General features: G+C 38.7%; 55 protein-coding genes (2 of these 55 only partly in view). 35 read left to right on the top strand and 20 right to left on the bottom strand.

The features are described from left to right. The 11 genes from H5160_RS20570 to H5160_RS20295 all read left to right on the top strand — a co-directional run. Window positions 1–1,230, top strand: the 3' portion of a protein-coding gene (locus tag H5160_RS20570) for a glycosyltransferase family 4 protein (protein ID WP_182736564.1). 6 nt of this gene lie to the left of the window's left edge; only the last 1,230 of its 1,236 coding nucleotides appear in the window; its start codon lies beyond the left edge, outside the window; it ends in the stop codon at window positions 1,228–1,230. 74 nt (window positions 1,231–1,304) lie between these two features. After that, the gene (locus H5160_RS02050) at window positions 1,305–2,162 is read left to right on the top strand and encodes an endonuclease/exonuclease/phosphatase family protein (RefSeq protein ID WP_182736562.1); all 858 of its coding nucleotides are present in this window, start codon (window positions 1,305–1,307) and stop codon (window positions 2,160–2,162) included. 10 nt (window positions 2,163–2,172) lie between these two features. After that, window positions 2,173–3,018: a glycosyltransferase family 2 protein gene (locus H5160_RS02045; protein WP_182736560.1), complete on the top strand. Its 846-nt coding sequence runs from the start codon at window positions 2,173–2,175 to the stop codon at window positions 3,016–3,018. Further along, window positions 3,015–3,467 carry a UDP-N-acetylglucosamine--LPS N-acetylglucosamine transferase gene (locus H5160_RS02040; protein ID WP_182736558.1) on the top strand — a complete coding sequence of 151 codons (453 nt, stop codon included), beginning with the start codon at window positions 3,015–3,017 and terminating at the stop codon, window positions 3,465–3,467. The genes H5160_RS02045 and H5160_RS02040 overlap by 4 nt, the downstream gene beginning before the upstream one ends. Next, complete coding sequence (locus tag H5160_RS02035) at window positions 3,464–3,940, top strand: glycosyltransferase (protein ID WP_182736557.1); 477 nt, start codon at window positions 3,464–3,466, stop codon at window positions 3,938–3,940. The genes H5160_RS02040 and H5160_RS02035 overlap by 4 nt, the downstream gene beginning before the upstream one ends. A gap of 303 nt (window positions 3,941–4,243) precedes the next feature. Continuing rightward, on the top strand, window positions 4,244–5,644 hold the full coding sequence (locus tag H5160_RS02030; RefSeq protein ID WP_182736555.1) for an undecaprenyl-phosphate glucose phosphotransferase: 1,401 nt from the start codon (window positions 4,244–4,246) through the stop codon (window positions 5,642–5,644). Window positions 5,645–5,659: 15 nt separating this feature from the next. Continuing rightward, window positions 5,660–6,847 carry an outer membrane beta-barrel protein gene (locus H5160_RS02025; RefSeq protein ID WP_182736553.1) on the top strand — a complete coding sequence of 396 codons (1,188 nt, stop codon included), beginning with the start codon at window positions 5,660–5,662 and terminating at the stop codon, window positions 6,845–6,847. 8 nt (window positions 6,848–6,855) lie between these two features. Then, window positions 6,856–7,371, top strand: coding sequence for a polysaccharide biosynthesis/export family protein (locus H5160_RS02020; RefSeq protein WP_182736551.1), 516 nt, complete (start codon window positions 6,856–6,858; stop codon window positions 7,369–7,371). Then, the gene (locus H5160_RS02015; protein ID WP_182736549.1) at window positions 7,371–9,545 is read left to right on the top strand and encodes a polysaccharide biosynthesis tyrosine autokinase; all 2,175 of its coding nucleotides are present in this window, start codon (window positions 7,371–7,373) and stop codon (window positions 9,543–9,545) included. Before H5160_RS02020 ends, H5160_RS02015 begins: the two co-directional genes overlap by 1 nt. Further along, window positions 9,511–10,278, top strand: coding sequence for a tyrosine-protein phosphatase (locus H5160_RS02010; RefSeq protein WP_259416384.1), 768 nt, complete (start codon window positions 9,511–9,513; stop codon window positions 10,276–10,278). Before H5160_RS02015 ends, H5160_RS02010 begins: the two co-directional genes overlap by 35 nt. Then, on the top strand, window positions 10,268–10,963 hold the full coding sequence (locus tag H5160_RS20295) for a VpsP family polysaccharide biosynthesis protein (RefSeq protein ID WP_220491118.1): 696 nt from the start codon (window positions 10,268–10,270) through the stop codon (window positions 10,961–10,963). Before H5160_RS02010 ends, H5160_RS20295 begins: the two co-directional genes overlap by 11 nt. A gap of 368 nt (window positions 10,964–11,331) precedes the next feature. Here the strand turns inward: H5160_RS20295 and rsmF are convergent, their stop codons facing one another. After that, window positions 11,332–12,783 carry a 16S rRNA (cytosine(1407)-C(5))-methyltransferase RsmF gene (rsmF, locus tag H5160_RS02000; protein ID WP_182736545.1) on the bottom strand — a complete coding sequence of 484 codons (1,452 nt, stop codon included), beginning with the start codon at window positions 12,781–12,783 and terminating at the stop codon, window positions 11,332–11,334. A gap of 265 nt (window positions 12,784–13,048) precedes the next feature. Between rsmF and H5160_RS01995 the strand changes: the two genes are divergently transcribed. From H5160_RS01995 to H5160_RS01960, 8 genes are all read left to right on the top strand, one after another. After that, the gene (locus H5160_RS01995; RefSeq protein WP_024590401.1) at window positions 13,049–13,738 is read left to right on the top strand and encodes a GntR family transcriptional regulator; all 690 of its coding nucleotides are present in this window, start codon (window positions 13,049–13,051) and stop codon (window positions 13,736–13,738) included. A gap of 82 nt (window positions 13,739–13,820) precedes the next feature. Beyond that, window positions 13,821–14,699 carry a methylisocitrate lyase gene (gene prpB, locus H5160_RS01990; protein ID WP_182736543.1) on the top strand — a complete coding sequence of 293 codons (879 nt, stop codon included), beginning with the start codon at window positions 13,821–13,823 and terminating at the stop codon, window positions 14,697–14,699. 49 nt (window positions 14,700–14,748) lie between these two features. Continuing rightward, window positions 14,749–15,873, top strand: a complete 1,125-nt coding sequence (gene prpC, locus H5160_RS01985) for a 2-methylcitrate synthase (RefSeq protein ID WP_182733219.1) — start codon at window positions 14,749–14,751, stop codon at window positions 15,871–15,873. 129 nt (window positions 15,874–16,002) lie between these two features. Then, window positions 16,003–18,612, top strand: a complete 2,610-nt coding sequence (acnD, locus tag H5160_RS01980; RefSeq protein ID WP_182736541.1) for a Fe/S-dependent 2-methylisocitrate dehydratase AcnD — start codon at window positions 16,003–16,005, stop codon at window positions 18,610–18,612. Between the two features lie 11 nt (window positions 18,613–18,623). Beyond that, window positions 18,624–19,790: a 2-methylaconitate cis-trans isomerase PrpF gene (prpF, locus tag H5160_RS01975; RefSeq protein ID WP_182736539.1), complete on the top strand. Its 1,167-nt coding sequence runs from the start codon at window positions 18,624–18,626 to the stop codon at window positions 19,788–19,790. A 501-nt stretch (window positions 19,791–20,291) separates the two neighbouring features. Continuing rightward, window positions 20,292–23,324, top strand: a complete 3,033-nt coding sequence (locus H5160_RS01970; RefSeq protein WP_182736537.1) for a hypothetical protein — start codon at window positions 20,292–20,294, stop codon at window positions 23,322–23,324. A gap of 62 nt (window positions 23,325–23,386) precedes the next feature. After that, window positions 23,387–24,478: a hypothetical protein gene (locus tag H5160_RS01965; RefSeq protein WP_182736535.1), complete on the top strand. Its 1,092-nt coding sequence runs from the start codon at window positions 23,387–23,389 to the stop codon at window positions 24,476–24,478. Between the two features lie 9 nt (window positions 24,479–24,487). Next, entirely contained in the window at window positions 24,488–26,368 is a 1,881-nt protein-coding gene (locus H5160_RS01960; protein ID WP_182736534.1) for a hypothetical protein, read from the top strand. Window positions 26,369–26,501: 133 nt separating this feature from the next. On the opposite strand, the gene H5160_RS01955 is transcribed toward H5160_RS01960, so the two are convergent. Both H5160_RS01955 and H5160_RS01950 read right to left on the bottom strand, forming a co-directional pair. Continuing rightward, window positions 26,502–27,143 carry a CPBP family intramembrane glutamic endopeptidase gene (locus H5160_RS01955; RefSeq protein WP_182736533.1) on the bottom strand — a complete coding sequence of 214 codons (642 nt, stop codon included), beginning with the start codon at window positions 27,141–27,143 and terminating at the stop codon, window positions 26,502–26,504. 66 nt (window positions 27,144–27,209) lie between these two features. Continuing rightward, the gene (locus H5160_RS01950) at window positions 27,210–27,785 is read right to left on the bottom strand and encodes an inner membrane-spanning protein YciB (protein ID WP_033028426.1); all 576 of its coding nucleotides are present in this window, start codon (window positions 27,783–27,785) and stop codon (window positions 27,210–27,212) included. A 191-nt stretch (window positions 27,786–27,976) separates the two neighbouring features. On the opposite strand from H5160_RS01950, the gene H5160_RS01945 reads away from it, so the two are divergent. Continuing rightward, a complete protein-coding gene (locus tag H5160_RS01945) occupies window positions 27,977–28,246 on the top strand; it encodes an HU family DNA-binding protein (RefSeq protein ID WP_007375441.1) in 270 nt (89 codons plus the stop codon). A gap of 364 nt (window positions 28,247–28,610) precedes the next feature. After that, window positions 28,611–29,189, top strand: coding sequence for a type 1 glutamine amidotransferase domain-containing protein (locus H5160_RS01940; protein WP_182736532.1), 579 nt, complete (start codon window positions 28,611–28,613; stop codon window positions 29,187–29,189). Window positions 29,190–29,253: 64 nt separating this feature from the next. Here H5160_RS01940 and trpA read toward each other — a convergent pair whose 3' ends face one another. Genes trpA through H5160_RS01910 form a run of 6 tightly spaced genes read right to left on the bottom strand, consistent with a single transcriptional unit; the run spans window position 29,254 to window position 35,842 of the window. Further along, window positions 29,254–30,075 carry a tryptophan synthase subunit alpha gene (gene trpA / locus H5160_RS01935; RefSeq protein WP_182736531.1) on the bottom strand — a complete coding sequence of 274 codons (822 nt, stop codon included), beginning with the start codon at window positions 30,073–30,075 and terminating at the stop codon, window positions 29,254–29,256. Further along, window positions 30,072–31,256, bottom strand: coding sequence for a tryptophan synthase subunit beta (gene trpB, locus H5160_RS01930; RefSeq protein ID WP_002961582.1), 1,185 nt, complete (start codon window positions 31,254–31,256; stop codon window positions 30,072–30,074). The genes trpA and trpB overlap by 4 nt, the downstream gene beginning before the upstream one ends. A 7-nt stretch (window positions 31,257–31,263) precedes the next feature. Then, window positions 31,264–32,628 carry a bifunctional indole-3-glycerol-phosphate synthase TrpC/phosphoribosylanthranilate isomerase TrpF gene (trpCF, locus tag H5160_RS01925; RefSeq protein WP_002961581.1) on the bottom strand — a complete coding sequence of 455 codons (1,365 nt, stop codon included), beginning with the start codon at window positions 32,626–32,628 and terminating at the stop codon, window positions 31,264–31,266. Beyond that, window positions 32,621–33,658, bottom strand: coding sequence for an anthranilate phosphoribosyltransferase (trpD, locus tag H5160_RS01920; RefSeq protein ID WP_182736530.1), 1,038 nt, complete (start codon window positions 33,656–33,658; stop codon window positions 32,621–32,623). Before trpD ends, trpCF begins: the two co-directional genes overlap by 8 nt. Window positions 33,659–33,669: 11 nt before the next feature. Continuing rightward, complete coding sequence (locus H5160_RS01915; RefSeq protein WP_149592564.1) at window positions 33,670–34,272, bottom strand: aminodeoxychorismate/anthranilate synthase component II; 603 nt, start codon at window positions 34,270–34,272, stop codon at window positions 33,670–33,672. Between the two features lies 1 nt (window position 34,273). Beyond that, window positions 34,274–35,842, bottom strand: coding sequence for an anthranilate synthase component 1 (locus tag H5160_RS01910; protein ID WP_182736529.1), 1,569 nt, complete (start codon window positions 35,840–35,842; stop codon window positions 34,274–34,276). A gap of 464 nt (window positions 35,843–36,306) precedes the next feature. Here H5160_RS01910 and H5160_RS01905 point away from each other — a divergent pair, with 464 nt between their 5' ends. The 5 genes from H5160_RS01905 to H5160_RS01885 all read left to right on the top strand — a co-directional run bounded on the left by H5160_RS01905 (window position 36,307) and on the right by H5160_RS01885 (window position 39,902). Continuing rightward, complete coding sequence (locus H5160_RS01905; RefSeq protein WP_182736528.1) at window positions 36,307–37,161, top strand: RNase RNM; 855 nt, start codon at window positions 36,307–36,309, stop codon at window positions 37,159–37,161. Next, the gene (locus tag H5160_RS01900) at window positions 37,158–37,778 is read left to right on the top strand and encodes an L-threonylcarbamoyladenylate synthase (protein WP_007375432.1); all 621 of its coding nucleotides are present in this window, start codon (window positions 37,158–37,160) and stop codon (window positions 37,776–37,778) included. Before H5160_RS01905 ends, H5160_RS01900 begins: the two co-directional genes overlap by 4 nt. 6 nt (window positions 37,779–37,784) lie before the next feature. Beyond that, a complete protein-coding gene (locus tag H5160_RS01895) occupies window positions 37,785–38,621 on the top strand; it encodes a ScpA family protein (protein ID WP_182672249.1) in 837 nt (278 codons plus the stop codon). Between the two features lie 146 nt (window positions 38,622–38,767). Continuing rightward, a complete protein-coding gene (locus H5160_RS01890; RefSeq protein ID WP_002961572.1) occupies window positions 38,768–39,319 on the top strand; it encodes a cytochrome b in 552 nt (183 codons plus the stop codon). 1 nt (window position 39,320) lies between these two features. Next, the gene (locus H5160_RS01885) at window positions 39,321–39,902 is read left to right on the top strand and encodes a YceI family protein (protein ID WP_039489966.1); all 582 of its coding nucleotides are present in this window, start codon (window positions 39,321–39,323) and stop codon (window positions 39,900–39,902) included. A gap of 84 nt (window positions 39,903–39,986) precedes the next feature. Here the strand turns inward: H5160_RS01885 and H5160_RS01880 are convergent, their stop codons facing one another. Then, window positions 39,987–40,829: a transporter substrate-binding domain-containing protein gene (locus tag H5160_RS01880; RefSeq protein ID WP_154903278.1), complete on the bottom strand. Its 843-nt coding sequence runs from the start codon at window positions 40,827–40,829 to the stop codon at window positions 39,987–39,989. Between the two features lie 139 nt (window positions 40,830–40,968). Continuing rightward, window positions 40,969–41,136: a hypothetical protein gene (locus tag H5160_RS01875; protein ID WP_002961566.1), complete on the bottom strand. Its 168-nt coding sequence runs from the start codon at window positions 41,134–41,136 to the stop codon at window positions 40,969–40,971. A 371-nt stretch (window positions 41,137–41,507) separates the two neighbouring features. On the opposite strand from H5160_RS01875, the gene H5160_RS01870 reads away from it, so the two are divergent. Then, entirely contained in the window at window positions 41,508–42,059 is a 552-nt protein-coding gene (locus H5160_RS01870; RefSeq protein WP_182695149.1) for a hypothetical protein, read from the top strand. Here the strand turns inward: H5160_RS01870 and H5160_RS01865 are convergent. Next, entirely contained in the window at window positions 42,056–42,859 is an 804-nt protein-coding gene (locus H5160_RS01865) for a hypothetical protein (RefSeq protein ID WP_182736526.1), read from the bottom strand. The two genes, H5160_RS01870 and H5160_RS01865, sit on opposite strands and share 4 nt — an antisense overlap. Window positions 42,860–43,047: 188 nt before the next feature. Here H5160_RS01865 and icd point away from each other — a divergent pair, with 188 nt between their 5' ends. Next, the gene (gene icd / locus H5160_RS01860) at window positions 43,048–44,316 is read left to right on the top strand and encodes an NADP-dependent isocitrate dehydrogenase (protein ID WP_138488944.1); all 1,269 of its coding nucleotides are present in this window, start codon (window positions 43,048–43,050) and stop codon (window positions 44,314–44,316) included. 12 nt (window positions 44,317–44,328) lie between these two features. Here the strand turns inward: icd and H5160_RS01855 are convergent, their stop codons facing one another. From H5160_RS01855 to H5160_RS01840, 4 genes are all read right to left on the bottom strand, one after another. Then, window positions 44,329–44,760 (bottom strand): hypothetical protein, encoded by a 432-nt coding sequence (locus H5160_RS01855; protein ID WP_002961558.1) that lies wholly within the window; start codon window positions 44,758–44,760, stop codon window positions 44,329–44,331. Between the two features lie 411 nt (window positions 44,761–45,171). Further along, the gene (locus tag H5160_RS01850; RefSeq protein WP_007375422.1) at window positions 45,172–45,378 is read right to left on the bottom strand and encodes a hypothetical protein; all 207 of its coding nucleotides are present in this window, start codon (window positions 45,376–45,378) and stop codon (window positions 45,172–45,174) included. Window positions 45,379–45,407: 29 nt separating this feature from the next. Beyond that, window positions 45,408–45,857, bottom strand: a complete 450-nt coding sequence (locus H5160_RS01845; protein WP_182695151.1) for an N-acetyltransferase — start codon at window positions 45,855–45,857, stop codon at window positions 45,408–45,410. A gap of 82 nt (window positions 45,858–45,939) precedes the next feature. Next, window positions 45,940–46,887 (bottom strand): LysR family transcriptional regulator, encoded by a 948-nt coding sequence (locus H5160_RS01840; protein ID WP_182736524.1) that lies wholly within the window; start codon window positions 46,885–46,887, stop codon window positions 45,940–45,942. 380 nt (window positions 46,888–47,267) lie between these two features. Between H5160_RS01840 and aceK the strand changes: the two genes are divergently transcribed. The 3 genes from aceK to H5160_RS01825 all read left to right on the top strand — a co-directional run bounded on the left by aceK (window position 47,268) and on the right by H5160_RS01825 (window position 50,381). Beyond that, a complete protein-coding gene (gene aceK / locus H5160_RS01835) occupies window positions 47,268–49,040 on the top strand; it encodes a bifunctional isocitrate dehydrogenase kinase/phosphatase (protein WP_182736523.1) in 1,773 nt (590 codons plus the stop codon). Window positions 49,041–49,104: 64 nt separating this feature from the next. Continuing rightward, window positions 49,105–50,067, top strand: coding sequence for a zinc-binding dehydrogenase (locus tag H5160_RS01830; RefSeq protein WP_182736522.1), 963 nt, complete (start codon window positions 49,105–49,107; stop codon window positions 50,065–50,067). A 62-nt stretch (window positions 50,068–50,129) separates the two neighbouring features. Then, a complete protein-coding gene (locus H5160_RS01825; protein WP_007582532.1) occupies window positions 50,130–50,381 on the top strand; it encodes a DUF2999 family protein in 252 nt (83 codons plus the stop codon). A gap of 81 nt (window positions 50,382–50,462) precedes the next feature. Here the strand turns inward: H5160_RS01825 and H5160_RS01820 are convergent, their stop codons facing one another. Next, window positions 50,463–50,963, bottom strand: coding sequence for a fasciclin domain-containing protein (locus H5160_RS01820; protein ID WP_182736521.1), 501 nt, complete (start codon window positions 50,961–50,963; stop codon window positions 50,463–50,465). Window positions 50,964–51,145: 182 nt separating this feature from the next. Between H5160_RS01820 and lepB the strand changes: the two genes are divergently transcribed. Then, window positions 51,146–51,796, top strand: coding sequence for a signal peptidase I (gene lepB, locus H5160_RS01815; RefSeq protein WP_182736520.1), 651 nt, complete (start codon window positions 51,146–51,148; stop codon window positions 51,794–51,796). Between the two features lie 183 nt (window positions 51,797–51,979). Here the strand turns inward: lepB and metG are convergent, their stop codons facing one another. Next, window positions 51,980–54,001, bottom strand: coding sequence for a methionine--tRNA ligase (gene metG, locus H5160_RS01810; RefSeq protein ID WP_182736519.1), 2,022 nt, complete (start codon window positions 53,999–54,001; stop codon window positions 51,980–51,982). Between the two features lie 187 nt (window positions 54,002–54,188). Here metG and apbC point away from each other — a divergent pair, with 187 nt between their 5' ends. Together apbC and dcd are read left to right on the top strand one after the other, a co-directional pair. Then, the gene (apbC, locus tag H5160_RS01805; protein WP_182736518.1) at window positions 54,189–55,265 is read left to right on the top strand and encodes an iron-sulfur cluster carrier protein ApbC; all 1,077 of its coding nucleotides are present in this window, start codon (window positions 54,189–54,191) and stop codon (window positions 55,263–55,265) included. A 6-nt stretch (window positions 55,266–55,271) separates the two neighbouring features. Continuing rightward, window positions 55,272–55,856: a dCTP deaminase gene (gene dcd, locus H5160_RS01800; protein WP_002959670.1), complete on the top strand. Its 585-nt coding sequence runs from the start codon at window positions 55,272–55,274 to the stop codon at window positions 55,854–55,856. Between the two features lie 16 nt (window positions 55,857–55,872). Here the strand turns inward: dcd and H5160_RS01795 are convergent, their stop codons facing one another. Together H5160_RS01795 and H5160_RS01790 are read right to left on the bottom strand one after the other, a co-directional pair. Then, window positions 55,873–56,658 carry a CLCA_X family protein gene (locus tag H5160_RS01795; RefSeq protein WP_033021010.1) on the bottom strand — a complete coding sequence of 262 codons (786 nt, stop codon included), beginning with the start codon at window positions 56,656–56,658 and terminating at the stop codon, window positions 55,873–55,875. 24 nt (window positions 56,659–56,682) lie between these two features. Beyond that, a complete protein-coding gene (locus H5160_RS01790) occupies window positions 56,683–57,279 on the bottom strand; it encodes a tRNA-uridine aminocarboxypropyltransferase (protein WP_182736517.1) in 597 nt (198 codons plus the stop codon). Between the two features lie 137 nt (window positions 57,280–57,416). Between H5160_RS01790 and H5160_RS01785 the strand changes: the two genes are divergently transcribed. After that, window positions 57,417–57,671, top strand: partial view of an Hpt domain-containing protein gene (locus tag H5160_RS01785; protein WP_002959674.1) — the 5' portion only. Its footprint extends 90 nt past the window's final position; 255 of the gene's 345 nt are visible here — the first part of the coding sequence; its start codon is at window positions 57,417–57,419; its stop codon lies off the right edge, out of view.

Here is a 57,671-nt window from a genome sequence, read left to right as displayed (position 1 = left end):
AAGAAACTTTTAATAGTTGCTCCTGGAATATCTCGATTTGACGTTGGTGAAGTGTTTGTTGGTTATAAATGGGTAAAAGAGCTTAGTAGATATTTTGATATTACTGTTTTAACTTTACGATTAAAAGGTAAACGTACAATAGAAAATGGTGAACTTCCTGTAAAACTTATTCACTTTGACGAAAAAAGTGGCTTACATCGTTTTGAGCGATTTAACGCTATAGCAAAACCCTGGTATTTTTGTTTTTATCGAGATGTCAAAAAATGGCTTGAAGTAAATGATAAAAATGGAGACAAGTTCGATTGGTATCATCAAATTACACCTATGGCAGCACGTTACCCATCTCCTCTTGCATCTGGGGGTAGAAGGTTTTCTTTAGGTCCTATTGCTGGTGCTCTTCCCGATGTCGATAGTTTTAAAAGTGAACTAGATACGATGTCTTGGTATATGAAATTTAGAGACGTTGATAAATTACGCTTTAAGTATGATCCGATATTAAGAGGATCTTATAAGTCTGCGACAAAGATTATTGCTGCAGCTGATTATATAAAAGAGAAACTGATTTTAGAACTTGGCATTAACGACAGTGCCATTTCGGTTTTGAATGAGTTAGCTGTTGACTCTGTAATGATTACTGAGAGTGATTTAATCAGCAAATTTAAAGTAAGCACTAAAACTATTAGACTTCTTTTTGTTGGTCGTCTGGTTAGAACTAAAGGTGTTAAAGATCTAATACGGTGCTTACCCTTAATACAAAATAATGTGGATTTTCATCTGGATGTTATTGGTGCAGGGACTGATTTAGAAGCATGTATAGATGAGGCTCGTAAACTATCGGTGGATAATAAAGTTACTTTTCATGGCAAAATGGATCGAATGGATATTGATGCATTTTATAAATCTGCAGACATATTTGTTTTTCCTAGTTTTCGAGAACCCACTGGTGGAGTAGTAATTGAAGCCTTGAGTTTTGGTTTGCCGATGATTGTTTTGAATCATGGGGGGCCTCAGTCAACAGTAGATGATTCAGTTGCTGTTAAATTAAATGTATCAACCCCCGAAGCTCTAGTTGTCGATCTTGCAAGTCAAATTACTTCTCTTAGCTTAGATTGTAAACGCAGAGAAGAGATGGCTTATAAGGCATTAGAGTATTGTAAAACAAATTATTTATGGGAAAGCAAAGTTCAAAATTTTTCACATACTATGATGAATTGGATGATTGAAAAATAATGAAGGCGCTACTATTTGATCCGATACGTTATTTGATTCTATTTGTTAGCTTAATTATCATATGTTGGCTAACTATGGGCATAGCAAATGATACTTTCATAGTTTACCGTTTTTTAAATTATTTCGCACAATATGTGTTGTTAATAGTTATTTTTATTACTTTGTTGAGCTTGCATAAAAAATATAAACTTTTGTTTACTTTGAATTTATTATTGTTTTGTAGTTTAGCTTTAAATGTATTTTATTTTTCAAGGCAATCAGTAGATATTAATTTTAAACAATCTCTCAATAAAACATTGTCTGTTATTAGCTTTAGTAAAATGTCTAGGAATCAAGATTTCAAAGAGTTAGGTGAAATAATTGACTGTACAAAATTTGACCTAATAGCTGTGCAAGAAATCCCTGATTTTAATGATTTTGTAAAAAGCACTTATTATAAGGGAAATTGTTTTAGTGTTTATAACGAAAATATTAAAAAAGCTGTTTTTTCTAAATTTCCTCTATTAGATAAAGGAAACCTGGGAGCTAACCAATTTGTTGATGTTTTAATCGGCAGAGAAACTATTAGTGTAATAAATGTTCGTTTAGACAAAGGGATTTTTAATTCTCAATTGCAAATGAAACAGGTTGATAGTTTAGTAAAAAGTATAGAAAAAATTGAGAATAAACTAATTGTTCTTGGTGATTTTAATTCTACTGAGTTCAATTATCCTTACAAAATTATGACTACTCATTTAAATGATTCCCTTAGAGGTGTGAATTTTAGCTTTGGGCATACTTTTCCTGGGAAAGCTCGTCGTTCTGGTGTTTTTGGTGCTTTTATACGGATAGATTATATTTTTCATCATGGTTTTTTTGTTGAAAGTGCTTATGTATTAGACCATTCATATGGTTCCGACCATTACCCCGTTTATACAAACTTCTCGTTTTAGAAGGTGCCAAATGAGTGAATTAAATATGTTACCTGCAATTATTATCCCTGCGTATAACGAACGCAATGTAATAGCTCGAACTTTAATACCACTTTACCAGGGTGTAAAAGAGGGGAAATACACAATTACTGTTGCAGTAAACGGAAGTAATGACGGATCTGTAGACTTTATACATAATGAATTTCCTGCTGTTTGTTGCTTAGATATTGAACTTGGTTCAAAAACGAATGCAATAAATGTTGCTGAAAAATCGGATATAGGTTTTCCACGAATCTATATGGATGCTGATGTTGTAGTTAACTATGACGGCATCCTTTCTTTAATAAACACTTTAGAATCCTCTGAAACGCCTTTGTTAGCTTCTCCTAAAGCAATTATGGAATTTAGTCGTTCTAGTATATTTGTGAAGGCTTTTTATCGGGCTTGGTTTAAAACTAAGTTTTATTCTGCCCAAGGTTTTGGTAGTGGTGTTTATGGTTTAAATAAGCAGGCTAGGGATTGTTTTGATCTTTTTCCTGATGTAATAGCCGATGATGGATTTATAAGAGAAGTAGTGCCGGCCTCTAGGCAGCAAGTTGACATTAAATGTACATCGACTGTAACTGCACCAATTAAATTAGGTGACTTAATAAAAATTAAAACACGCAGTAAACTTGGAAATATTGAACTTAAAAATAAATCTTTGGTTAAAAATAAAGAATTACCATTAAAACGCTTCAATTCAAAACCAACCTTGTTTGAATTTATTGTTTATGGGTTTGTTAATTTGATAGCTACAAGATTAGCAAATCAAAAATATAAATCTTTAGAAACCTACCAATGGCAAAAAGATGAATCATCAAGGAATGTACAATGAAAAAAAAATTAGTTATGGCTATTGCTTCTCGAGGGGGCCATTGGACTCAGCTAAATCGATTGTCGGCCGTTTGGGAAGATCAGAATGTTATTTTTATAACTAATGATTCATCTCTTAAAAGTCATGTTGGCAATGCTAAGTTTGAGACAGTCATTGACGCCAATATGGAGCAAAAGTTCAAGCTGATATTACTGGCAGTACAGACTTTTTTCAAAGTTATGAAACACCGACCTGATGTAATAATTAGTACAGGAGCTGCCCCAGGCTTTTTTGCTTTAATTTGGGGGAAGGTGATTGGAGCAAAAACTGTTTGGGTTGATTCTGTCGCAAATGCGGAAGAACTGTCTTTAGCTGGGAAAAAAGTCTCAAAAATTGCTGATGTTTGGCTTACACAGTGGCCTGAAGTAGCAAGTGAAGATGGTCCTTTATATAAAGGGAGAGTATTTTGATTTTTGTAACTGTAGGAACTCAACTCTCCTTTGATCGCCTTATTAAAGCAGCTGAAGATTGGGCGCTTAAAAATAATTATGCAGATATGGTTTTTCAAGTAGGAAAGCAGGGATATAAACCTAAAATAGGTAAGTCATTTGAGTTTTTATCAGGAAAAGAAGCTGATGATTATTTTAATGAGGCAGCTGTTGTTATTGGCCATGCTGGTATGGGAACAATTTTGTCTTGTTTAAGTGAAAGTAAGCCTCTTGTTGTTATGCCTAGGCTGTTTACATTAAATGAGCATCGAAACAATCATCAATTGGCAACATATAATAAGTTAAAAGAGCTAGGTGGCCTATTCGCTGCAGATGACGAGTTAATGCTAAATAGTGCTATAAATAATGCATTAGAAAGTAAATCTAAAGGCTGTACATTTACTAGTAGAGCACCAGTTGAAATTACTGACTATATTAAGAGCTGTATTTATTGATATAAACAATTTAGAGTTATATAAACAAAAATAAATTTAGTTTATTTTTGTTTATATATTTATTCGTATTGTTTTTATTTCCAGTCAAACTTATGGCTTATATAAGTTTGTAATGTATGTTTTTCAACCGCCTGTATGTTGGTTTGACTAAACTTAAAGCATGTTTTTCCCAGTTTTTTTGGTGAATAACTATTAATTTTAAATTAATAGTTACAATTATTTATCAGGGTATTCTTATTTAAACTTTTATTGTCTATAATGCAGTAGTATTATAAAAAATAGTTTATTGGGCAAGGAGGCTTTATGATTACATCTCGGACTTTCAAAGTTGGTGGAAACTCTACTGCTGATTTATACCGCTTTTCAGACATTATTACTCTTATAAGTAGCTTGTATATTGCAGGTTTTATTTATGGAACAAATATATCAAATAACTACATAACAATATTACTTGTTGTAACGCTTAGCTACTTATACACAGCAGAAACTCTTAGTTTGTATCGCTCTTGGAGGGCCGGAAAATTAAGGCATATGGTAGTGACTGCTTGGCTTAGCTTAGTTAGTGCTTTTGTTCTATTATTTGTAGTCGCCTTCGCTTTAAAATTTACAGAAGAACTTTCTCGAGTAACTCTTTCTTTATGGTTTATATTATCTTTCTTTTTACTTTTTGTATCCCGTGGTTTAGTAAGACTTTATAAAATTAATCGACGTAAGTTAGGCTTAAGCATTAATAAAGTTGCTATAGTTGGAGCTACAGAAACTGGCGCAAACTTGTATCAACAAATTGCAGAAAATGATGAGCTGGGTTATGAATTTGTCGGATTTTTTGAAGATAGAAAACCTGAGCGTTTATTTAAAGATATGGACTTTAATATTGCAGGTATGATTGATAGTGCTGTTCAGCATGCTAAAAATGGCCAGATTGATGTTTTGTTTATTGCACTCCCTTTTAAAGCCGAGAAACGAATTGCTGACATTTTGCTTAAACTAGGTGATACGACTGTAGATGTTCATTTTATTCCTGACTTTTTGTTATCTAATTTGGTTCATGCTCGAATTGAGCATATCGGAAATATTGATACCTTAAGTGTGTTCGAGTCTCCTTACTTAGGCGCTCGACAATGGGTTAAACGCACTGAAGATCTTATTCTTGCTTCTGTTATCCTTTTATTAATATCACCACTACTACTTATTATTTCACTTGGTATTAAATTTACATCTGAAGGCCCTATACTTTTTAAACAGCATAGATATGGTTTGGCTGGTCAGAAAATTAAGGTATGGAAATTTCGTTCTATGCGTGTGATGGAAAATAACTCAGTTGTTACGCAAGCGACAAAGTCTGACCCGAGAGTTACTGCATTTGGCAGTTTTTTGAGGCGTACAAGTTTAGACGAATTACCCCAGTTTTTTAATGTTTTATTTGGTGAAATGTCAATTGTAGGTCCAAGACCACATGCTGTAGCACACAATGAAGAGTATAGAAAAAAAGTTGAATTCTACATGCTTCGCCATAAAGTTAAGCCAGGTATTACAGGTTGGGCGCAAATAAATGGTTGGCGTGGTGAAACTGATACGCTAGAAAAAATGGAAAAGCGAGTTGAGTATGACTTGCAATATATTAAAAACTGGTCACTTATATTTGACCTAAAAATAGTTTACATGACTATATTTAAAGGTTTCGTAAGTAAAAACGCTTATTAAGATTAAGGGATTAAAATGAATTTCAAAAATACGACTTCAATAGCTTTATTAGCTGTAGGTTTTTCATGCAACGCTTCTGCTTTAGAGCCAGCTTCTATAAAAACTGAATCAGGTGTGGACATAACACCTTTACTAGAGAGTAAGTATGAATACGATAACAACATTTTTAACAGTAGTGATAATGAGAAATCGAGTACAAAGTTAGTCGTTAAGCCTTCAGTAAACTTCGAACTCCTTGATGGATTAGATGCTTTTTCAATGGGCGCTTATGTTGAAAGTGGTACATATTTTTCTAGTTCAGACGACAACTACTTAGATGGAGGTTTTGAGTTTGTAAGTCATTTAGAGCCTACATCTCGTGATCGCTTTGATTTTAAGTACGAATATGACTTTAAAACAGAACAACGAGGCACCGGAGTATCTGAAGGCCTTGCAGACTTACTCGACAAAGCTAGCGAATTTAGAGAGCAAAATGCAGACATACGTTATGAAATTGGCGGATATTCTACATCTCGTTTTGCGTTATTAGGTAACTACAAAGACACTAGATATACTAATAATCGAAGTTTGACACAATATAGAGATCTTGATGAGCGACTTTTTGGTGGGCAGTTTTTATACGCATTAAGTGCTTTAACCGATTTAACTCTAGATGCTTCATACACCGGAATTAGGTATGACTTAATAGATGAAACAGGTATCACAAGAGATTCAAATGTAAAGAAGCTACTCGTAGGTGTACGTTGGGAAGCAACAGCAATAACTACGGGTGTTGCAAAAATAGGTTATCAAAAAAAGTCATTTAGAGCATCTGAACGCGATGATTTTAATGGTGTAAGTTGGTTGGTTGAAGCCCAGTGGGCGCCTTTAAGTTATTCAACATTTAGACTAACATCTCAAGCTGGTGCTGTTGACCCTGACACTTTTGGTGATTATATAGATCAAAAGGGCATTTCTTTAGGATGGGATCATACTTGGAGTCCTTTAATAAGTACTAGCACTATTTATAGTTACACAAATGACGATTTTTCTGGTGTTGAACGCGAAGATGATTCTCAAGAGCTTGTATTATCGGTTATTCATAATACTGCTCGCTGGTTAGAAACGAGCGCGTATTATACTTTTCAAGATAAAGACTCTAATTTAGCATTTTTTAAATATGACAAGTCTATTGTTGGCGTTAACTTTAAAGTTTCAATGTAGGGAAAAAAATGAAATCTTTTTGCTTTTTAATAATAATTTTTTTTACTAATAATGTTTTAGCTAATGAAATTAATTATCTATTAGATACAGGCGATACTATTCAGATTAAGGTTTATGGAGAAGAGGAACTTTCACTAGAAACTAAAATAGGTCGTTCTGGCAAATTAAATTACCCCTTTTTGGGAGAAATTAAAATCAGCGGGTTAACAGAAAAAGCCTTACAACAAAAAATATACACTGGGCTTAAAGGCGATTATTTAATTGAGCCAACAGTGAATGTCACTGTAGTTCAATACCGTCCTTTTTTTATTCATGGTGAAGTTCGTATGCCTGGTAGTTATTCTTACCAACCGGGTATGACCGTAAATCAAGCTGTAGCAATTGCCGGTGGTTTTACTGAGAGGGCTTCAAAAGAAAAAATCTTCATTTTTAAAGAAAAAAATAAGTCAAAACAAATTAACGCAACATTAGACTCTACAGTGCAAGCTGGTGATACAGTGACTGTTGAACAGAGGTTTTTTTAATGGACACGAGTAGTAACACATTTTTAGAGACAAATAATACACTCGATATTAAACGATATCTTTATGCATGTATGGAATATAAGTGGCGTTTAATATTTATTTCTCTATTAATATCAGTAATTACTGCATTTGTGGTAATGCAAATTAAACCAACTTACGAATCGACAGCAACATTACTAATAGAGCCTGAACAAAAAAATGTTGTTTCGATAGACGAAATGTATGGTTTTAATACAGCTAAACGAGAGTTTTATAGTACACAATTTGAAATTTTACAGTCGAAGTACATTGCTGAAGCCGTAATAGAAAAGTTGAATTTAATAGAGCACCCTGAATTTAACGATGACGAAAATGACCTGTTTGGTTTGAAATCTCTCTTTTCCTCTTTTTTTGGTGAAGGCGCATCTGACGCTGAGCTAGATTTAGAATTTAAGATGGCTCATTTAATAAATGATTTTAGGCAACGCCTATCTGTAAAGCCTATTCCAGGTACTCAATTAGTGCATATTACCTACCAGGCATCGGACAGAAAACTTGCTGCGAAAATTGCTAATGCAATAGGTGAAGTATACATAGAGACTCATTTAGAGGCTAAATTAGGTGTAACTCGAAAAGCAAGTGCTTGGATGAGTGAAAAAATAGCAGAGCTTACTAAGCAATTAGAACGTTCAGAAACTGCGTTTGAAAATTTTCGTCAAAAAAATAATATTGTAGATATTGATAGTGCAGTTTTAAGAATCGATAGTGAGCTTGAAAAAACTCAAGCTACTCTGGCGATTGCTGAAAGTGATAAAAGTAAAGTAGATAGTATTCTTGAGTTAATAAATAGGTTTGGTAAATCTGACTTTGAAAACCTCAAATCACTTCCTGAAATTATCAGTCATAGCTCTATTTCTGATGGACGGGTGCTCTTAGAAACTGCTGAATTAAAGTTTGCCGAAATATCAAAGGTATACGGTCCAAAACATCCTAAGTTAATAGCTGCATCTGAAGAGCTAGATATGAGGGTTGAACAGGTAAATGCGCAAATTCAATCATTAATATCAGGGATTGAGAAAGAATCCTATACGGCTGCTCAGCGTGTAAAAAGATACAGAAAAGAGCTTTCTGACATCCGTAGCAAATATAGTGATATTACTGGGCTGGATACCAAATATACCGCTCTTAAAATTGAACTCGATACTAATCGTAACTTATACAACACATTTTTAGAGCGCTCTAGAGAAACAGAAGCGACTAGCGATTATAAAGCTAGTCCTGCCCACTTTACTGGTTTAGCAGCAGCTAGCCTTTACCCAGTTAAACCAAATAAGAAAATGATTGTGGCTGGAGCCTTTTTCTTAAGTCTTATGTTCTTTGTTGGTTTAGTTATCTTATTTGAGATGCTTGATGATACGATAAAAAGTCCGGGTGATATTGAAAGTAAGTTATCTATGCGAATGTTGGGTATGATCCCACTTTCAAAAAATACGGCTCTCGACATTCGTACTTTTTTTGACAAAGAACAAAATCAGTTTTCTGAAGCAGTTAGAACTTTAAGAACTGGTGTTGTATTATCACAAATGGATGATGAAAATAATAAAGTTATAGAGGTTACGTCTTCAACCCCAGGGGAAGGTAAAACAACTACTTCTATTAACTTAGCATTTTCTCTTGGCCAGATTGAAAAAGTGTTATTAATTGACGCCGATATGCGTAAACCTAGCATTTGTAAACGCTTTGATATGCCTACTTATCATCCTGGTCTTTCAAACTTTATCGCTGGAACCGATACCCTTGAAAACTGTTTGTATCAAGATGAGCAAAGCGGAATAACAGTAATGCCGTGTGGTCAATTACCACCTAATCCTCTAGAGCTTTTATCTAGTAATAAATTTAGTAAGGTTATAGAACAGTTAAAAGAGAAGTTTGACAGAATTATAATTGATACAGCCCCTATTCAAGCTGTAAGTGATTCTTTAATGATCTCTAAAAGTGTAGACAGTGTAATTTATGTTGTTAAAAGCGACGATACACATTTATCAGTAATAAAAAATGGTATAGGCAGACTACTACAAGATAAAGCTAAGTTGGCTGGAGTTGTATTAAATCATGTAGATACTGATAAGGTAGCTAAAACACAAGGCTACAATGGTTATTATGACTATTATTCTTATGGAGAGAAAAAATCATAATATGATAGATATCCATAGTCATATTATTCCTGGCATAGATGATGGCGCAAGAGATGAGGTAGAAACCTTGTCTCTTTTGCGTATGGCTCAAGATGACGGGACTACACATATAGTTGCGACTCCGCATATAAATATTGGGCGTTTTGATAATGACCAAGTGTGTATTATGAATGGACTTGCACTCTTAAAAAAAATCATAAATGAGAATAATTTAACTATTCAAGTTGCTGCTGCTTGCGAGCTTAGGATTGATGTAGAGCTCATGACAAAACTCAAAGCAGGCCTCATCCCTGCGCTTGGTGTTTTAAAAGGATTAAAAACGATATTATTAGAATTTCCTCATAGCCATGTTCCACCGGGGTCTGATAATTTTATAAAGTGGCTATTTAATAACGGATATAGGCCCATAATTGCTCACCCAGAGAGAAATAGAGATTTGTTAAGATCTCCTTCACTGCTCTCTCCTTTCATACGTTTAGGATGTTTAACACAGGTTACTGCGGGGAGTATAACGGGGAGGTTTGGTCCAGAGGTTAAAACATTTGCATTGGAACTATTAAAACAAAATAAAGTAACTGTAGTTGCAAGCGATGCACATAACATAAAAAGAAGACCACCAATTTTATCAGAAGCATATAATTTTGTGGCTCATGAGTTTGGAGAAGACAAGGCAATAAAGCTCTTCAAACTTAACCCACAAGCAATAACGCAGACCTTATTTAATGAAAACTAATGCTGTTTTTTCAGTTTTAAAAATGATTACTGGGCTCATATGCTTATATTTAGTTACTATCGCTTTTCGATGGGGGATAGCTAATGTTTACTATTTTCAGGCTAATTCATATATTGATGAGTGGAGCTATGAACGTAATTCACTTACGCAAACGAGTTATCGAAAAGCTAATGGTCTAATAAAAAAAGCACTTTATTATCATCCTGATCATAATCATTATATTCATACTTACGGACGGATAATGCATTGGGGAGTAATAGCTGGAGTAGAAACAGTTTCAAACTACCAAGATGTAAAAAGTATTTACTTAGAAGCAACGGTTACAAGACCTAACTGGTCTGAAACGTGGACTGATTTAGCTTCTCTTAATGCTTATTTATATGGTGTAACTGATGAAACTCGTGAATACATCGCTAAAGCTCGTGCGACAGGACATTTTACAGAACATGTTATGTACACTGTAAGCCAAATTTATTTAGATAATTGGGACTACTTAAGTAACGAAGATATGCGTAATTATCTTCAAATCATTAATGACAGTTATTTAAAAGAATACCGCTTAGCCCAACAACTAGAACTTGCTAAAAATTACGGTAAAGATAAAATAATCTGTGACCTTCTAATTACTTCACCTCATGTTAGCGATAAAAGCCTTAAAAAGGTAAGTGAACGTTATTGCATTTAGTGTTTTTTCTAGTTTTGTAAAAAGCTTTAATCCCTTTTAATTTAAATGAGGCTCTATCAAATATGGAGAGCTCAAAGAGTTGAAAGTAAGAGGTTGTAATGAGTGAAGGTAATAAATTAATTCTATATAAAAATTTAAAGCCGTTAATTTAAATTATTGAAAATGCCCAGAGGTTTATAAAACCTCTGGGCCATAAAGTGACTCTAAATTGAGTCTAGCGTTAACTAAAAACTTTCTGGTTCGTTAGGGAGAAGAAGAAAGTACTTTAAAGTGTAGTAAAACTACTAAATAAAGCATAACTAATTTTGCCCCTTGGTTACATTTGATAACAAAGGATTAGATTAATTATGTGTAATTTGTACTTTAGTTTAACCCCAGTTTATTAATTGTGTATTCTGCACCAAATCTCGTGGTAATGAGTTTTTAATCTTATTTTTTTGCCATTTTCCTAGCCCAATAGGGCAACCACACAGCGTTAATACTACTTCACCAATTGTTTGAGTTGCTTCAGTTAAGCGTATATCTTTACCTTGAAAATAATCATTGGCTTGCTCGTTATTTAACGCGTAAATATTAGTTTTACACTCATTGCCAAATACGGTTGCATACTCGTGCGTTAGTCTCACGCCATTTTTATGAATAATGCCAATTTGAATACCTAAACGTGCGTACTTAATCTTATTTTGTATGGCTTCAAATCCTTCAGGAAATAACCACAGCTCTTTATCGCGCTGCATTAAGCTGCCAGGTAGGTTAGTTAACCCAAAGTGCTTTTTAAGCGATTGCATAAACGCGGCACTTTGTTTTTTATCAAACTCGTTAAATGGGAATGCACCTTTTTTAACAGTTTGATTTGGATTATTACAGCTGGTGTGCTTTTTAAATTTAGCAATAAAGAAGCCTTCGCTATCGAATGTTTGCGGCCAAACATGTAAATAGCCCTCATTAGTTGTGGCTTTACTTGCACCTTCAAATAAATCACTTAGTGACTCAGGCGTTATATAGTCGCCAAATTCACTGAGTAAATAATCGCACACTTGCTGGTTTTCGAGTGGAGTAAGTGTGCAGGTTGAATACACTAATGTGCCACCTGGCTTTAATGCGTAAAATGCGCTTTTAATTAAGTCTTTTTGTACTTGGGCTATTTGTATGTTTGATTCTATTGACCAATTTTTTAGTGCGTCGGCGTCTTTACGTACCGTGCCTTCGCCAGAGCAGGGCGCGTCTAGCAATATGCTATCAAAGCATTCAAACATGTAGTTGCCAAATATAACGCCATCAAAATGCGAGAGCGCACAGTTGCCAACTCCCATGCGTTTTAATGTAGCGCTAAGTACTTTTAGGCGCGATGACGAAAGCTCATTTGCAACAAGCACACCTTGGTTATTCATAAGCGCTGCTAGTTGCGAGGTTTTCGAACCCGGCGCTGATGCCATATCAAGCACGGTGTTATTTTGAGAGTCTGCGAGTTCAATACTTTGCTTTAATGCGATAGGGGGCAGCATTGAACTTGCTTCTTGTACGTACATAGCACCGCTTAGGTGTAAGTCGGTATTACCAAGGGCTAGGTTTTGTTCTTCATCGTTTGGGCGCTCTAACCAAAAGCCTTCACTGCACCAAGGGATTGGGGTTAGCAGCCAATTTTTTTCAGTTGCACGTTTTACAAATTCTTCAATGCTAATTTTTAATGTATTAACGCGGATAGATTTTCTGAGGGGCCTACGACACGCATTTAAAAAGTCATCTAAGTTTAGATGCGCTGGTAAATAGGTTTTTACGTCATCAATAAAGTGCTCAGGAATAAAAGTGTTGGCGTTCACGCGTTAGCTCATACTATAAAAATAAAGCGCGATAATAGCATTTATGCGAGGTGTTTTCAGCGCTAAAAAGCGTAACATCTAATTTATTACGCTGTCGACACTTCACTGTATTAGTCCATTGTAAAACCATTTTTATACGACTTTAGATTAATAGTGTCGACAATGGGTGTGTTTTTTAGCCATTTTGATAGGTTTAAGGGTTGACATGATTTTTTAATAAGCCCATAGTAACCACATTAATTGTCGACAATCTAAAAAATAACTTATGACACACACATTTTTAAACGAAGCGCCTATAACTACCGCATCAGATCAAGTATTTGTAGATATGCGCCGTGAGATTGTTGAAGGCAGCATAGTTCAAGGCAGTAAAATATCAGAGCCTGAGCTTGCCAAACGTTATGGTGTAAGCCGTGCAACGCTTAGAGAGGCGTTAAATCGCCTAGAAAGTTGCTACCTTGTTGAGCGTAAAGCTAACGTAGGTTGCCGAGTAGTTGCCCTTACCGCTGAACGCTTGATTGAAGTTTACCAAGTTCGTAGTTCGCTTGAAGGCTTGGCATGTAGACTTGCTGCCGACAATATGGAACCCGAGGAAGTAAAAGGTTTAAAGCAATTACTTAATCAGCACCTACAAACACAACGTGTTAAAGAAGGCGAATCTTATTATCAAGAAGCCGGCGATTTAGATTTTCATTACCGTATTATTCAAGGCAGTAAAAACGCGCATTTAATTCATTTACTGTGTAATGAGCTCTATCAATTAATACGCATGTACCGTGTACAAATGGGTATGGTGGGGCCGCGTGTATCAAAAGCGTTTGATGAGCATTTAGCTATTATTAACGCCATTGAAAACCACGACGGCGAACTGGCCGAAATGCTTATGAAGCGCCACATCAGCGCATCGCAAGCAAATATTCAAACCAAATTTGATTTATTAACGGCTAAAAGTTAAGCAGAGCAGTTAAGCAGTCATAATTACAGATTAAAACTATAAGTTACTCCACGTAGCAACCGTTCAAAGTGAGGAGAAAGTAATGTCAGCAGGATTAAAATTTAAACACGCTATTGCCAATAACCGCTCGTTACAAGTAGTAGGTACTATTAACGCCTACACAGCGATGATGGCTGAAAAAATGGGTCACCAAGCTATTTACCTCTCAGGTGCCGGTGTTGCAAACGCTTCGTTTGGTATGCCTGATTTGGGTATGACAAGCCTTGATAACGTGCTTGAAGATATTCGCCGTATTACTGGTGCTAGCGATTTACCCCTACTTGTGGATGCCGATACCGGTTGGGGTGGGGCGTTTAACATTGCACGCACAGTAAAAGAAATGACTAAAGCGGGGGCAGCGGGTTTTCATATAGAAGACCAAGTAGCGCAAAAACGCTGTGGTCATCGCCCTAATAAAGAAATTGTAAGCCAAGGTGAAATGGTTGACCGCATTAAAGCGGCGGTGGATGCAAAAACCGATAGCGATTTTTATATTATGGCGCGTACCGATGCATTTCAAAAAGAAGGTTTAAACGCCGCGATAGACCGTGCAGCAGCCTGTGTTGAAGCGGGTGCTGACGCTATTTTTGCAGAAGCCGTACACGACCTTGCTGATTACCAAGCATTTGCAAAAGCGATTAACGTTCCAATTTTGGCAAACATTACTGAGTTTGGCCAAACACCTATTTACACAAAAGAGCAGTTAAGCGATGTAGGTGTTGAAATGGTGCTTTACCCACTAAGTGCATTTAGAGCCATGAACAAAGCAGCATTAAACGTGTATTCAGCAATTTTAAATGAAGGCTCGCAACAAAGCCAAATTGAAAATATGCAAACGCGCTCTGAGCTTTACGACTTTTTAGATTACCACACGTACGAGAACACACTCGATAACCTTTTTTCATCAAAATCTGACAAATAATAATTATTAAAAAATAAAATCACACACAAATTTAAGATAGGAGAAGATCATGGTAGATAAAGCATTAGGCGGCGCGGGTTTACGCGGACAAGTGGCTGGTCAAACAGCATTGTGTACTGTTGGACAAAGTGGTTCTGGTTTAACGTATTGTGGTTACGATATTAGCGAACTTGCCGAAAAAGCGCAGTTTGAAGAAGTGTCTTTTTTACTTTCACGTGGTGAGTTACCAACCACAAGCGAATTGGCAGAATATAAAGCAAAACTAAAAAGCTTACGCGGCTTACCAGATGCACTTAAAACCGTGCTTGAAAATATTCCTAAAAACGCGCACCCAATGGATGTAATGCGCACGGGCTGCTCAATGTTGGGTAACCTTGAAATGGAAAATGATTTTAGCCAAGCCAATGATGCAATCGACCGTATGGTTGCTGTGTTCCCAAGTATTATTTGTTACTGGTACCGCTTTACACACGATGGCGTACGCATTGAAACACAAACTGATGACGACTCAGTTGGCGCACATTTTTTAAATTTATTACACGACAAAGCACCTAGTGAATTGTTTGCACAGGTAATGAATGTATCACTAATTTTATACGCAGAGCACGAGTTTAACGCCTCTACCTTTACAGGCCGTGTATGTGCTTCAACTTTATCTGATATTCACTCTTGTGTAACTGGTGCGATTGGTACGCTACGTGGTCCATTACATGGTGGTGCTAACGAAGCGGCAATGGATATGATTCAAGGTTTTACAAGCGCTGAACATGCTGAGAAAGAAATTATGGGCATGCTTGAACGTAAAGACAAAATAATGGGCTTTGGTCATGCGATTTATCGCGAATCTGATCCACGTAATGTAATTATTAAAAAATGGTCTGAAAAACTAGCGGCAGAGGTAGGCGATACAGTGCTTTACCCTGTGTCTGTTCGTTGTGAAGAGATTATGTGGCGCGAGAAAAAACTGTTTTGTAATGCCGATTTTTTCCATGCATCTGCTTATCACTTTATGGATATTCCGACTAAATTATTTACGCCAATATTTGTAATGAGCCGCGTTACTGGTTGGACTGCACATGTAAAAGAGCAGCGCGCTAACAACCGTATTATTCGCCCAAGTGCCGATTACACAGGCCCTGATGCACGTAGTTACACACCAATAGAGTCACGTTAAAAAATGAGTGAGCACGCATGTGCTCACTTTTTTATTGCACATAGCCACTAGCGAGCAGTTTTTCTCAAACTTTTTATTAAACACGCTAGCTGTGAGCAAACACCGTCACCAAATTAGCGAACCCTTACCATGACCATAATTAATAACACCCAATACCGTAAACCTCTACCGGGCTCAAATATCGACTATTACGATACGCAAGAAGCCGTAGATGCAATTAAGCCAGGTGCATATGCCACACTACCTTATACATCGCGTGTATTTGCCGAAAACTTAGTACGCCGATGCGACCCTGCCATGTTAACCGATGCACTTAATCAGCTAATTGAGCGCAAACAAGATTTAGATTTTCCGTGGTATCCGGCGCGCGTGGTCTGCCACGATATTTTAGGCCAAACAGCACTTGTTGATTTAGCAGGTTTGCGTGATGCAATTGCAGCAAAAGGCGGCGATCCGGCTAAAGTGAATCCGGTAGTACCTACGCAGTTAATAGTGGATCATTCGTTAGCGGTAGAGCATGCCGGTTTTGATCCTGACGCATTTGAAAAAAACCGCGCCATTGAAGATAGACGAAATGACGACCGTTTTCACTTTATAAACTGGACAAAAACTGCGTTTAAAAATATTGACGTTATTCCACCGGGTAACGGTATTATGCATCAAATTAATCTTGAAAAAATGTCGCCGGTTATTCAAAACCGAGATGGCATTGCATTTCCAGATACACTAGTTGGTACCGACAGCCACACGCCTCATGTTGATGCGCTGGGTGTTATTGCTGTGGGTGTAGGCGGGCTTGAAGCTGAAAGCGTTATGCTTGGCCGTGCTTCATATATTCGCTTGCCTGATATTGTTGGTGTTGAGCTAACAGGTAAGCGCCAACCAGGTATTACCGCTACCGATATTGTGTTGGCCATTACTGAATTTTTACGCGAACAACGAGTTGTATCTACTTATTTAGAGTTTTACGGTGAAGGTGCCGACGCGCTTACACTTGGCGACAGAGCAACCATTTCAAACATGACGCCTGAATTTGGCGCAACTGCCGCCATGTTTTATATCGATGATAAAACAATAGATTATTTGCGTTTAACAGGGCGTGAAGAAGAACAAATTGCCCTTGTAGAAAACTACGCAAAAACAGCAGGCCTTTGGAGCGATAGCTTAAAAACCGCAAAATACGAACGTGTACTTAAGTTTGATTTATCAAGCGTGGGGCGCAATATTGCAGGTCCATCTAATCCGCACCGCCGTGTATCGACAAGCGATTTAGCTAAAGAAGGTATTTCGGGTGTTGTTGAAAATGAAGAAGGCTTAATGCCAGACGGCGCATGTATTATTGCCGCGATTACTAGTTGTACCAATACCAGTAACCCACGTAATGTAATTGCCGCTGGACTACTTGCCCGTAACGCAAATGCTAAGGGTTTAATGCGCAAACCTTGGGTTAAAACTTCATTAGCACCGGGCTCAAAAGCGGTGCAATCGTACCTTGAAGATGCAAACCTACTAACAGAGCTTGAGCAACTTGGCTTTGGCATTGTTGGTTTTGCGTGTACAACGTGCAACGGTATGAGCGGGGCGCTTGACCCTGAGATTCAAAAAGAAGTAATTGATCGCGATTTATACACTACAGCGGTGCTTTCGGGCAATCGCAACTTTGATGGGCGTATTCACCCTTATGCTAAGCAAGCATTTTTAGCGTCACCTCCTTTGGTTGTTGCGTACGCCATTGCAGGTACTATTCGCTTTGATATTGAAAAAGGGGTACTTGGGCAAGATCAACAAGGCAACGACATTACGCTTAAAGATTTATGGCCATCAGATGAAGAAATTGACGCAGTAATTAAGCACAGTGTTAAGCCAGAGCAATTTAGAAAAGTATACGAGCCTATGTTTAATTTAACCGTAGATTACGGTGAAGATAACGATCCACTTTACGACTGGCGCCCAGAAAGCACCTACATTCGTCGCCCTCCTTATTGGGAAGGTGCACTTGCGGGTGAGCGCACTATGACCGGTATGCGCGCGCTTGCAGTACTTGGCGATAACATTACAACGGATCATTTATCGCCATCAAACGCAATTATGGCAAGTAGTGCTGCTGGCGAATACCTGACCAAAATGAACGTCCCAGAGGAAGACTACAACTCGTATGCAACGCACCGGGGCGATCATTTAACAGCGCAGCGCGCAACATTTGCAAACCCAAAACTACTTAATGAAATGGTGCTTGATGAAAACGGCGACGTTAAACAAGGTTCTTACGCTCGCCTAGAGCCACAAGGCACTAATACCCGTATGTGGGAAGCAATCGAAGCCTACATGGAGCGTAAACAGCCGCTTATTATCGTAGCCGGTGCCGATTACGGTCAAGGTTCGTCGCGCGATTGGGCTGCAAAAGGCGTAAGGCTTGCAGGCGTTGAAGTAATCGCAGCTGAGGGCTTTGAGCGTATTCACCGTACTAACTTAATTGGTATGGGGGTTTTACCGCTTGAGTTTAAAGCAGGCACAACGCGTAAAACCCTAAAGCTGGATGGCAGTGAAACGTACGATGTAACGGGCGATTTAAAACCAGGTGCTACCGTTAATTTAAGTATTACCCGTAAAGACGGTGAAGTGCTTACTGTGCCTATGAAGTGCCGTATCGATACCCAAGAAGAGCTTTCTATTTACGCGGCTGGTGGTGTGTTACAACGCTTTGCTCAAGACTTTTTAGAAGCAACGCAATCTGCATAAGGGCAAACACTATGTTTAAACCGCAAATTAAAGTGCCTGCAACCTATATGCGTGGCGGCACCAGTAAAGGTGTGTTTTTTAATTTAACTGATTTGCCAAAGCCTGCTCAAGTAGCAGGCGAGGCGCGCGATAATTTATTACTGCGTGTTATTGGCAGCCCCGATCCGTACGGCAAACAAACGGATGGAATGGGCGGCGCTACATCAAGCACCAGTAAAACCGTAATCCTAAGTAAAAGTGAGCAAGCAGACCACGATGTTGATTACTTGTTTGGTCAAGTGGCGATAGATAAACCTTTTGTAGATTGGAGCGGTAACTGCGGCAACTTAACGTCAGCAGTGGGGGCTTTTGCTATTAGTAATGGTTTGGTCGATAAAAGCAGAGTACCTAATAACGGTGTTGCTATTGTGCGTGTGTGGCAGGCTAATATTAATAAAAGCATATTAGTGCATGTCCCTATGACCAATGGCGAAGTACAAGAAACCGGCGACTTTGAGCTCGATGGCGTTACATTTGCTGCAGCTGAAGTAAAACTTGAATTTATGGACCCCGCTGATGGCGATGGCGCGTTATTTCCAACAGGTAACGTAGTTGATGACTTAGAGGTTCCAGGTGTTGGTACTCTAAAAGCAACCATGATAAATGCAGGTATTCCTACTGTATTTATTAACGCCGCTGATATTAATTATACCGGCACAGAGCTGCAAGACGATATAAATAACGATGTTGCAGCGCTTGAAAAGCTTGAAACCATTCGCGCTTATGGCGCCGTTAAAATGGGCTTAATCACTAATATTAGTGAAGCGCAAGCTCGCCAACATACGCCAAAGGTTGCGTTTGTTGCAGCGCCTTTAGATTACGCTGCATCTAGCGGTAAATTTATTGAGGCTGCCAACATTAACTTACTCGTGCGCGCAATGTCGATGGGTAAACTGCATCATGCCATGATGGGCACAGCCGCTGTAGCTATTGGCACTGCCGCAGCAATTGAAGGCACACTCGTGAATATAGCCGCTGGTGGCGGTGCATTGAGTGAAGTTAACTTTGGTCACCCGTCGGGCACGCTAAAAGTAGGTGCTGAGGCTAAAAATAATGCTGGCAACTGGCTAGTTACCAAAGCAAGCATGAGCCGCAGTGCACGAGTATTAATGGAAGGGGTTGTAAGAGTCCCTTACTAATCACTGGTGAAGTTAAGCGCAACTAAACATTTATTTTAGTTAAGCAAACAAATTTTATAAACGTTTGCTTAGCTAAAGTAAAACCGACTCACACTCGTTAGAAATAATCCTTTTTCATTAATTTTTCGAATTATCGTCTTTTTTAGCTCTCATCCACCGCATTTACTTGAAGAATATAATTAACAAACTAGATTATATGTAATATTCATTTAATAAAGTGAATATATTGTATCAATATGTGCTGGTTCTTTATGAGTGTCTATAGGTTACTGAATAATAGAGATGCTGATAAAGAAGTAGCTCATAGAATAAAGATAAATACTTCTATAAAACGTATAAATATGTAGCATAACTATATAGCTTAATGGTATTTTTAATGTTCTAGTAACAAAAGTTATGATTGTGTACTTTTTTGATGCTTTTTGAATATAAAAGCTTACATAAATCACTATCAACTAAACTAATTTCTGATACTCATTCCAGGCTATCAAGGAGAAATAAATGGTAAAGCGTACGATCAAATTTACACCTATTGCAGCTTCAGTTGCACTTACATTAGGCTTAACAGCATGTGGTTCTGATAACGACAGAAATATTCCTGTTACACCTGTGGAATCTTTCACTGCAACGGGCGATGCACAATTTAACATTGAAGTAACAGGTAAAGCAGTTAAAGGTTCAATGAAAAGTGCAGTAGTAACTGTAATGACTTTAGATGCATCTGGTCAAAGCGTTCCTGTTGCATTTCGCTCAGCTGCTTCAGCAGAGGCTGAGTCTTTTTCTGAAGAAGCACTATCACAAGATGCTGCAGATGCAGCGGTAGAAGCAAGTAAAATTGCCGCTAACCCTGAAGTGCTAACTGATGAAAACGGTCGTTACAGCATCTACCTAGATGATGATTTTACTGGACCTGTTTACATTACTGTTAAAACGTCTGAAGAAGGCGATGATAGCTTTTTACGTTGTGATGCTTACGTAGGTTGTGGCACTTACGATGAAGCGCCAGAAGTTGACGACGAAAATGATGGCGATACTGATATTGAGTTTGGCGAATGGTACAAAACTGACCTAGAGCTTTCAGTTGTTAAGTTTATTCCAGCTGTTGAAGCAGATACATCTGGAGCGAGCGGTGCAGCTGGCGACGATAATGTTATAGGTTCTTATAAAGCTAATGTTACTTTTTTAACATCGTTAGTGGCGGGTCTTCTTCTTGACTCAGGTTCAAGTGTAGATGAAGACGCTATTGCTACAGCTAGCTTAAACACTGTTGTACAAGTAATGGGTCAAGACGCAGCACTTTTACTTTCTGCTATTATTGGCGATTTATCTAACGGCGGCGCTGTAGATTTAAGCAATGTTGATGGCGAAGAAGAACTTACTGACGGTATTTTAGCAATTGCACAGCTTTCATCTTCAATTCAAGGTTTACCTTCAATTGGTGATGTAATGAGCAGCATTAAAGCTGGTATTAAATCAGGCCAGTTTAAAGGTAATACTGACGCTGGCATTGCTGCAATAGCTACAATGTTACAAACAGCAATTACAAATACTGCAAACATTTTTGTTGCTGTAGCAACGGGTGATGAAACTGCAATTGAAAACGCTTTAAAAGCGGCATTCTCTATTAACAACCCTAATGCAACACAAGCACAAATTGATGCCTTTGCCGCTAATTCAGTAGGTATTGCTAAAAAAGCAAAAGCAGCTAAAGACAAAGCTGTTAAAAATGGTGCAGCAACTGATGCCGGCCTTGCAGCCGCTGCAGTAAAAGTTAAAAAAGCACTAGAAGTAATTGGTTGTACTGGTGCAGAGTGTACAGTTGGAGATGATTTTTATACAGCTCTAGCAGCTGCTTTAACAGTAGAAGTTACAGCTTCACAGACTGCACTTACTGCATTAGAAATGGATATTGAAACAGCTCAAAGTTCACTTGCTGATGTTCAAGCAATGGGTGGCGATGCTCTTACAGCTGATAACGCAGCTGCATTTGTAAGCGCTGTAACATTACTGAAAAATGAAGCTGCTACTGCTGGTTTAACAGCTAAAGCGGGTTCTATTTTTGTTAAATCACAAGGTTATGTAACTGCTGCAAAAGCGTTAGTTACTCAAAGCTCTGATTACCAACAGATTCTTGATTCTGCAACGTCTTTACAAACAGATGCAGGTGTTGCTGTAACTGACACCGTTGCATACGACGCTGCATTAGCTGCACTAGTAGCGGAAGCAGAAGCAGCGATTGAAACGTTTGATATTGCTCTTGCTGCTGCAAAACTAGTTGCTGAAGACACTGCAGACGTTGCTGATGAGAAAAAATCAGCAGCAGACACAGCTGAAGCAGCTTCTACAAGCGCACTTGCTAACGCAGAAGGTGCAATGGTAGATACAGCCGCAAACGCAACTGAAGCTCTTGAGCTTGCTATGACTGCTGTTACTGCTGCGTCTGATTTTGCTGCTGCTGTTGATGCACTTGAAATTGCTATTGAGCAAGCACTTGTTGCTGCTAATGCTTACCTAGACCTTGAAGGCGAAGGCGCACAAGCAATGATTGATGCGCTTACAGCTATGCAAACAGCTGCTGTAGCTCAAGGTGAACTAGCTAGCGAGCAATTTGTAACAGCTTATAACTTACAACTTGCTGCTGAAACTGCAGTTGCAAAACTTGAAGTACTAACTTCTGTTAAAGCTACATCAGAGTCATTATCGACTATGACTGTGCTTACTAACACTGGTGGTCAAGCGGTTATCGATGCAGCAGACGTTCTTGCCGACGTAATTGATGAATTAGCTGAAATGGGTAATAACTCAGGTACAGGTACTTCAACTCGTAATGCTGATTGGGATTATGCTTATAATTTAGATGATCTTACGCTAATGCTTAGCAATGCGACTACAGGTGAGATGATCAGCGCAGCTGCATCTTATCAAGACAATCAGCTTGTTGTTGCTTGGGGTGCTACGTTAGTAGGTGAAAATGACGCTTCAGTTAAGCTTGTAACTGCTGATACACAAACACAAGCACTTACAGATTGTGTTGAATTTGCCGCTGGTACAATTGATTCAACTCAAATTGATTCATGTTTAGTATTTACTTTTGATGGCGCAGTGACGGCTGAAAATGTAGATGATGCAGAAATCATAATGACTGAGATGTCGAACCATGTTGAAATTGTTGATGGCGATTCAGGCTTTGATGGCGTGTTAAGCATTACAGCTGATGATGCAACAGATTCAGGTTCTATTACATTAGAAGGTGTTTCTGGTGATGTAGACTTTAAAGTAATGGCTACATTTATTGATAGTGATATGGAAGAGACAAGTGCTCTAGATATTACTGTAAATAATGCAATGGGTTATACATTGTCTATTACTGGTAATGAAAGTGCAGGTTACACTGGTGACGTTATGGCTATGTACAATGAGATGATGATGTCTTTTGGTACTGCAACTAAAACAACAAACGGTCTTTCAATTACTTACATTGATGGTGACGTAGTTGATTACACTGATGTTGATTTAATTGATTCATCTAAGTAATATTTAAACTATAAAAGGGGAAAGCAGTGCTTTTCCCTTTTTTTATAGAAAGCGATTAAATTATGAAAAAAAAAATTCTCTTGTTAGGATTTTCAACAGCTTTTATTTCTCCTCTTGCTTCCGCAGATAACCAATTTCAAATATTTACTCATTTTGACGCAGAAATTTATACTGAAGCACAACCAGTACAAGCCTTTGTAGATGATTTTGATGCACCATTAAAATCGGGTGACAGTGCATTTACCTATAATATTTTTGAAGTGGGTGTTGGCTACGGTAATTTTAAAGTGGGTTTACAAAGTCGTTATGACTATGTTCTTAACTTTGATCCTGATACAGCTAAATATACTCATACCGAAAAGAATGACTTAGAGTTTGAAGATAGATTTTATACCTATTACCTCGATGCTAAACAAGCAACGTCTAATGGTGTATTCGTATCTTATGATTTTAAATTTTTAGATAAAAATGCATTAACAATAACACCTAAGCTTTCTGTTTTTGCCAGCTCACACTATCAAGATGCCACTGTAAATGGTGAAATTTATAGTGATGAAGTTGAAGGTGCTGTAACTGTCGATTACAACTTTTCAAAAGATATTTTATTTAAAGAATTTACACCTTCACAAAAGCCAGAAGGGCTAGGCTATAGCCTAGATATTTTTGCCGATTGGCAAGTAAATGATGAGCTTAAAGTTGGTTTTAGCGTAAAAGATTTGCTCTATAAAACTCAGTACGAAGACAGTGGCTCTGTAAAGGGTCAAACTACTGAAATTCCATTTAGCGAAGATGACAACGGCGATATTATTACTCAGCCAACAGTTTCATTAAAAACATCTGCATTTGGAAATACGGTATCTCATGATTTCGAAGTGGAAATGCGACTACAAGCATTTGCCGATTACAGAATAAACGACCGATTTTCGACTCAGTTAACTTTAAAACGTTACGATAAAGACACGTTTAGCCAATTAAAAGGCCGTATTCACTTTTGGGATCATTGGCGAGTACAAGCAGGCTACGAAACAAAAAGCGAAGCATTTTTAGTTGGTATAGAAAACGAATATTTTGGTCTTAATTTACAAACTGATAGCCTAGATTTAGATAAAGCCTATTATGCGAATGTGAATTGGTACGTGAACATTAAGTTTTAAGGAATGAAGATGTTAAAACAAATTATACCTTTAGGGGTCGCTATTGCATTGGCAGGTTGTGGTTCTTCATCAGACAGTGACAGTTCAGAATCTGTTGCAGTGAGTGAAATTGCTACATCTTCTTCTGTGAGTTTTTATGTATCTAATTGGCAATCACCACAGGGCACGCTTAATGTTTTAGATAGCGATGGGGTGGTGCAAGAATCAATTGAAGTCGAAAACATCAATACTGCGAGTGTAAGTGTAACTCCACTTACTTTTAATAGTTTTGAGTTTATACCTAGCGATACAGCTCTACCTTGTCCGCGATTTACAGGGTGTGGCAGAACTGTGCGTGGTGATGTAAATGACTTAAACGCAAACCGGTTAATCGACTACCAAGAATTGACAACCGTTACCCTTAATTACAAAGCGGATGCATTTAGTGCACCGGGTGTAAATAAGGTTTATTTATCGCCATTGAGTAAAGCAATTACAGAAGAAGGCTTTAGTGCTACACAGGCGAGTTTATCAGCCACGCCTTTTTATCATTTAACGCACAGTAATTTAAATGCAAGTGTTGAAGCAGAAATGGTGACAAATGCCTTCACCTACGCGGCAATTTTAGCTGGTGTTGCTGATAGTTCGTTTAGTGTTGAAAGTGCTTTTAATGCATTTACTAACTTGGAGACTGACCAGCAAGCATGGCAAGATTACAGCGACTTAGCAGCGCAGTATGTTACAGACAACTTATTTAGCGACCAAGGTAATGCTTTGCTGAAAAATGTAGCTGGTCAAGTTAAGCAAACGATTGCGAGTGTAACTACATTTGCAAATTGGCAGGCTCGCTCAGCAGAAGTGCAAAGCTTAGACTCAAGAGAGTTACTTGTTGATACGCGAAATATAATTGGTGTTGCAAGACTTCAAGAAAAAAGCTATTCAGATGAATTAGACGCAAAATTTACTGAGCTTGAAGGTGCGTTTGATGAAGATACACAAAGAACCCTTGAGGCACTTAGTAATGCTTTAAACGAAGCTATCACAAATTATTCACCACTAGCTGATGGCTCTACACCATCAGGGCAATATAAGCTTCGTGATTTAGATATTGATTACAACCAATCACCTTATACTTGGGCTATTACTGGCACATATGATGAGTTACCTATAACCATTGATTTATCAATTCCAACTTTCAGAGTAAGTGGTGTATTAGGTAATAAAATCGAAGGTGTAATGAGCGCAACGGTCACAAATGGTACTACGGTATTAAGTGTGGATGTAAGTGAGTTGCTGATTGAGTTTGATGGCATAGATGCTCAAAGTGAATTAAACCCAGAAGCCGACACGGGTATTACACAGGTAACCACCAACGTAATTATCAATAAAGCCGCGGGTAAACTCGAAGGTGATTTATCAGTAAACTTAAATCGTTTTGTTAATTCACTAGGTGAGGAGTCAACCACGTTATCTACTTTTGATTTTAATGGTGATTACGTAAGCGACATTCAAAACACTGCATTTCATATCACAGCAGTAGAGGCTTCGCCTTTTGTTGGTGAAGATAATGACGATTTAGCATTTACTTTTGAATTAGATTTTCCATTGAGTGGTGCAAGCGATTTTAAATTTGCGTACGTAGGCGATGTGGAAAACTTATCAGAACTTACTTCTACAGATATATTTGTTAGCATTCAAAATCGCGCGTTAGATTTACGTATTCGTGATGTTAGTGGCAACATTAATCTAATAGCGAAAGGCGAAAATGGACGTTGGTTAGATGTAAAGCAAAAGGGCCGTAATTACAGTGGCGGTTTATATTTTGGTGATACTAAACTAGCTGATGTTACTGCGGTACGTGGTATTCCTGGTGTTTTATTTCCAAATGGTGAGTTTGAGTCGTTATTTTAACCATTAGATTAAATAATTAAAAACTCAGCATATGCCTTACAGCTCAGCGCTTTTTGCGATGAGTGAAGTGTTTTTATAACTATTCGAAATCCGATATTAGTTTCTGATATCGGATTTTTTAATGTTTGTTATATTAGTTAAATGCGCCTGAATCGAGGTAGCTGCCAATCCCGAGTGTAAACATCCATAGCCCCCATAAGCTGTGTTCAATAACACACACGACCGTTGAGCGGCTTTGTGCGTAGGTATACGCAAACAGTAAACCGCCCAAAAAGGCTAAGGCTACTGCAATCCAATTTGCATACAAAATATGCGCCAACGCAAATACACTCGCACTGACTACAATACGCACTGCTTTTTTTGGCATGATGCGTTTATAACGATGAAAAAAATACGTTCGGAATATTAATTCTTGAGGAATAACCGACAGTATTGGATACAGCACCAGCAGTAAAAGCCAATCATTAAACGAGTTACGGGGAAGGGTAAACCAGTTGCCTTGATGAATAATCCCATAAAACATGCCTGAGAACAGCGCACCTAAAAAAAAGAAGCTAAACACACGCCTTTTAACAGCAGAAAATTGCCCAAGGCTTGTAAGTCTAAACCGTTTAAAATGGGGATCGCCTAGTAGCAACATACAACACACACTCATAAGTATAATAAGTGCAGGGATAAGCCAATTAGCTAAATGCTCGCGTAATCCAAAACCCAACAAGGGCAGCAATATAAAAATGAGGGTAAATTCAAACCAGCGGTATTGATTAGCGTTCAAGGTCGTCTCAACTTGCTTTTTTTAATAAGCTAACAAGCTAAGACGACACTTTTATGACGAGGGGGCTTACTTTGCTGTTTCCTCTTCATCAGGGAGGTATTTGTACAAGGCAATAATGGTGGCAAAAATGCTTACAAAAGTAATACCCATTAAACCAAACACTTTAAAGTTAACCCAAAAATCGAGCGAAAAATTGTATGCAATATAAATGTTTAGTGCCGCTATACCAGCAGTTATAACAACCCACATTAAGTTAAGCTTATCCCATAATGGTTCTGGGACAACAATGGCTTGTTTTGTATCATTAGCGTTTTCGAGGATTGAGCTAAGCGCTTTTTTAACGAGATTTTTATTAAGTACATAACGGCTAACAAGTAACGTTAAACTTAAACCTGCATATATCAGTGTTGCTTTCCATTTAATGTATTGCTCATCATGAAGTACCAGCGTTAGCGTACCAAACACGGCAGCAATGCCAAAAAATATCCAATGACGAGTAGGTACATTGCCATGTTTAAAGTAGCTATAAGCAACTTGAATAAGCGTAGTGGCCATCAATAAACCGGTAGCCCAATAAATATCGACGAGTTTAAACACTGCAAAAAACAGTATGAGTGGAATGTATTCAATTAATGCGTGCATATACTACCTAAATTATACAAAAAAGAGTCAAAGGCTTTTTACCACATAAAGCTTAGCAACTACAAGGTTGACTTGTTGCCCTGTAACCCTTAGCCTGCGTGGCTTTATTACCAATTTGGTTTGGTATTTTTCATATCATCATATTCCCACGCTTAACCAACACTGATTTGGCGTGTATTTAGGAGCCTAAAATGAATAAAGCAGAACTCGTTGCTGCCATTGCACACAAAAGTGAATTAACAAAAAAAGATTCTCAAGCGGCACTTTCAAGCTTGCAAAAAGTCATTACTAAATCGCTTTCTGAGGGCGATCAAGTTCAAATTAATGGCTTTGGTACCTTTGCGCTAAGTTATTACCCAGCGCGTACTGGGCGTAACCCACAAACAGGGGCTGCAATTGAAATAGAAGGCGCAAATAAAGCGGTTTTTAAACCAGCTAAGGCGTTAAAAGATCTGCTTTAAATAGCATTACTTAGCTTGGTCGTTGATTGAGCTTTGCGTGGAGTTATTAAACATAAAATTATGGGCTTTGCCCATCACGCCAACAAGTTGTGCGTCTACAAAATAAACATAATGCCGAGCGTTAGTTGTAGGCGTTGAGCTTGCTCACGCGAGAAGCGAAGCTTCTGTATTTAAATCACCGAGTATCAAAGCCGTGTTTATATCTCCTCTATGTACATTATTCATAATCTCTAAATAATTTACATGGCATTACAAATCCTACTTAAATTAAATCCTTTATTTTCAATTGCTTGTTATCGGCACACATCGTGCTTTTTTGATTGTGTATTTTAAATATACCTTTTAAGAAAATAAGGAGATCTCAATGAGTACATTACAAACAAGCACACGTTTACAAGGCAAAAAAATCGCAATTTTAGCCACTGATGGGTTTGAGCAAAGTGAGCTTTTATCTCCACGCAGCGCATTACTTGATGCTGGTGCAAACATCGAAATAGTATCAATTAGAGAAGGCCAAATTACTGGCTGGGATGAAGACAAGTGGGGCGATAAAGTAGCAGTAGATAAACTAGTTACAAACGCGGACCCTGCTGATTACGACGCGCTTATGCTTCCTGGTGGTTTATTTAATCCAGACAGTTTACGCCAAGATAAAGATGCTAAAGCATTTATTGATGGCTTTTTTGGCGCAGAAAAAAACAAACCCGTTGCTGCTATTTGCCACGCACCGTGGTTATTAGCTGAAATTAATAAATTGCGCGACCGTACTATTACTTCTTTTCCTAGTATTAAAAGCGATTTAATTAATGCAGGTGCTAATTGGGTTGACCAAGAAGTATGTGTAGACCAAGGTTTGGTAACAAGCCGAAGCCCAGCTGATTTAGAAGCATTTAATGCTAAATTTATTGAAGAGATTTTAGAGGGTAAACACCAAGCTCACTAATTTGCTTTTAAAAAACAAAAAAGGGCATTTAATTGCCCTTTTTTAATGCGTAAATTTACACTTTTTATAATGCGGTTGCCGCTTTCATTTCACTAACAAATGCTTTTAACTGCGTTGTCATTGCGTCTAAATCGTTAAGGTTAGCTTCAATAATTTTAACTACAGCAGAGCCTGAAATAGCACCTGCTGCGCCTGCATTAAGTGCCGCTTTTACATCATCTGGCGTTGAAATACCAAATCCTAAAAGAGCAGGAGCTGCATGGTATTCTTTTAATTTAGTAACAATATTACCCGCTGGCATTTGTGCTTTTGTATCGGTACCGGTAACACCAGCGCGCGATAGTAAATACGTATAACCACGACCGTAAGAGGCGCATTGGCGAAGAGTGTCGTCATCTGCATTAGGTGTGGCAATAAAAATTGGGTCTACACCGTTATCCATTGCTGACTTTCTAAATATTTTAGATTCATGCAGAGGCACGTCAGCCACTAAAATAGAGTCTACACCTACCGCTTTTGCATCTTTATAAAATGCTTCTATGCCGCGCTTAAAAACAAGGTTTGAGTAAAGCAATAATCCAATTGGAATATCGGCGTTATACTCGCGTATCTCTTTAATAACATCAAAGCAATCTTGCGTGTTAATGTGCACATCAAGTGCGCGAATATTTGCTTTTTGAATTACAGGGCCATCAGCAATCGGGTCAGAAAACGGAATACCAAGCTCAAGTGCATCAGCGCCGCCGTCAATTAGGCTTTTAATAATCGCAACACTTTGCTCTTTACCTGGGTCGCCAATTGTTACAAATGGTACAAACGCACCTTGTTTTTTCTCGTTAAGCGCTGCAAACATTTTACCGTAACGATCCATTTTTACTTGGCTCATAGCTGACCTCTTTCAGATAGTACATTGTGAACGTGTGCTAAATCTTTATCGCCACGACCACTTAAATTAATAACTAAAACGCTTTCTTCGGTTTGCTCTTCTGCATATTTAAGTGCATAAGCAAGCGCATGGCTTGATTCAAGCGCCGGAATGATCCCTTCGTTTTTAGCAAGTGATTGAAACGCATCAAGCGCTTCTGTATCTGTGATACCCACGTATTGCGCTCGACCGGTTTCATGTAAAAATGCGTGCTGAGGACCAACCGCAGGATAATCAAGACCCGCTGATACAGAGTAAGACTCTTCAATTTGGCCATCGTCGTTTTGCATAATGTACGTGTAAGTACCGTGTAATATACCTTTAGTGCCTTTACAAATTGTTGCACCGTGCTCATTTGTATCAAGCCCTTTCCCAGCAGGCTCAACACCAATTAATTTAACGCCTGGCTCGTCAATAAAGTCGGTGAACATACCAATTGCGTTTGAACCACCACCAACACAGGCAATTACAGCGTCAGGTAAACGACCTTCTGCTTTAAGTACTTGTTGCTTAGCTTCTTCACCAATAACTTTTTGATACTCACGTACAATTGTTGGGAATGGGTGAGGACCAGCAGCTGTGCCTAGTAGGTAGTGCGCGTCTTGATAATTAGCTGACCAGTCACGCAGGGCTTCATTTACTGCATCTTTTAATGTGCCAGAACCCGCTGTTACCGGAATAACCTCTGCGCCCATTAACTTCATTCTAAATACGTTAGGTTGCTGACGTTCAACGTCTTTTGCGCCCATATAAATTCGACATTTTAAACCCAGTAATGCACATGCAAGCGCGGTTGCAACGCCGTGTTGGCCTGCGCCTGTTTCAGCAATTACTTGTTTTTTACCCATGCGCTTAGTAAGTAACGCTTGGCCAAGTACTTGGTTGGTTTTATGTGCGCCGCCGTGTAATAAGTCTTCACGCTTTAGATACAGTTTTACTTTTGGGTTTTTAACTAAATTGCGCGTTAAAGTAAGTGGGGTAGGACGACCCGCATACTCGTTTAATAATTTACTTAGCTCAGCCTGAAACTCAGGATCTTTTTGTGCTTTGTTAAATTCGTTTTCTAACTGCTTAAGCGCAGGGACAAGTAACTCGGGTACAAACATACCGCCAAACTCGCCAAAATAAGCTGGATTTTGCATTTTAACCTCAATAATTTCTGATGCTTGTAAAAGCATTATGTAATTTGTTAGGGCACTTTTTACCCGCAGATTCTTCAACGCCTGAGTTTAAATCAAGGCCTAAGGCACCTTTAAAAAGCGCATCTTTAATATTGTCTGGATTTAAGCCTCCAGCGAGCATAAACGGAGTGGTTGCATCATGAAGCACCGACCAATCAAATGCTTTACCAGTACCGCCAGCTTGTGTATCGCTGTGTGTATCGTAAAGGTGTCGGTCAACGCCATTTACAGGCGTTGGCAATGCATCTTTTATTGCTTGGGCTTTCCAAATCTCGCAGCCGGTAGGTAACTGTGTACGCAACTGAGCGATGTAATCGTCACTTTCTTGACCATGTAATTGAACTGCCGCCAATTTTAGCACACTTGCGTATTGAGCAACTTGATCAATTGGGGCATCTACAAACACACCCACAAAATTAAGCGGGGCACTTTGGCTAAGCTCTTTTGCGCAATCTAAATCAACATAGCGTGGCGATTTAGGATGAAAAATTAAACCCCCGTAAATAGCACCGTTTTGATATGCCGCTTGTGCATCTTTGGTACGTGTTAAACCACATACTTTATTGTCACCTAAAATAACACGGCGACATGCTTGCTCTAAATCACGCTCGCCCATAAGTGAGCTGCCAATTAAAAAACCATCGCATAATGGAGCTAAACGTTTTACGTCTTGGTGGGTGTAAATACCCGATTCCGAAATAACCACTTTATCAGCCGGAATAAGTTTGCGTAGCTTTTCGGTAGTGGCTAAATCGGTGCTTAAATCGCGTAAATCACGGTTATTAATACCAATAATTTGTGCATCAAGCGCAAGTGCACGGTGTACTTCTTCTTCATTACTTACTTCGGTTAATACCGACATATTCAGAGAATCGGCAACTGCGTGCAGTGCTTTATAGCTTTCGTCATCGAGTACTGAAAGCATCAGTAATATAGCGTCACCACCATAAATACGCGCCATATACACTTGGTACTCATCTATAAAAAAGTCTTTACAGATAAGCGGTTGTTCTACTTGGCTGCGCACAAATTCAAGATAGTCAAAACTGCCTTGAAAATATTTAGCATCAGTTAACACGCTCATGCAGGTAGCGTATTTTTTATAAACCGATGTGATTTCGGTTAAATCAAATGGCTCTCTAATTAGCCCTTTTGAAGGCGATGCTTTTTTACACTCTAAAATAAACTGTGTGCCTGGGGCTGCTAATGCTTTGTAAAAACTACGGCTTGTAGGCACTGCAAGGTGTTTAAAGCTTTCAAGCGGGCGTGCGGCTTTACGCTCAATTAGTTCTAATTTTTTATCAGCAACAATTTTGTCTAATACATTAGCCATTACTTACCTCAATAATTGCATTTAGTGTGTTCATGGCTTGCCCTGAACTTAATAATGTTTGTACTTGCTTTGCCCCTTCTTTTAACGTTTCTACTTTACCTGTTAGGTATAAAAGGGCAGCTACGTTAACCACAATGGCAGCATTATGTGCATCTGTGCCTTTGCCTTGTAAGATGGCAAGGCTAGCATTTGCGTTGTATTGTGGGCCTTCACCAGCGAGTTGTTCAAGTGAATAGTTTGCAAGGTCAAAGTCGCTTGGGTTTAGTGTGTACTGTGTAAGCTCGCCATTATTCAGCTCAACTACCGTTGTTGGACCGTGTAGAGCTATTTCGTCAGTGCCCGAGCCGTGAACAATCATAGCGCGCTTTGTGCCAAGGGTTTTAAGTGTTTGTGCCATTGGCATACATAACGCTTCGTTGTACACACCTAACAATTGCACATCAGGTGCTGCTGGGTTAGCAAGCGGGCCTAAAATATTAAAAATAGTGCGTGTTTTAAGCGCTGTACGCACGCCCATCGCATGGCGTACGCCACTGTGATAGTGCGGTGCAAACAAAAAGGTAAAATTGGTTTGCTCAAGGCATTTTGCTGCCTGCTCTGGGCTCATATCTATATTAATTCCCAGCGCTTTTAGTAAGTCGGCAGAGCCTGAATTACTCGATACACTGCGATTACCATGTTTTACCATGTTAATACCGGCAGCAGCGGCAACTATGGCTGCTGTTGTGCTTATATTAATTGTGTTTGAGCCATCGCCGCCAGTGCCACAGCTATCAGCAAGTTGTGTACTGCTGGTAGTAAAAGCAACAGCGTTTTCGCGCATTGAGGCTGCAGCACCTGCTATTTCATCGCTTACTTCGCCTTTAATTTTAAGGCTTATTATTAGGGCGGTTAGCTCAATCTCGCTCATGTTACCTTGCATTATTTCATCAAACAGTGCTTTGGCGTCTGCGTAGCTTAATGATTGCCCTGTAATTAGTTGTTCAATAGCGTGTTGAACATTTATGGGTTGTTCTGGTTGTGTACTCATAATGTCCTCTATTATTTGGCACGTGTTAAGTAAGCGACACTTTGCTGAAGTAGCATTGCGCCGTTTGGCGTCAGTATTGATTCTGGATGAAATTGATAACCCAATGCGTTGTCATCATGATGATAAATAGCCATTGGGATATCTTCGTACTGGGCAATAACCTTTATATTATCAGGCACTTTTGTTGCCATTAATGAATGGTAACGTGCTACAGGCATTGTATTGCCCATACCATCAAATACAGGATGTTCGCCTAAATTAATAATTGAAGACTTACCATGTACGGTTTCACCCGCGTGACCGATTACTCCGCCATAGCTTTGTGTTAATGCTTGTTGGCCTAAACAAATGCCTAGCATTGGGAAGTGGCCTTTAGAGAGCTCAATAAGCTCCATTAAACAGCCTGCATCGCTTGGTGTGCCAGGACCTGGGGAAAGTACTAATAGTACTTGGCCTTGCTCTTGGCGCATTTTATTAAAAATAACCTCAGCGCTAATGTTGTTTCTGTAAACAACAAGTTCGCAGCCAAGCATCGTAAGCTCATCAACTAAGTTATATGTAAATGAGTCAAAGTTATCTAAAAAATAGATTTTAATAGGATTCGCTTTACTCATTTTATACCGCCTTATACGTAGATTTTATGGCGGTGATAACCGCTTGTGCTTTAGCGCGAGTTTCGTTTGCTTCTGAAATAGGATCTGAGTCAAACACTACACCTGCACCTGCTTGCACGTAGGCTATGTTATTTTTAACAAAAGCAGAGCGAATAACAATACAACTATCCATTGCGCCATCACCGGTTAAGTAACCTACAGCGCCGCCATAACTGCCACGGCGTTTCCCTTCTGTTTGACGTACAAGCTCAGCAGCACGTACTTTTGGTGCACCAACAAGGGTGCCCATGTTCATACACGCTTGGTAAGCGTGCAGTGCATCAAGTTCTGGTTTTAATGTGCCAACAACGCGTGAAACTAAATGCATTACCTGTGAATAGCGGTCTACTTTTAATAACTCTTTGGCAAAACGAGTACCTGCAACACTAATGCGGGCGACGTCGTTACGCGCTAAATCAACAAGCATTAAATGCTCGGCGCGCTCTTTTTGATCATTTCTTAGTTCCAGCTCAATACGGCTGTCTAGGTCTGGGTTTATTTGCCCGTTAGCAAATTTGCCGCGCGCTCGAGTACCAGCAATTGGGTAAACTTCTACTTGCTGATTACTTACGTCGTACTTAAGGGCCGACTCAGGAGACGCGCCAAATAATGCAAAGTCTTCATCGCGCATATAAAACATGTAAGGGCTTGGGTTTTGCTTTTTAAGCTGACTATACGCATGTAAAGAATCAGGGCAAGGTAGTGAAAATGTACGCGACGGCACTACCTGAAAAATATCACCATCTACAATGTTCTTTTTAAGCTTAACAACTTGCTCGCAATACGTTTCGTCGCTTATATCAACGCTTACTTCACATTCGCCACTTTGCATATCCGCACTAAATTCTGCTGCGTTATCGCACAGCGTATTTAACCGCTCAAGCTCTTTACCTACTTCAAAACAGTTAGCGTGTACGTCTGGGCCGTTAAATACATTACCAATGAGTTCGGTTGTTTGCTTTTGATGATCAATAACAACTAACGTTTCAGCTAAATAAAATACGTAATCTGGGCAGGTGTTTTCGCCATCAGGTACATCACTTAATTGCTCAAAGTTTGCCACCATGTCGTAGGCAAACACACCGCCTAAAAATACCGAAAACGGATTTTCGGTAGTGCTTTGAATACTGTTAATACAGGTACGAAGAGCGCTGAAAGCGTTATCGGCAACAAGCTTACTTGCTTCGTCTATATCGCTGCTGGTGTCTTGGTAGTTAAGTGTAAGCGTTGTGTCGTTTAATTGTGAATCACAGCTCTTAACATTTGCTTGTAAGTAGCTTAATAATTGCTTGCCGTTATTAGATTGTGCGCTAACAGTTACCGTTTTACCCTTACATACAATGCGCAGGGCGCTATCAACTAAAATTAAGCTTTTTACACTGTCTTTAGAATCAATCTCAGCCGATTCAAGCAGTAGTGAGTTAGGCTTATCAAGTGCCGCGTATAATGCAAGAGGGCTACTAATATAGTCGCGTACTTGCGTAATGCTTGTTACTTCGCCTGGTGTGGTAGTTATATGACTAAAAATCAAACCTCATTCCCTCAAAAAATTAAACCCCGCAGTGCTTTTGCAATGCGGGGTTTGAATAACGATATCTAAATTACAAACAGATCATTACCGTCCCGCTATATCAGGCGCCACCACCAACGATGTGTAAGAGTAAGACCGTTATTCATGTTTTTCTGCCTCAAAATTTATTAAATATTTTTAACGTATTCGTTTCGTAAAATTTAGTTATAAAAAAACCCGCATAGTTGCGGGTTTTGAATTTTTGCTAGACACGACAATTCATCACCCGAAAATTACGAGTGCCACCACCAAATAGTGTTTAAGTTTGAATTGATCATTATTGTTAATTCTTAATGTGTCTGAAAGTGGCTACAGTAAAACGTATCTTATGCTTTTGTGTCAAGTGTTTATTTAAAACAATTTAGTCAAAAAAGTTGTTATACTTACATAAACACCAGTAACCCTTAATTTTAAGCAGTTTTCTTTTGATAAAATACGATTTACATAGCCATACTACACATTCAGACGGGCGTTTGACGGTTGAAGAATTATTGCATCGCGCTGTTGATAAAAATATTGATGTGTTTGCTATTACCGATCATGACACTGTGGCGGCTATTAAGCCTGCTCAGCAATTTATTGAAGCAGAAAACTTACCGCTTTCATTAATAACGGGTACCGAAGTGTCTACCAAATGGGAAAGCTTCGAAATTCATATTGTAGGTTTAAATATTGATATTAATAATATTGACCTTACTTCTTTATTAACGGCTCAGCAGCAAAAGCGAGAAGAGCGTGCACTAGAAATTGGCGCACGCCTTGCAAAAAATGGCTTTGATGGCATTTACGAGCAAGCTAAAGAGCTGGCAAAAGACGCGCAAATTACGCGCGCACATTTTGCACGCGCTCTTATTGAGCGCGGTGTAGCTAAAAATTTCCCGGGTGTTTTTAAAAAGTACTTAGGGCGCGGCAAAACAGGCTATGTACCTAGTTGCTGGTGCACCATGCAAACCGCTGTAGAGGCAATACATGCTGCTGGTGGTGTTGCTGTACTTGCGCACCCAAGTAGCTATCAAATGTCAAACAAGTGGCTACGCAAATTATTAGTAGAATTTAAAAGTGTAGGAGGAGACGCAATGGAAATTGCACAACCTCAACAGGCGCCAAGCGAACGTCAATTTTTAGGTGAACTCAGCCGTGAGTACGAACTACTTTGCTCGCAAGGGTCTGATTTTCATTTTCCGACAAGCTATTTAGAGCTTGGCAAAAATTTATACTTACCGAAAGACTGCCAAGGTGTTTGGCAAGTTTGGGAAGGACAAGAAGGGGCATTAACATGAGTCAATTATTCCATATTCATCCTGATAACCCGCAACCAAGATTGATTAGTCAAGCCGTTGATATTATTAAACAAGGCGGTGTTGTTGTTTACCCAACAGATTCGGGCTATGCCATTGGCTGTAACATTGGTAATAAGCAAGCCAAAGAGCGCATAGAGCGTATTCGTGGTATTGAAAAAAACGATAATTTTACGCTAGTGTGCCGTGATTTATCGGAGCTATCTACTTATGCACGTGTAGATAACCAGCTATTTAGATTAATTAAAAATAATACGCCAGGGCCTTATACCTTTATTTTTAAAGGCACAAAAGAAGTCCCTAAGCGTTTATTAAACGACAAGAAAAAAACCATTGGCATGCGTGTAATTGAACACCCAATTGCTTGTGCGTTACTTGCCGAACTTGGCGAGCCGCTAATGTCGTGTTCTTTAATTTTACCAGGGCAACAATTTACAGAATCAGATCCTGATGAAATATTAGAGCGATTAGATAAGCACGTTGATTTAATTATTCACGGTGGTTACTTGCCAGAGCAAGCAACCACAGTAATCGATTTGTCAGAAGATGAAGTTCAAATATTACGTGTTGGCTGTGGTGATACAAGCCCGTTTGAGTAATAACAAGTGAGCGAAAGTACTGCTGATACAAAAAGTAGTGAAAAGCCAGTGCAGCATAAGCTGCCACTGGCTTTTTTGCATGGTAAAGCGGTTGTAGATAAACCAGAAGACTTATATATTCCGCCCGATGCGCTCGAAATAATATTAGAAACCTTTGAAGGCCCGCTCGATTTACTGCTTTATTTAATTAAAAAGCATAAGCTTGATGTGCTCGATCTTTCTATTTTTAGTATTACAGAGCAGTATGTAAGTTATGTTGAAATGATGACCGAGTTTCAACTCGAACTTGCCGGTGAATATTTAGTAATGGCTGCGTTACTTGCACAAATTAAGTCGCGCTTATTACTCCCTGTTCACGAAGAACTTGAAGAGGAAGAAGACCCTCGCGCTGAGCTTATTAAACGCCTGCAAGAATATGAGTTATTTAAAAAAGCCGCCGAAAACCTCGATGATATTCCCCGTGTTGGGCGTGATATTTTTATAGCGCATGCCGCTATGCCAATAAATGAAGACACAAGTCATAACCTCCCTGATATTGAACTTAAAGACTTAATGCTGGCGTTGAGTGATGTTATGGCGCGAGCAAAAACGTTTGAACATCATCAAATTACTGCTGAAGTACTCTCAACCCGAGAGAGAATGAGCCAAATATTACAACAGCTATCGAAAGCAAATTCAGCAGTGGTATTTAATGCGCTTTTTACGCCTGATGAAGGGCGTAGTGGTGTTGTGGTTAGTTTTATAGCCATGCTAGAGCTCATTAAAGAAGGACTTGTTACTTGTTTGCAAGTAAGCCCAGAGAGCTTAATTTATGTCAGCTTGAGCGAGCAATCCACCCTATAAACTTATCTGTTTAATCCTCAACTTTTAAAAACTGACTTTAATTATCAAAGTTCTGTGCGTATACGCACGTAAAGTGTTTGTAAATGTTATTTTCATTTACGGCTATGCACTATATTGTAACGTCATAGCATTATAGGACGTTACACATGTTTAAAAATACACCTTCATCTTACGGACTTGTCGCCATTATTTTACATTGGCTCATGGCGTTGACTATTTTTGGCCTGTTTGGTTTAGGTTTATATATGGTTGAGCTTACTTATTATGATAGCTGGTATAAAGGCTCGCTCGATTTACATAAAAGCATTGGTATTACACTTGTGGCGGTATTTTTATTTAGAATTTTATGGCGTGCTTTATCTACACAACCTAAACCATTAGGTGAAAGTAAAGGCATGAACCAATTAGCACATACTGCGCATATTGCTATGTATATTATTTTGGCCGTTATAGTTGTTGCAGGGTATTTAATATCAACCGCAGACGGACGTCCAATAGAAGTGTTTACCTTATTTAATGTATCAGCGCTTGATTTTGCATTTGATGACCAAGCCGATATTGCAGGAAAAGTACATTATTATGGCGCGTGCACATTAATCGGGTTTGCAGTACTTCATGCACTAGGGGCGTTAAAACATCACTTTATCGATAAAGATAAAACCTTAATCAGAATGATCAAACCATTAAAGGATGATTAAAATGAAAAAATTATTAGTAAGCACAGCCGTTTCGGCTGCAATGATGTTATCGGCAACAGCCGCTAATGCAGCTGATTATGTAATTGATACGAAAGGCGGGCACGCATCTGTTAACTTTAAAATTAAACACTTAGGTTACAGCTGGTTATATGGTCGTTTTAATACTTTTGACGGCACATTTAGTTACGATGCTAAAAATCCTGATGCATCAAAAATTATGGTAAATATTGACACCACAAGCCTTGATTCTAACCATGCAGAGCGTGATAAGCACCTACATGGTAAAGATTTTTTAAATGTGGATAAATACCCAAAAGCGACATTTAAAAGCACCAGCATTAAATTTGATGAAGATGGTGAAGAGGCCGACGTAACCGGCGAATTTACGCTGCATGGCGTAACTAAAACTATTACCTTTGAAATAGATAAAGTGGGTGAAGGTAAAGATCCGTGGGGTGGATACCGCGTAGGTTTTGAAGGCGAAACCAGCCTTAAACTTACCGACTACGGTATTGATTACAACTTAGGGCCTGCATCTACTCATGTTGATATTATTTTATCAATAGAAGGCGTTCGTAAGTAATACAGTTATTGAATATAAAAACGCCACTTACTGTGGCGTTTTTTTTGCTTAACAGAAACTCAAATTAAGCGACTTTGAATTTGTTTATTTTGTGCTATTAATACGTGACTTTAATAGAGGCCTTAAATCCTCAGGCAACCAGCGCATAAGTAAATCGTTATAAGCCTGCGTTTTTTTAATAACTTTAAGCTGCTCATTAAGAATAGCGATGTCTTTTGCGCCTTGCTCGTTTTTAGTACAACCAATAAAGCCATAACTGAGCGCTGGAGATTCGGTTAATGGACGCTGCGTTAAGTTTTCTTCAAAGTGCATTGATTTAGCTAAATAGTAATGCTCGCTTGGGTAACCCAGCAAAATATCAATTCGTTTTAGGTTAAGCATATATGTAAGGCTCGCTAGACTATCGCGTGTGGGTCTAATTACTAAATCAATGTTGGGTGTACTGTTTATTAAAGTATCTATCTCTTGGCCGTAAGAGCGGCTCATAGAAACTCCAAGAGTTAGTTTTTTATCTTGTATTAAATTGAGTAGTGATACTTCTTTTGATTCCGCTATATTTAGCGCTTTGGCCAGCTTTTTATGCATTGCTATTGAAGGCGAGAGGCCTGTTGTTGAGCTTTCGTCTGTGAAATAAATATGCTCTTTTCTGTAATCATTTTTATAAAGCGATAACGCACAAACATTATTTGAAGTATTAGACAGCTCTTGAATTACTTTACCTGAGGGGATAAGCATGCGGTTAAAGGTAATATTAGGAAGTTGTTTTTCAAGTAAAGAAATTATGCTTTCGTCACGGCCTTGGTGTTGATATTGACCATTTAAAATATAATAGGGTGCAAAATCGTGCGCTAGCCAGTTTATGGTTCTAGCATTGCTTATTGAGCTCAGACAGAAAAAAAGTAAGAAAGTTAAAAATATACGGAGCATTACAACAGCTACCAGTAATTATTATTGTAAAACTATTGTAACCAATAAAGGGCTAAAAAGTAAAATGCCAGCAACAAGGCTGGCATAATATCTTATCAATAATTGCAATAATAGAATGGCAATTAAAGTTATATGTTGCTTAGTTAGCTTTTAGCCACTTAACAAACTGGCGTGCATCACTCGCTTTTTGAAATAATGCATTTTTTAAACCTTGTGTATCACTGAAGATTACACGATGTTTGTTTACTGAAATTGATTGCACTGGATGTGCTATTTGGATCATAGACCCGTTATATTTATAAGACATAATAAAACTCACTTTATTCTTGTTATTTATTCTGCGCTATATTTGTATAGCAAATTGCAGTCAATAAATTAACGATGTTGTGTTTAGCTTCATTACAGTGTTGACGATCTTTATGACACTTTTGCGATGATAGTAAAAAATCATCTCGGTATTATTCAAGGGGTTCTCGCCGTACAATAACTTAGCTTTCAAATATACGTTTTGCGGGGCTTACTGGATCAGGGTAAATGGTTAACCGCGGCGGTTTCTTTAAACCAGAGAGGGAAGGTAACTTATATATAAATTGTGTGCAAGCTATTTATTATAAAAATATTTATAATAAATCTTATCAACTGCTTACAAAGCCCATTTTTAGTTACCAAAGGATAAGTATGAATTACCTAATAGTAAGTGATATTTATGGTTTAACCCCTGCTTTAAGTAAGTTATCACAGGCAATTAGTTCAAATTTAGTGATTGTTGACCCATACAATAACAAGATTCAAGCTATTGAAAGTGAACAAGATAGTTATAATAATTTTATACAGCAGTGTGGCCATGACAAATACACGGACAAACTTCTAGAATGCTTTGAGAGTTTAAAAGTGCCGACCACATGTATTGCGTTTAGCGCAGGGGCAAGTGCAGCATGGCGGGCACAGTTATTAACAGGCAATACACACCTTAAAAAGTTAATTGGCTTTTATCCGTCGCAAATTCGTAATTATTTAGCGTTAGATGCAAATGTACCCTGTGAATTCATATTCCCAGAAAGTGAGAGTCACTTTAATGTTGATGAAGTTATTAAAGCTTTAAGCACCAAAGCGGGTGTTAAGTGCTATAAAACCAATTTTTTGCATGGTTTTATGAACGAGTACTCAACCAATTTTAATGCGCAAGGGCTGGTTGAATATAGTAGCTATATAAAACAGAGCAGCCGTTAAAGCGTGTTTAGCTGCTTTTTATTAATATCAGGAAAATCAGTACGGGTATTATATTTTGCATACAGCGTTGTAAAAATGCTGCTGCCGGATAACTTATCTAACTCTTTTATAAAGGTTTTAGCACTAGAACTAGCGGGTCTACAGCATGTTTGATACTGTTTTATTATACCCGCGACAGATAAACCTTGTTTTTGTAGCTTAAGGTCGGCCTGTGCAAAAAAAGCCGCACCCGTCCAATAAACACGTTGCTGGGCGCGTTGTTTCCACATATCGGCAGAGAGCTTATTAAGTGGCTGTGTTTTAGTTTTGGTTTGCAGGCGGGCACGATCAAATCCTGCATTTAAACGTTGTACAAACTGTGGCTGGGTGATTATACCGCTGTCACGCATTATTACGTTTTGCATATAACTGGCAAAACCCTCGCTTAGCCAAAAACCGGAGTAGGGAAGTAGCGGCAAATATAAATGCGAAAGTTCATGGTATAGCGTCCAATCTTTAGTGAATGCATTTAAACTGGCGTAGCGATCTATATGTAGTTCAATCCCATCTGGGCTATTGCGCTTAACTGTAGCCCAAGGTACAGGCTCAAAAGCAAAGTATTGCGGTTTTAAATAAATAGGCAAAGTGGTTTGCTTTAAAGGCCCCAGTGTATTTTGTGTTTTTTCAACACTTTGATTAACCCATGTAGACACCGTATTTTGAGCATTACTTGAGAGCGAGCTAAGGTTATGTATGACTACTTCAACGGCTAATACGTTAAAAGAGCTGATTGATAGTAGCAGTACAAAAAAGTATTTCATTAAAATGCTCCACTGTAATTTAATAACTGGTACGCCAGGCTTAATATACAAGACCAACTAAATGGATAAATAATCACGCCTAATTCTTTATTTTTTAAAATGATAGTAACTATAAAAGTACAAATACAGACACCTCTAGCTAAGCATGGTTTAATCAATTAATCGTTATTTTAAGTTAGGTTTTAGCCATGACGTATCAGCATATTCAAGTTCCTGAGCACGGCCAAAATATCACTATTGATGCACAAGGACATTGGCAAATACCGTTAGAACCTATCATTGCTTTTATTGATGGCGATGGCGTGGGGCTGGATGTTATGCCGGTGATGCGCCACGTTGTTGATAGTGCAATTGAGCATTGTTATAAAAGTGCACGGAAAATTCATTGGATGCAAGTTTATAATGGCGAGCAGGCCGCAAAGCTGTATGACGGTGACTGGTTTCCACAAGAAACAATTAACGCGGTACGTGCCTGCAAAATTGCCATAAAAGGGCCGTTAACCACACCACTGGGTGGTGGCTTTAGATCACTTAATGTTGCACTCAGGCAAGAAATGGATTTGTTTGTAAATATGCGAACTATAAAAGGCTTTAGCGCACTTCCTTCTCCTTTAAAAAATCCTTTTTTAACAAACATAACAGTGCTTCGTGATAGCAGCGAAGACGTGTACTCAGGTATTGAGTGGCAAGCAGGGAGTGTAGAAAGCGAAAAAATGCTCGATTTTTTATGTGAGGAAATGGGCGTAACTCGCTTAAGGTTTTCACAAGAATGCGGTATTGGTATTAAAAATATATCTAAAGAAGGCTCTGAGCGACTAATGCGCTTTGCCATTAACTATGCACTTAAAAACGATAGTGAATCATTAACGCTAGTGCATAAAGGCAATGTACTTAAATTTACCGATGGGGCATTTAAGCGTTGGGGGTATGCACTTGCACAAAGCGAATTTAATGCCACTGCACATGAAAATGGGCGTTGGCTGCAAATAGAGCGAGTAAATCAAGCACCTCTAATTATTAAAGAAGTTATAGCCGACAACATGCTGCAGCAATGTTTAATGCACCCAGAGCAATTTGATGTAGTGGTGACGACTAATCAAAATGGTGACTTTTTAGCGGATATGCTGAGCGCACAAGTTGGCGGTGTTGGCATAATGCCTGCTGCAAATTTAAATAACGATGTCGCATTTTTTGAGCCTACACACGGCACGTTTGAACGTATAGCAGGGCAAAATAAAGCAAACCCCAGCAGTAGTATTTTAAGTGCGGTATTAATGCTTAAATTTATGGGATGGGACGAGGCCGCATTACTAATAGAAAATGCGTTAGAGCAAACATTTAAAAGCGGTGAAGTAACCTTTGATTTAGCGCAAGAGCAGAGCGATAACTCAAGTATTCATAACTCGACAACCTTAACTTGTACTGGCTTTGCAAAGAAGGTTATCGAGCACTTTTAAACACATTCATTATTAAGCTGCTGAGGCAGTTTTTACTCTGTGCATGCAAGGGCGGTTGGTTAACTGCGCTGCACGATGGTAAATCTCATGTGCTTGAGGTTCATCGCACTGCGTACCACTAAGCGTATCCATTAACGCAACAACAATAATTGCAGGAACCTGGCAGCAATATTCGTCTAAAACGGCTTCTGTCGTTTGTGCATCAACATGGCAAAGTGGGTGGTTTTTAAGTTGGTATGCGTTTAGCAATGTATCCACTTCTAATACATCATTTGGTTGGTGCTTTGTTTTACGGCATTTACAACCAAACTCATCAACTAAAGTAGCTAATGCTTGGTAAGTTTCAGTGGTGTTAGTTTTTGCGCATAACTGCTCTTCAATAAACTGATGTAAGTTAGCATCAATAAATAACCCGTCTTGTTGTGTGAAGCTTGATGTTGTCATAATTATTACTCTTAGTTTGTTGGCTTAACTTCACTCTAGCGTTAAGTGTATTATTAATGAAATTGTTGTTTTCAATAACTGACATTGATTTCATAAATAGTAAGTTTTAAAACTAAATAAAAAATAGAAAACATACCTAAATTATACTAATTAATTTGGTGCAGAGCGGTAAAAACGTGCACAAAACTGGAACAAGGGGATTAGTTGATGAGTTAAGGTGGATGCTTAGTTAATTGTTTTTATTGAATTTTAATTGTTTTATGAAGTTGGTACTAAGCTTGCTAATCTTACACTGTAGGTAGACTCCTATATCGACGATTTCCAAAAGCGCCATGGTATTTTCCCAAAGTTGAATACCACGGCGCTTTTTTATTTTCTCGTGTATTTTATTTAGCCGTAACAATAGTAATATTAAATTTTAATAAAGTAGGGAATAGCCACTAAAATAGCGCCTACAATCAACAGCATGCTAACACTGCTCATAAAATACGGAAATACCAATAGCGACAGACCAATACAAAGCGGTACTACGGCTTTTTTTCTTCGCCCGTAAGTAAGGTAGCCAATACCTATGCCTCCAAACAAAACACTCCACGCAATTATTGATGCACTATCCATTTGTAAATTACCTATTTTGAAATACTGATTTAAATTACGACCGACATAGCCAGCTTTTCAATACCATGTGAAGGGATCCATCTTTTAAATTCCACGAAGCCATGCTTTTTATATAAATTTATTGCAGGAGTATTAGCAACCGCAGTCTCCACTATTGCATGAGAAAAATCATCCATTGCTAAAACATAACTTATTAGCTTACTTGCGATACCTTTTTTAAAATGACTAGGATCAACGGTTAAACTACAAATATCTAAATACTCGTTGTTTGTATCTACTTCTATAACGGCTGCTAAACATTCATTTTCGCTGTAGCCATAAAAGGTTGTTTCTGATTTTTTTATACCTTTAATATTACGCGCTAAAGGAGGAAAGTTATGCGCGCCGATCAGTTTAGCCTCTATAGCGTAGGACTTTTGAAAGACAGCAAAAATTATATTTGCAATATCGTTATTCTTATTATTAAGTTTGTTTATCATTATATTCTTCTAATGAAAGTAAAGCTTGGACAGTATGCGCGATAGTAAAATACCTGGTGCTTGATGTGATGAAAATAATAATTTATCTATCTGCAATCGTTTTAGCAAACGCTAATAACTCACGCCTTAACCATTGGTGCGCCGTTGCATGGTGCAGCAGTGGGCTCCATATCATTTTTACTTCAATAGGCACTATTTGAAATGGTACAGGGCTGATTACTAAATCAGTATGAGAGGTTAATAACTTAGCTTGCCTGCGCGGTAGGGTGGCAATAAGTTGCTCTGATTGGCAAAGCAGGCTTGCGACCATGTAGTGGCGAGTAAAAACACGTATTTTACGGGTTTGTTCTAGTTGCCAAAGCGCTTCATCTACCCAGCCTAATTTTTGCTTTCCTGATTTATTAGTAACAGCGGCTTCAGGCCCCCAGCCGGCACGATTTACCCAAATATGCTCTTTTGTTAAGTAGTCGTCTAACCCTGATTGTTGTAAAAATGTATTTTTAGGATGGGTTAAACAACAGTAATTATCGCGCCATACACTGGCTTGATGAAACGAGCGTGGCAAACCATTAAAGCGATTTATTGCTAAATCTATAGTGCCTTTTTCCATGTCTTGCAGGTTTATGTCGCTTGGACTTAATACATCAAAATTAATACCGGGATTTTTACTAAGCTGCGCAGTTATAAAAGGGGCTATTAAGGTCGACTCTATGTAGTCATTTGCCATTATTCTAAAGGTAACTTCAGCGGTTGCAGGGTTAAATTGCTCACTAGGCTGCGTAATAGCTTCGGCCATTTTTAAGAGCGCCTCAACTTCAGGCTTTAACGCAAGTGCCTTTGCCGTTGGCGTCATAGAGCCTGCGGCACGCACAAGTAGCGGGTCGTCAAATAAATCGCGCAAACGTTTTAATGCGTTACTCATAGCCGGTTGCGTAAGCGCGAGTTTATTTGCAGCTTTCGACACACTTTTTTCATCTATTAACACATTTAAATAAACGAGAAGGTTAAGATCGACATTTCTTATATTCATATGGGCGTGTTGGCCTTTCAGGGTTGAAATTTGTTCAATCTAGGGGCGATTTAATCGCGGCGCGAGGTTTGCCACCTAGTGGGCTAAGTAAAAATCGAGCAACAAAGAGTTAATCGTCCCTAGAAAGAACCCTATGGGCAGTGTGTATTTGGCCTTTATGCAGCGTTAAAGTACATTTATGGGGAGCCACCACACTACATGTACTTTGCCTTGCTTATAAACCAAATACACGGCTGCAAAATTAACCTCGAAAGGTCAATACGCCCAATAAATTCTATTTATATGGTTTATTAATTATCTAAATTAAAGCCTGCTTGCTAAGGTGTAAACAATTAATAAAAATAACCGCCATAACTGGCATCAATATAAGTGCTGTATTTATGCAAAATAGGCTAACACATCAATCTAATAATACGCTGCAAAACGTTATTGCCAGTAAGCTTGCACGATCTGTTTTTGCTGGATTTGAGGCGATGTTTTCGCAATTTTTAAATATTACACTGGGTGCACAAAGCCGTTTTGAACAACGACAGTACCATAGTGTGCAAAGTGCTATGCGTGAACGTTTACAAGTGTATGAGCGCGAAGTGAAAAACGTGAGTGAAGCCGTGAGAGTTATTGCTTATGCTGAGCTTACTTGCCCGCAAACGTGGCAGTTAGCTAAAAATATTTACGGCGATATGGTACAAAATCACGAAAACAAACCTATTGCGCATACTTTTTTTAATTCAACGTTTGGCGCAATTTGGGACGATAAAAAAATTCGTACTGTGCATTTATTTGTATTAAAAGCAAAGTATCGTAGTGAGCCGCGCTCTTATGAAAGCTTAGTGAGCAGGGTATCGCTACATAATGGGTTTAATAACGCCGTTAAAACGCTTATCACTAATCAAGTATTTAGAGTGCCGTTTAGTCATTTAGAACTTGATGTAGCCACATTACAAAGTACGTTAATGCAAGGCGCTAAGCAGCAATGCAAACAGGTGTACGAACTTATAAATTTAAACGACGGTTATATTGAATACGCCAACTCATTATTTTTTAGAAACAAAGCCTGTTATTTAATTGGGCGCTGCATTGCTAAAAATGGCGACAATATGCCTTTTGCTATCGCTATTTTAAATACCGATGAGGGACTAAAGCTTGATGCTGTAATGATGGGCGCCGATCAATTAAGTTTATTATTTGGCTTTGCACGCACCTATTTTATGGTTGATACCGATAAGCCCGCTCGTTATGTAGATTACTTAAGTGTGTTAATGCCACACAAACAACGCTTTGAGTTATTTAACGCCATTGGTTTTATAAAGCACGCCAAAACTGAGTTTTATCGGTATAAGGTCGATACGACTAAAAATAGCCCAGCCAACTTCAAGTATGTCACAGCACCAGGGACGCCAGGTATGGTAATGCTGGTATTTACTATTGAAGGGCTAGATTACGTTTATAAAGTAATTAAAGATAAATTTAGTGCGCCAAAAACAGCCACCAAAGCACAAGTGATAGACAAGTATAACTTTGTAAAACAAGCCGATAGGGTTGGGCGTTTGGTAGACACACACGAATTTAGATATTTAGCGTTTGATTTAAGCCGTTTTAGCGACGAGCTGCTTGAGCAGATGAAAAGCCAAATTGGCAGCAGCATAGTTATATCTGGCAAGGCACTCATTTTAAAGCACGTTTATGTTGAGCGTAAAATGACCCCGCTTAATTTATATATTAACCAATGCGATAACAAAACCCTAGAACGAGTAATGCATGACTACGGTAAAGCAATTAAAGAGTTAGCGGGCGCTAATGTATTTCCGGGCGACATGCTAATGAAAAACTTTGGCGTAACGCGATGGGGGCGAGTGGTGTTTTACGACTTTGACGAAATTTGCCCGCTTACCGATTGCAACTTTAGAGAGGTTCCACAAACCCAAAATGCACTTGAAGAGCTAAGTAGTAACTCGTATTTTGATATAGCTGAAAACGATATATTTCCGAGCCAATTTAAGGTGTTTTTTAGTGCCAACGAGGTTGCGTTTAATTATTTTAATAATGAGCACAGTAACTTGTTTTTAGCGACGTTCTGGCAGGATTGTCAGCAACAAGTACATAATGGTTATCTACCCGATGTTTATCCTTATAAACAAAGTTGGCGCTTTTGAGGTTGTTTGAATCTGTGTTCATCCCCATCTATATGTTATTACAGTTTTTAAACTTGGAGCAACAATGAAATATATTTCTCATGAAGATGGCAACCTTGCATTTAATGAAACCGAAAAGCCGGTTTTAAAGAGCCATGAAGTACTTGTTAAAGTTGCAGCAATAGGTGTAAACCGTGCAGACAGTATGCAGCGCCAAGGTAAATACCCAGCCCCTGCGGGAGATAGCCCTATTTTAGGTTTAGAATGTGCGGGTACAGTTACTGAGCTTGGAAAAGATGTAGATAAAAGCTGGCTAAACAAGCGTATTTTTACATTGTGCTCTGGTGGTGCTTATAGCGAATATGTAGCAGTTGATGCAAAACAGCTTATGGAATTACCCGATGATGTAACAATGGCTGAAGGCGCTGCAATAAGCGAAGTGTATTTAACGGCATTTGGCGCGTTATTTGAGCTTGGTAAATTACAAAAAGGGCAAACAGCGCTTATTCATGCAGGTGCTAGTGGTGTGGGCGGTGCAGCAATTCAAATGGCTAAAAGCGCAGGTGCTACCGTAGTTATTACCGCTGGTACGGATGATAAATGCCAACACGCAAAAGAACTCGGTGCCGATCATGCAATTAACTACAAAACCACCGACTTTGTAGAATATATGAAAGCAAATGAGTTAACAGCAAATGCAATTGTAGATCCTGTTTCGGGTAGTTACTTAAATAAAAATGCCGCTATTGCAGCCATGGATTGCCAAATTGTGATGCTTGCATTTTTAGATGGACGTTTTGCAGAGGTTGATTTTGCGGCGCTTTTACAAAAGCGTATTTCGTTTCATGCCTCAACGCTTAGAAATCGTAGTATTGAGTTTAAACGTCAGGTGCGCGACGACTTTGTAGCGCGTTTTTACAATGATATTGCCACTAAAAAGTACGACTTTAACTTGTATAAAACATTGCCTTGGAGCGACGCAAACGAAGCCCATGCTATTTTAGAGCGTAATGAAAACGCAGGAAAAGTGGTTTTACTTGTAGAGTAACTCTTTAATTTTAGGGTTTAGCCCATATACTAAGCCCTATAAAAAACACTTAAGGTTTAATAATGAATCCAATACTAGCAATACTTAAAGAGCACAATGTAAGCGACGAAAAAGTAAAAGCATTGTTTGAAGCGTTTACTCAAAACCCAATGATGGCAATGGCGCTTGTTCAAGAGCTTGGTATTCCGCCAGAAAAGCTACAGCAACTAATGGCAGTCGTGATGACTCAACCGCATCTTATTAAAGAAGCGACTGACGAACTTGGTTTAGATTTTGAAAAAGTAAAAGAAGCGAAAGAAAAACTAAATCAATAATTTGTTATGTCATGAAACAAAAATAAATAAAAAAGCATAAGTATTTACTTATGCTTTTTTAGTTGGCTTATTCTTTTATGACTACTCTTTTGGAAGTAGTACTGTGTCGATAACATGAATTACGCCGTTGCTTGCTTTTACATCAGCTTTTACAACTTTAGCGTCATTTATCATTACGCCCATGCTGTCGGCTTTAACCATAACTGATTGGCCTTGTAGTGTTTTCGCACTATCTACCTTCATTACATCGGCTGCCATCACTTTTCCAGACACTACGTGATAAGTTAATACCGCCGTTAGCTTATCTTTGTTTTCAGGCTTGAGTAACATTTCTACAGTGCCTTCAGGTAATTTAGAAAATGCAGCATCTGTTGGTGCAAAAATAGTAAAGGGTCCTTTACCTTGCAGTGTTTCAACTAAACCTGCGGCTTTAACAGCAGCAACAAGAGTAGTGAACGAACCATTTTCAACGGCTACTTCAACAACGTCTTTTTTCATACCGTGATGATCAGCATAAGCCGCTGAAGTAAATCCAAGGCTTGCAGTTGTAAACAATAATGCAGTAGTAATTTTCTTAAACATTTTATTTTCCTTTAAGTTAATACCCGTTGGTTTCGTTAAATGTTACGACGCTCTAAATTTAATCGATCATTTATATTTTGAGTAAACATGTTTTGTTACATCATTGATTGAACTGCAGCTAATTAGCAAAGTCATATAAACAGTTACTCAATTAAAGACTTGTTCAATTGAAGGGAATAGGCATGAAATTAGTTTATAAGTTTTGGAAAAATAACCGCTCTCTTATCGTATTTATTGCACTGATGAGCGTATTTAGAAGCGCTGTTGCCGATTGGTACGAAGTGCCAACAGGCTCAATGAAGCCAACAATTCAAGAAGGTGACAGAATACTTACCGATAAAATGGCCTACGATATTCGCGTCCCATTTACGCACATAAAATTACTAAAACTAGCGGACCCACAAACCGGTGATATTATTGTTTTTGACTCACAAGCTGCCGATAACCGTTTAATTAAACGTGTAATTGGTGTGCCAGGAGACACCGTTGCGCTTGAAAATAATGAGCTCATTATTAATGGTAAAAAACTTACTTATGCAGTTCAGCAAAGCAACATAGACTCGCTTGATAAAATCGAAGATTTAAACGGGTTAGCGCATTCGATAAGAGTGGCAAATATTCCTTCACGTTTATCGGGCTTTGATGCAATTACAATTCCTGATGATTATTATTTAGCAATGGGCGATAACCGCGACAATAGCGCTGACTCGCGTGTAATAGGTTTAATTCCGCGTAATGAGTTATTAGGAAAAGCAGAGCGCGTTATAGTGTCTCTTGATTACGATAACTATTACTTACCAAGAAAAGACCGCGTATTGAAAAAGCTCAATTAAATAAGATAATTAATTTTAGAGTTAAAATATAACTGCCTATTTAGGCAGTTTACTTATATATTTTTTTACAAGCTTGGTAAGAACACTACGCTCTTGTTCGGTATTTAATATACGACTAAACATTACTTTAGCCCATAAAAAAACCGCTGACATATCAGCGGTTTTTTTATTGTATGAATAATATTACATTACGCGCATACCAGGCTCTGAGCCGTCATCTGGGTTAAGAATATAAATTTCTTTTCCGCCAGGGCCTGCTGCCAATACCATGCCTTCAGACATACCAAAGCGCATTTTACGAGGCTTAAGGTTAGCAACCATAACGGTTAGCTTGCCTTCGATATCCTCAGGTGCATAAGCCGATTTAATACCCGCAAACACTTGGCGAGTTTCGCCGCCTAAATCAAGTGTTAGCTTAAGTAGTTTATCTGCGCCTTCTACGTGCTCTGCTTTAGCAATTTTAGCTACGCGTAGGTCTACTTTTGCAAAATCATCGAACTCAATCTCGTCGCTAATTGGCTCTTTTGCAAGTGGGCTGTTAGGGTCAATTGTTACTTTTGGTGCTAAGCTTTCTTTAGATTCTTCAACCATTTTGTTCACTTTATCCATTTCAACACGTTGCATTAACGGTTTAAATTTATTGATAGGGTGGCTTACTAGTGCATTTTGAACGCCGCCCCATGCAAGGTCGTCATTTAAAAACGCTTGTACGTTGTCTGCCATTCCTGGTAGCACGGGTTTTAAGTAAGTAATTAAAACGCGGAACAAGTTAAGACCAAGAGAACACACTTCGTGTGCTTCTTGTTGCTTAGTTTCGTCTTTAATTAATACCCAAGGTGCTGCGCCATCAATAAATTGGTTTGCTTTGTCGGCAAGCGCCATTATTTCGCGAATTGCGCGGCTGTAATCGCGGTTCTCGTAGTGTGTTGTAATGCTAGGTGCAGCCGCTTGAAACTCTGCTAACAGCTCTGGTTGCATAATAGTGTTGCTTAGCTTGCCATCAAACTTTTTAGTAATAAAGCCAGCACAACGGCTCGCTATGTTGACTACTTTACCTACTAGGTCTGAATTTACGCGCTGTGCAAAGTCTTCTAGGTTTAAATCCAGATCAACAATACCGCTACTTAATTTTGCTGCGTAGTAGTAACGTAAGTATTCTGGGTTTAAGTTATCTAAATAAGTACGCGCTTTAATAAACGTACCCTTTGATTTAGACATTTTTTCGCCATTTACAGTTACAAAACCATGAGCGAATACGTTAGTTGGCTTTCTAAAATTAGCGCCTTCTAGCATTGCTGGCCAAAATAAGCTGTGGAAGTAGATAATGTCTTTACCAATAAAGTGATAAAGCTCTGCGTCTGAACCTTCAGCCCAAAACGCATCAAAGTCGAGGCCTTTTTCGTCACATAGGTTTTTAAAACTCGCCATGTAACCAATAGGTGCATCTAACCAAACGTAAAAATATTTGCCTGGTGCATTTGGGATTTCAAAACCAAAATAAGGTGCGTCACGGCTAATATCCCACTGTTGCAAGCCATCGGTAAACCATTCGTCTAGCTTGTTAGCCATTTCTTGTTGAATAGTTCCCGAGTGTAACCACTCTTTTAGCATGCCTTCAAATGCTGGCAGGTCAAAAAAGTAATGCTCAGAATCTTTAAGTACAGGCTCAGCACCTGACATTACAGAACGCGGGTTAATAAGTTCGGTAGGGCTGTATGTAGCACCACACGAATCACAGCTATCGCCGTTTTGGTTTTCAGACTTACACGTCGGGCAAGTACCTGTTACAAAGCGGTCTGGTAAGAAAATACCTTTTTCTGGATCGAATAATTGCGAAATAGTGTGCTTTTTAATATGACCGGCATCGTTTAGGCGGTTATAAATAAGTTCGCTTAATTCTTTGTTTTCTTGGCTGTGGGTGCTGTGGTAGTTATCAAATTTGATATTAAAGTCAGCAAAGTCGCGTTGGCGCTCTATGCTCACTTGTTTTACCATTTCTTCAGGCGTGATCCCTTGCTTTTGCGCATTAAGCATAATTGGCGTGCCGTGGGCATCGTCTGCGCAAACATAATAAGCTTCGTGGCCTTGTAGTTTTTGAAAACGTGACCAAATATCAGTTTGAATATATTCCAATAAATGACCTAGGTGAGTAGGGCCATTTGCATAAGGTAATGCGCTGGTAATCAGGATCTTTCGCTGCGTCATAATCATTCCGAATTGAGGATAAAACGCCGTTTTTATTATACAAACGGCAATTATCATTAATTTATCTACAAGCTATCTGCTTAGAGTGCGCACAGCTTATGGATTTTTATTAATTGACTGGTGTTAATGCCCTGAATGTTACATAATTCCGTGGCACTTTTCATCAAAGAAACGCTATTTAATTGCTATGTTTGGACTGTCGAAACTATTCTCTTCTAAATCGGTGCAAAAACAACCGATTATAACTGCCTTAGCGGCATATCGTAGTGCGGCTTTTGCCGTCGGTATTGATGAAAGCTTCATTGATACTATTACTCAAAATGACGATAAATCACTACACATTAAATTAACTCTGCCATTTGCTGGGCAATCAGAAATGCCTTTAGTTGAGCAACACGTAAGTGAAAGCTCAAATGTGCCTGTAACAATTAGCGCCAAGGTTATCATTAAAGAGGCGGCTAAGTTTAAAGCAATTAAACATATTGTACTTATTGCCTCAGGCAAAGGTGGGGTAGGTAAGTCGACTACTGCTGTTAACTTGGCAGGCGCGCTTAAAAATGAAGGCGCAAAGGTGGGTATTTTAGATGCTGACATTTATGGCCCATCTATCCCTATGCTTTTAGGATTAGTGGGCGCAGAGCCCGTCACTAAAGATAACAAACAGCTACAGCCTTTTGATGCAAATGGCATTAAAGCGCAGTCAATTGGCTTTTTAGTTCCAAGCGATGATGCCACGGTATGGCGTGGACCAATGGCGTCAGGCGCACTGAGCCAGTTACTTAACGAAACCGATTGGGGCGAGCTTGACTACTTAATTGTTGATATGCCACCGGGCACCGGTGATATTCAGCTTACAATGAGCCAAAAAGTACCCGCTAGCGGCACTGTTATTGTCACTACACCGCAAGATTTAGCGCTAGCCGATGCGCAAAAAGGCATTGCTATGTTTAATAAAGTAAACGTACCGGTGCTTGGCTTAATAGAAAATATGAGCCACTACATTTGCACTCACTGTGGTGAAGCTAACCACGTTTTTGGTAAAGACGGTGCACAAAAACTGGCGCATAAGCACGGCGTGCCTGTACTTAGCCATATTCCACTTGCAATAGATATACGCGAGTATTCTGAGCAAGGTAAACTTATTGCAAGCGATAAGGACGCTACAATAAGCAAAACATACAGCGCAGCAGCAAGGCTAATAGCCAGCACGCTTTATTATCAACAGCATCACAATGCAATTGAAATTGTGATTACGGAAGATTAATAAATAATGAGACTTTCAGACACACATATTAAAGAATACTTAAGCGATGGCCGCATAGTTATTGAGCCTGCACCAACGAGCGAGATGATTTCAGGTGTAACGGCCGATTTACGCTTGGGTAATAAATTTAGAACGTTTAATGCGCATAACGCCGCATACGTCGATTTAAGTGGTCCAAAAGATCAGTTAAATAAGGCCATGGAATCGATCATGAGTGAAGAAATAGTGCTTGATGAAGGTGAAGCATTCTTTTTACACCCAGGTGAACTTGCACTAGCTATTACCCATGAAAAAGTAACTCTACCAGCAGATATAGTAGGCTGGTTAGATGGACGCTCATCGCTTGCGCGTTTGGGTTTAATGGTGCATGTAACCGCGCATCGAATAGACCCAGGCTGGAGCGGTAATATTGTTTTAGAGTTTTACAACTCAGGTAAATTACCACTGGCACTACGCCCACTGATGAAAATTGGTGCTATGAGCTTTGAAATGTTATCGGGCCCGTGTGAAAACCCATACAATATTCGTAAAGATGCAAAATATAAAGATCAAAGCAGCGCAGTAGCAAGTCGTATTAGTGACGATAAATAATCACCAAATATAGGCATTACTCGTCCATTTTATGAAGCGCATAACCCAGTAGTTCAAAGTACTGGTTAAGCGCTTCATTTGCTTTATTAATATGCTCACTATTTGGGTATATTAAATTACTACTTTTTAAGCCTCCCACCAAAAAGCTATTTTTTATATATGTGTGGCCTTCAATACAGGCTTCAAAACACCGTGCTGCAAGCTCTTCTGGCATGCTCATATAATTCATATTGTGGGCTTTATCGTGTTCTATACACGCTTGTACAAAGTTATTTGCATCAATACCATCTTCATCTAAAAATACATGTTTATAAAAACTGTTCAAAGCATTATTAAGTGGATGCGATAAATTAGGCGTGTTTGAAAGCCACAATTTTGAGGCAAAACCAAAGCGGGGTTTTGCTGCAAATAAGTGCTCGCTTATATGATGGTCAAACGCATGGAACCATTCATGAGCAAGTGCACCACCGCCTGCATTTTTTGCAAGAGCAAGTGTTTGAGAGGCTGCATTATAATGCGCTTGCACGCCTTTTTGACCACCATGGCCAAATGCAAAGTTAAGCTTCCCGCGCAGGCCAATTGCTTTAGGTGGTAAATGCAGTATTTGCGCAAGGTCGGCCAGTGCATCGTAAATTAAATTGGCGCTAATGTAGCGCTCTTCTTTAGTTACCCATTTACCAACGACCATTGACCTAAAGCCGAAGGTATCTCTTATATCGCTAAAGTCGACTTGGTCGTCAAAGCGATAGTCGGGTCCTTGGCGAGTAAAGCCACGTTTTAGTCTGTTAGGGTAGTTACGCATTGCAAGTTTCATATAGTAACGAATTTAATCTAAGTAACGTGCTTTTACGTGCTCGGGCATGTGTTGGGTTTGTTTTTGTATTAATTCATTAAGCGTATTATAAAGTGGTGCGGGATTTAGCTGCTCTATTAAAAACAAACTATGCGCTACAGCCTCAAGTGTGGATAGGCTGTCGGCCCGAGGGGCTTTACGAATAGCATAACGATTTTTAGGTAGCTGTTTAAAACTGACCGTTTTAAATTGATTTAGTAATGTGGTGAGCTGCAAAATTTTGTAGGCTTTTTTCCATGTACCATCAACCACGATTAAATGGGTGATTTTTTTTACATTTGGTTGCTCAGTGTTATCGTCTAAATTTACAGCGTGTTCGTTAGGGTAGAGTAAAACAGTTGAGCTTACTGGCAGTGTTTTTAGTATGGAAAAGTCATCATTATTTTCGCCTTTGATTATTTGGCAATCAGTTAGGCATAAATTGAGTAGTTTAGCGGTATTTTTTGCTATTTTTTCTTCACTCGGGTGCTGTAGAATAATAACCGTAACTTTGTTGTTTATATTTGTAATTGCATTGCAAATACAGGTGTTTATTGAAAAGTTACAATGATTACAAAGTGTGCGTGCCATTTAATAAACTTTTTGTTGCCAGTATGATCCTCGCAATTATACATTTATAAGGTAATTAAGTTGGTTTTTTTTACGCATCAATATAAAGTAGTACTATTAAACTGTAACTTACATGGATTGTTTTAAGGGCTTAAAATATGACAGAAATAAATATTGATACATCAGCATTAGAGAGTATGGAATCGTTATTGGGTGAGCAGTTTGCTGATACACTTGATTTTTGCTGCTCAGAGTTTGAACGTTTAGGCTCAGAAGTGTTAGCAACCATTGGTAAAGATAAAGAAGCAGCTATTCGCCACTCTCATAGCTTAAAATCGAATGCGGCGCAGTTTGGTGCTTCAAGCCTTGCTGAAGTATCGCGTGTTATTGAACAAAATTTAAACCTAGATAAC

Origin of the sequence: Pseudoalteromonas sp. SG43-4, assembly GCF_014164325.1 — a bacterium.
Lineage (GTDB): Bacteria > Pseudomonadota > Gammaproteobacteria > Enterobacterales > Alteromonadaceae > Pseudoalteromonas > Pseudoalteromonas distincta.
This window is presented reverse-complemented; position numbering and strand designations above follow the sequence as displayed.

Coding starts and splice junctions, on each gene's coding strand:
- H5160_RS01890 (WP_002961572.1), top strand. CDS start 38,768: ATGTTTAAAAATACACCTTCATCTTACGGACTTGTCGCCATTATTTTA.
- H5160_RS01870 (WP_182695149.1), top strand. CDS start 41,508: ATGAATTACCTAATAGTAAGTGATATTTATGGTTTAACCCCTGCTTTA.
- trpB (WP_002961582.1), bottom strand. CDS start 31,256: ATGCAAAATCCAGCTTATTTTGGCGAGTTTGGCGGTATGTTTGTACCC.
- H5160_RS02010 (WP_259416384.1), top strand. CDS start 9,511: ATGACTATTATTCTTATGGAGAGAAAAAATCATAATATGATAGATATC.
- H5160_RS01950 (WP_033028426.1), bottom strand. CDS start 27,785: ATGCACGCATTAATTGAATACATTCCACTCATACTGTTTTTTGCAGTG.
- H5160_RS01855 (WP_002961558.1), bottom strand. CDS start 44,760: ATGACAACATCAAGCTTCACACAACAAGACGGGTTATTTATTGATGCT.
- dcd (WP_002959670.1), top strand. CDS start 55,272: ATGAGACTTTCAGACACACATATTAAAGAATACTTAAGCGATGGCCGC.
- H5160_RS02045 (WP_182736560.1), top strand. CDS start 2,173: ATGAGTGAATTAAATATGTTACCTGCAATTATTATCCCTGCGTATAAC.
- prpF (WP_182736539.1), top strand. CDS start 18,624: ATGTTTAAACCGCAAATTAAAGTGCCTGCAACCTATATGCGTGGCGGC.
- metG (WP_182736519.1), bottom strand. CDS start 54,001: ATGACGCAGCGAAAGATCCTGATTACCAGCGCATTACCTTATGCAAAT.
- H5160_RS01830 (WP_182736522.1), top strand. CDS start 49,105: ATGAAATATATTTCTCATGAAGATGGCAACCTTGCATTTAATGAAACC.
- H5160_RS02030 (WP_182736555.1), top strand. CDS start 4,244: ATGATTACATCTCGGACTTTCAAAGTTGGTGGAAACTCTACTGCTGAT.
- H5160_RS01970 (WP_182736537.1), top strand. CDS start 20,292: ATGGTAAAGCGTACGATCAAATTTACACCTATTGCAGCTTCAGTTGCA.
- H5160_RS01795 (WP_033021010.1), bottom strand. CDS start 56,658: ATGCGTAACTACCCTAACAGACTAAAACGTGGCTTTACTCGCCAAGGA.
- H5160_RS01880 (WP_154903278.1), bottom strand. CDS start 40,829: ATGCTCCGTATATTTTTAACTTTCTTACTTTTTTTCTGTCTGAGCTCA.
- H5160_RS01865 (WP_182736526.1), bottom strand. CDS start 42,859: ATGAAATACTTTTTTGTACTGCTACTATCAATCAGCTCTTTTAACGTA.
- H5160_RS02050 (WP_182736562.1), top strand. CDS start 1,305: ATGGGCATAGCAAATGATACTTTCATAGTTTACCGTTTTTTAAATTAT.
- trpA (WP_182736531.1), bottom strand. CDS start 30,075: ATGAGCCAAGTAAAAATGGATCGTTACGGTAAAATGTTTGCAGCGCTT.
- H5160_RS01945 (WP_007375441.1), top strand. CDS start 27,977: ATGAATAAAGCAGAACTCGTTGCTGCCATTGCACACAAAAGTGAATTA.
- H5160_RS01845 (WP_182695151.1), bottom strand. CDS start 45,857: ATGATAAACAAACTTAATAATAAGAATAACGATATTGCAAATATAATT.
- H5160_RS01915 (WP_149592564.1), bottom strand. CDS start 34,272: ATGAGTAAAGCGAATCCTATTAAAATCTATTTTTTAGATAACTTTGAC.
- trpCF (WP_002961581.1), bottom strand. CDS start 32,628: ATGGCTAATGTATTAGACAAAATTGTTGCTGATAAAAAATTAGAACTA.
- H5160_RS01965 (WP_182736535.1), top strand. CDS start 23,387: ATGAAAAAAAAAATTCTCTTGTTAGGATTTTCAACAGCTTTTATTTCT.
- H5160_RS02025 (WP_182736553.1), top strand. CDS start 5,660: ATGAATTTCAAAAATACGACTTCAATAGCTTTATTAGCTGTAGGTTTT.
- H5160_RS01940 (WP_182736532.1), top strand. CDS start 28,611: ATGAGTACATTACAAACAAGCACACGTTTACAAGGCAAAAAAATCGCA.
- H5160_RS01790 (WP_182736517.1), bottom strand. CDS start 57,279: ATGGCACGCACACTTTGTAATCATTGTAACTTTTCAATAAACACCTGT.
- H5160_RS01885 (WP_039489966.1), top strand. CDS start 39,321: ATGAAAAAATTATTAGTAAGCACAGCCGTTTCGGCTGCAATGATGTTA.
- H5160_RS01960 (WP_182736534.1), top strand. CDS start 24,488: ATGTTAAAACAAATTATACCTTTAGGGGTCGCTATTGCATTGGCAGGT.
- H5160_RS01875 (WP_002961566.1), bottom strand. CDS start 41,136: ATGTCTTATAAATATAACGGGTCTATGATCCAAATAGCACATCCAGTG.
- prpC (WP_182733219.1), top strand. CDS start 14,749: ATGGTAGATAAAGCATTAGGCGGCGCGGGTTTACGCGGACAAGTGGCT.
- H5160_RS02015 (WP_182736549.1), top strand. CDS start 7,371: ATGGACACGAGTAGTAACACATTTTTAGAGACAAATAATACACTCGAT.
- aceK (WP_182736523.1), top strand. CDS start 47,268: ATGCAAAATAGGCTAACACATCAATCTAATAATACGCTGCAAAACGTT.
- icd (WP_138488944.1), top strand. CDS start 43,048: ATGACGTATCAGCATATTCAAGTTCCTGAGCACGGCCAAAATATCACT.
- lepB (WP_182736520.1), top strand. CDS start 51,146: ATGAAATTAGTTTATAAGTTTTGGAAAAATAACCGCTCTCTTATCGTA.
- H5160_RS01850 (WP_007375422.1), bottom strand. CDS start 45,378: ATGGATAGTGCATCAATAATTGCGTGGAGTGTTTTGTTTGGAGGCATA.
- acnD (WP_182736541.1), top strand. CDS start 16,003: ATGACCATAATTAATAACACCCAATACCGTAAACCTCTACCGGGCTCA.
- H5160_RS01995 (WP_024590401.1), top strand. CDS start 13,049: ATGACACACACATTTTTAAACGAAGCGCCTATAACTACCGCATCAGAT.
- H5160_RS01900 (WP_007375432.1), top strand. CDS start 37,158: ATGAGTCAATTATTCCATATTCATCCTGATAACCCGCAACCAAGATTG.
- H5160_RS01825 (WP_007582532.1), top strand. CDS start 50,130: ATGAATCCAATACTAGCAATACTTAAAGAGCACAATGTAAGCGACGAA.
- H5160_RS01820 (WP_182736521.1), bottom strand. CDS start 50,963: ATGTTTAAGAAAATTACTACTGCATTATTGTTTACAACTGCAAGCCTT.
- trpD (WP_182736530.1), bottom strand. CDS start 33,658: ATGAGTACACAACCAGAACAACCCATAAATGTTCAACACGCTATTGAA.
- H5160_RS01840 (WP_182736524.1), bottom strand. CDS start 46,887: ATGAATATAAGAAATGTCGATCTTAACCTTCTCGTTTATTTAAATGTG.
- H5160_RS02020 (WP_182736551.1), top strand. CDS start 6,856: ATGAAATCTTTTTGCTTTTTAATAATAATTTTTTTTACTAATAATGTT.
- apbC (WP_182736518.1), top strand. CDS start 54,189: ATGTTTGGACTGTCGAAACTATTCTCTTCTAAATCGGTGCAAAAACAA.
- H5160_RS02040 (WP_182736558.1), top strand. CDS start 3,015: ATGAAAAAAAAATTAGTTATGGCTATTGCTTCTCGAGGGGGCCATTGG.
- prpB (WP_182736543.1), top strand. CDS start 13,821: ATGTCAGCAGGATTAAAATTTAAACACGCTATTGCCAATAACCGCTCG.
- H5160_RS20295 (WP_220491118.1), top strand. CDS start 10,268: ATGAAAACTAATGCTGTTTTTTCAGTTTTAAAAATGATTACTGGGCTC.